The 57,671-nt window shown below is 58.5% G+C and carries 50 protein-coding genes (1 of these 50 running past the window's edge); 22 read left to right on the forward strand and 28 right to left on the reverse strand.

Annotated features, from left to right (window positions below; all coding sequences use genetic code 11):
- The first annotated feature begins 108 nt into the window (after positions 1–108).
- From AB5Y84_RS08995 to AB5Y84_RS09005, 3 genes are all read left to right on the forward strand, one after another.
- A complete protein-coding gene (locus AB5Y84_RS08995) occupies positions 109–1,140 on the forward strand; it encodes an IS630-like element ISAhy2 family transposase (protein ID WP_001809438.1) in 1,032 nt (343 codons plus the stop codon).
- A 66-nt stretch (positions 1,141–1,206) separates the two neighbouring features.
- A complete protein-coding gene (locus AB5Y84_RS09000) occupies positions 1,207–1,716 on the forward strand; it encodes a hypothetical protein (protein WP_368176800.1) in 510 nt (169 codons plus the stop codon).
- Between the two features lie 42 nt (positions 1,717–1,758).
- Positions 1,759–2,466 carry an SLATT domain-containing protein gene (locus tag AB5Y84_RS09005; RefSeq protein ID WP_368176801.1) on the forward strand — a complete coding sequence of 236 codons (708 nt, stop codon included), beginning with the start codon at positions 1,759–1,761 and terminating at the stop codon, positions 2,464–2,466.
- A gap of 103 nt (positions 2,467–2,569) precedes the next feature.
- Here the strand turns inward: AB5Y84_RS09005 and sucD are convergent, their stop codons facing one another.
- The 8 genes from sucD to sdhC form a co-directional block, all read right to left on the reverse strand.
- A complete protein-coding gene (sucD, locus tag AB5Y84_RS09010) occupies positions 2,570–3,442 on the reverse strand; it encodes a succinate--CoA ligase subunit alpha (protein WP_005333542.1) in 873 nt (290 codons plus the stop codon).
- Positions 3,442–4,608, reverse strand: a complete 1,167-nt coding sequence (sucC, locus tag AB5Y84_RS09015; RefSeq protein ID WP_005361097.1) for an ADP-forming succinate--CoA ligase subunit beta — start codon at positions 4,606–4,608, stop codon at positions 3,442–3,444. Before sucC ends, sucD begins: the two co-directional genes overlap by 1 nt.
- Positions 4,609–4,779: 171 nt before the next feature.
- Complete coding sequence (odhB, locus tag AB5Y84_RS09020) at positions 4,780–5,970, reverse strand: 2-oxoglutarate dehydrogenase complex dihydrolipoyllysine-residue succinyltransferase (protein ID WP_005333546.1); 1,191 nt, start codon at positions 5,968–5,970, stop codon at positions 4,780–4,782.
- A gap of 35 nt (positions 5,971–6,005) precedes the next feature.
- Positions 6,006–8,813 carry a 2-oxoglutarate dehydrogenase E1 component gene (gene sucA, locus AB5Y84_RS09025; RefSeq protein ID WP_005333548.1) on the reverse strand — a complete coding sequence of 936 codons (2,808 nt, stop codon included), beginning with the start codon at positions 8,811–8,813 and terminating at the stop codon, positions 6,006–6,008.
- Between the two features lie 115 nt (positions 8,814–8,928).
- Complete coding sequence (locus AB5Y84_RS09030) at positions 8,929–9,645, reverse strand: succinate dehydrogenase iron-sulfur subunit (protein ID WP_005333549.1); 717 nt, start codon at positions 9,643–9,645, stop codon at positions 8,929–8,931.
- Between the two features lie 16 nt (positions 9,646–9,661).
- Positions 9,662–11,428: a succinate dehydrogenase flavoprotein subunit gene (gene sdhA, locus AB5Y84_RS09035; RefSeq protein ID WP_013723668.1), complete on the reverse strand. Its 1,767-nt coding sequence runs from the start codon at positions 11,426–11,428 to the stop codon at positions 9,662–9,664.
- A gap of 1 nt (position 11,429) precedes the next feature.
- The gene (sdhD, locus tag AB5Y84_RS09040; RefSeq protein WP_005333558.1) at positions 11,430–11,774 is read right to left on the reverse strand and encodes a succinate dehydrogenase, hydrophobic membrane anchor protein; all 345 of its coding nucleotides are present in this window, start codon (positions 11,772–11,774) and stop codon (positions 11,430–11,432) included.
- Positions 11,768–12,145 (reverse strand): succinate dehydrogenase cytochrome b556 subunit, encoded by a 378-nt coding sequence (gene sdhC / locus AB5Y84_RS09045; RefSeq protein ID WP_005333571.1) that lies wholly within the window; start codon positions 12,143–12,145, stop codon positions 11,768–11,770. The genes sdhD and sdhC overlap by 7 nt, the downstream gene beginning before the upstream one ends.
- A 442-nt stretch (positions 12,146–12,587) precedes the next feature.
- Between sdhC and AB5Y84_RS09050 the strand changes: the two genes are divergently transcribed.
- The gene (locus tag AB5Y84_RS09050) at positions 12,588–13,874 is read left to right on the forward strand and encodes a citrate synthase (protein ID WP_257724985.1); all 1,287 of its coding nucleotides are present in this window, start codon (positions 12,588–12,590) and stop codon (positions 13,872–13,874) included.
- Between the two features lie 92 nt (positions 13,875–13,966).
- Complete coding sequence (locus AB5Y84_RS09055; protein WP_129503911.1) at positions 13,967–14,287, forward strand: DUF4377 domain-containing protein; 321 nt, start codon at positions 13,967–13,969, stop codon at positions 14,285–14,287.
- A gap of 77 nt (positions 14,288–14,364) precedes the next feature.
- Here the strand turns inward: AB5Y84_RS09055 and AB5Y84_RS09060 are convergent, their stop codons facing one another.
- Entirely contained in the window at positions 14,365–14,805 is a 441-nt protein-coding gene (locus AB5Y84_RS09060; protein ID WP_158112477.1) for an acetyltransferase, read from the reverse strand.
- Positions 14,806–14,862: 57 nt separating this feature from the next.
- Positions 14,863–15,708: a DUF5718 family protein gene (locus AB5Y84_RS09065; RefSeq protein WP_368176802.1), complete on the reverse strand. Its 846-nt coding sequence runs from the start codon at positions 15,706–15,708 to the stop codon at positions 14,863–14,865.
- A gap of 338 nt (positions 15,709–16,046) precedes the next feature.
- Here AB5Y84_RS09065 and AB5Y84_RS09070 point away from each other — a divergent pair, with 338 nt between their 5' ends.
- From AB5Y84_RS09070 to AB5Y84_RS09080, 3 genes are all read left to right on the forward strand, one after another.
- Positions 16,047–16,439, forward strand: a complete 393-nt coding sequence (locus tag AB5Y84_RS09070) for an NUDIX domain-containing protein (protein WP_069529935.1) — start codon at positions 16,047–16,049, stop codon at positions 16,437–16,439.
- 91 nt (positions 16,440–16,530) lie between these two features.
- Positions 16,531–17,037, forward strand: coding sequence for a GNAT family N-acetyltransferase (locus AB5Y84_RS09075; RefSeq protein ID WP_128835595.1), 507 nt, complete (start codon positions 16,531–16,533; stop codon positions 17,035–17,037).
- A 298-nt stretch (positions 17,038–17,335) separates the two neighbouring features.
- The gene (locus AB5Y84_RS09080; protein WP_139407812.1) at positions 17,336–18,454 is read left to right on the forward strand and encodes a glycerol dehydrogenase; all 1,119 of its coding nucleotides are present in this window, start codon (positions 17,336–17,338) and stop codon (positions 18,452–18,454) included.
- 106 nt (positions 18,455–18,560) lie between these two features.
- On the opposite strand, the gene pdxY is transcribed toward AB5Y84_RS09080, so the two are convergent.
- The 3 genes from pdxY to AB5Y84_RS09095 all read right to left on the reverse strand — a co-directional run bounded on the left by pdxY (position 18,561) and on the right by AB5Y84_RS09095 (position 21,016).
- Positions 18,561–19,424 (reverse strand): pyridoxal kinase PdxY, encoded by an 864-nt coding sequence (gene pdxY / locus AB5Y84_RS09085; protein WP_019446110.1) that lies wholly within the window; start codon positions 19,422–19,424, stop codon positions 18,561–18,563.
- 168 nt (positions 19,425–19,592) lie between these two features.
- Positions 19,593–20,369, reverse strand: coding sequence for a DUF429 domain-containing protein (locus tag AB5Y84_RS09090; protein WP_337072883.1), 777 nt, complete (start codon positions 20,367–20,369; stop codon positions 19,593–19,595).
- Positions 20,370–20,452: 83 nt separating this feature from the next.
- Positions 20,453–21,016 (reverse strand): phaC PHA synthase, encoded by a 564-nt coding sequence (locus AB5Y84_RS09095; protein ID WP_337072884.1) that lies wholly within the window; start codon positions 21,014–21,016, stop codon positions 20,453–20,455.
- 260 nt (positions 21,017–21,276) lie between these two features.
- Here AB5Y84_RS09095 and ybcJ point away from each other — a divergent pair, with 260 nt between their 5' ends.
- Positions 21,277–21,510, forward strand: a complete 234-nt coding sequence (ybcJ, locus tag AB5Y84_RS09100) for a ribosome-associated protein YbcJ (RefSeq protein WP_005361116.1) — start codon at positions 21,277–21,279, stop codon at positions 21,508–21,510.
- Positions 21,511–21,543: 33 nt separating this feature from the next.
- On the opposite strand, the gene AB5Y84_RS09105 is transcribed toward ybcJ, so the two are convergent.
- The 4 genes from AB5Y84_RS09105 to AB5Y84_RS09120 form a co-directional block, all read right to left on the reverse strand.
- A complete protein-coding gene (locus AB5Y84_RS09105) occupies positions 21,544–22,017 on the reverse strand; it encodes a DUF4442 domain-containing protein (RefSeq protein WP_180342937.1) in 474 nt (157 codons plus the stop codon).
- Positions 22,018–22,183: 166 nt separating this feature from the next.
- Positions 22,184–23,935, reverse strand: coding sequence for an ABC transporter transmembrane domain-containing protein (locus AB5Y84_RS09110; RefSeq protein ID WP_279490695.1), 1,752 nt, complete (start codon positions 23,933–23,935; stop codon positions 22,184–22,186).
- Complete coding sequence (locus tag AB5Y84_RS09115; protein WP_368176803.1) at positions 23,932–25,668, reverse strand: ABC transporter transmembrane domain-containing protein; 1,737 nt, start codon at positions 25,666–25,668, stop codon at positions 23,932–23,934. Before AB5Y84_RS09115 ends, AB5Y84_RS09110 begins: the two co-directional genes overlap by 4 nt.
- Positions 25,669–25,834: 166 nt before the next feature.
- Complete coding sequence (locus AB5Y84_RS09120; protein WP_368176804.1) at positions 25,835–28,639, reverse strand: response regulator; 2,805 nt, start codon at positions 28,637–28,639, stop codon at positions 25,835–25,837.
- A 187-nt stretch (positions 28,640–28,826) separates the two neighbouring features.
- On the opposite strand from AB5Y84_RS09120, the gene trxC reads away from it, so the two are divergent.
- Together trxC and AB5Y84_RS09130 are read left to right on the forward strand one after the other, a co-directional pair.
- Entirely contained in the window at positions 28,827–29,261 is a 435-nt protein-coding gene (gene trxC / locus AB5Y84_RS09125) for a thioredoxin TrxC (protein ID WP_139471756.1), read from the forward strand.
- Between the two features lie 161 nt (positions 29,262–29,422).
- A complete protein-coding gene (locus AB5Y84_RS09130; protein ID WP_005333606.1) occupies positions 29,423–30,805 on the forward strand; it encodes a DASS family sodium-coupled anion symporter in 1,383 nt (460 codons plus the stop codon).
- A 64-nt stretch (positions 30,806–30,869) separates the two neighbouring features.
- Here the strand turns inward: AB5Y84_RS09130 and AB5Y84_RS09135 are convergent, their stop codons facing one another.
- Both AB5Y84_RS09135 and AB5Y84_RS09140 read right to left on the reverse strand, forming a co-directional pair.
- On the reverse strand, positions 30,870–33,344 hold the full coding sequence (locus AB5Y84_RS09135; protein ID WP_100645704.1) for a glycogen/starch/alpha-glucan phosphorylase: 2,475 nt from the start codon (positions 33,342–33,344) through the stop codon (positions 30,870–30,872).
- Positions 33,345–33,719: 375 nt separating this feature from the next.
- Positions 33,720–33,917 carry a DUF4250 domain-containing protein gene (locus AB5Y84_RS09140; RefSeq protein ID WP_005333612.1) on the reverse strand — a complete coding sequence of 66 codons (198 nt, stop codon included), beginning with the start codon at positions 33,915–33,917 and terminating at the stop codon, positions 33,720–33,722.
- A 230-nt stretch (positions 33,918–34,147) separates the two neighbouring features.
- On the opposite strand from AB5Y84_RS09140, the gene AB5Y84_RS09145 reads away from it, so the two are divergent.
- Together AB5Y84_RS09145 and AB5Y84_RS09150 are read left to right on the forward strand one after the other, a co-directional pair.
- Positions 34,148–34,633: a cell division inhibitor gene (locus tag AB5Y84_RS09145; protein ID WP_005333614.1), complete on the forward strand. Its 486-nt coding sequence runs from the start codon at positions 34,148–34,150 to the stop codon at positions 34,631–34,633.
- Between the two features lie 412 nt (positions 34,634–35,045).
- The gene (locus tag AB5Y84_RS09150; protein ID WP_005346158.1) at positions 35,046–35,480 is read left to right on the forward strand and encodes a YcgN family cysteine cluster protein; all 435 of its coding nucleotides are present in this window, start codon (positions 35,046–35,048) and stop codon (positions 35,478–35,480) included.
- Between the two features lie 557 nt (positions 35,481–36,037).
- Here AB5Y84_RS09150 and pflB read toward each other — a convergent pair.
- The 4 genes from pflB to AB5Y84_RS09170 form a co-directional block, all read right to left on the reverse strand.
- A complete protein-coding gene (gene pflB, locus AB5Y84_RS09155) occupies positions 36,038–38,320 on the reverse strand; it encodes a formate C-acetyltransferase (RefSeq protein ID WP_005333618.1) in 2,283 nt (760 codons plus the stop codon).
- Positions 38,321–38,366: 46 nt separating this feature from the next.
- Complete coding sequence (focA, locus tag AB5Y84_RS09160) at positions 38,367–39,215, reverse strand: formate transporter FocA (RefSeq protein ID WP_005333620.1); 849 nt, start codon at positions 39,213–39,215, stop codon at positions 38,367–38,369.
- Positions 39,216–39,596: 381 nt separating this feature from the next.
- Positions 39,597–41,357 carry a 30S ribosomal protein S12 methylthiotransferase accessory factor YcaO gene (ycaO, locus tag AB5Y84_RS09165; RefSeq protein ID WP_257724991.1) on the reverse strand — a complete coding sequence of 587 codons (1,761 nt, stop codon included), beginning with the start codon at positions 41,355–41,357 and terminating at the stop codon, positions 39,597–39,599.
- A gap of 193 nt (positions 41,358–41,550) precedes the next feature.
- Entirely contained in the window at positions 41,551–42,984 is a 1,434-nt protein-coding gene (locus AB5Y84_RS09170) for a glycoside hydrolase family 1 protein (protein WP_368176805.1), read from the reverse strand.
- Positions 42,985–43,150: 166 nt separating this feature from the next.
- Here AB5Y84_RS09170 and AB5Y84_RS09175 point away from each other — a divergent pair, with 166 nt between their 5' ends.
- Positions 43,151–44,014, forward strand: coding sequence for a LysR family transcriptional regulator (locus tag AB5Y84_RS09175; RefSeq protein WP_201941892.1), 864 nt, complete (start codon positions 43,151–43,153; stop codon positions 44,012–44,014).
- A gap of 36 nt (positions 44,015–44,050) precedes the next feature.
- On the opposite strand, the gene AB5Y84_RS09180 is transcribed toward AB5Y84_RS09175, so the two are convergent.
- A complete protein-coding gene (locus AB5Y84_RS09180; protein ID WP_257724992.1) occupies positions 44,051–44,800 on the reverse strand; it encodes an ABC transporter substrate-binding protein in 750 nt (249 codons plus the stop codon).
- 171 nt (positions 44,801–44,971) lie between these two features.
- Positions 44,972–47,236: a 5-methyltetrahydropteroyltriglutamate--homocysteine S-methyltransferase gene (gene metE / locus AB5Y84_RS09185; RefSeq protein WP_368176806.1), complete on the reverse strand. Its 2,265-nt coding sequence runs from the start codon at positions 47,234–47,236 to the stop codon at positions 44,972–44,974.
- A gap of 276 nt (positions 47,237–47,512) precedes the next feature.
- Between metE and AB5Y84_RS09190 the strand changes: the two genes are divergently transcribed.
- Entirely contained in the window at positions 47,513–48,421 is a 909-nt protein-coding gene (locus AB5Y84_RS09190; protein WP_368176807.1) for a LysR substrate-binding domain-containing protein, read from the forward strand.
- A 6-nt stretch (positions 48,422–48,427) separates the two neighbouring features.
- Here the strand turns inward: AB5Y84_RS09190 and AB5Y84_RS09195 are convergent, their stop codons facing one another.
- Positions 48,428–49,363 (reverse strand): LysR substrate-binding domain-containing protein, encoded by a 936-nt coding sequence (locus tag AB5Y84_RS09195; protein ID WP_368176808.1) that lies wholly within the window; start codon positions 49,361–49,363, stop codon positions 48,428–48,430.
- A gap of 192 nt (positions 49,364–49,555) precedes the next feature.
- Between AB5Y84_RS09195 and AB5Y84_RS09200 the strand changes: the two genes are divergently transcribed.
- The 4 genes from AB5Y84_RS09200 (at position 49,556) to AB5Y84_RS09215 (ending at position 53,511) form a co-directional block, all read left to right on the forward strand.
- On the forward strand, positions 49,556–50,293 hold the full coding sequence (locus AB5Y84_RS09200) for an isochorismatase family protein (RefSeq protein WP_041210334.1): 738 nt from the start codon (positions 49,556–49,558) through the stop codon (positions 50,291–50,293).
- 59 nt (positions 50,294–50,352) lie between these two features.
- Positions 50,353–51,252 carry a pirin family protein gene (locus AB5Y84_RS09205; protein ID WP_368176809.1) on the forward strand — a complete coding sequence of 300 codons (900 nt, stop codon included), beginning with the start codon at positions 50,353–50,355 and terminating at the stop codon, positions 51,250–51,252.
- Positions 51,249–52,508: a CynX/NimT family MFS transporter gene (locus tag AB5Y84_RS09210; RefSeq protein WP_368176810.1), complete on the forward strand. Its 1,260-nt coding sequence runs from the start codon at positions 51,249–51,251 to the stop codon at positions 52,506–52,508. Before AB5Y84_RS09205 ends, AB5Y84_RS09210 begins: the two co-directional genes overlap by 4 nt.
- Positions 52,509–52,608: 100 nt before the next feature.
- On the forward strand, positions 52,609–53,511 hold the full coding sequence (locus tag AB5Y84_RS09215; RefSeq protein WP_013723653.1) for a LysR family transcriptional regulator: 903 nt from the start codon (positions 52,609–52,611) through the stop codon (positions 53,509–53,511).
- Between the two features lie 124 nt (positions 53,512–53,635).
- Here AB5Y84_RS09215 and AB5Y84_RS09220 read toward each other — a convergent pair whose 3' ends face one another.
- Positions 53,636–54,526 carry a LysR family transcriptional regulator gene (locus AB5Y84_RS09220; protein WP_368176811.1) on the reverse strand — a complete coding sequence of 297 codons (891 nt, stop codon included), beginning with the start codon at positions 54,524–54,526 and terminating at the stop codon, positions 53,636–53,638.
- A 101-nt stretch (positions 54,527–54,627) separates the two neighbouring features.
- Here AB5Y84_RS09220 and AB5Y84_RS09225 point away from each other — a divergent pair, with 101 nt between their 5' ends.
- The gene (locus AB5Y84_RS09225) at positions 54,628–55,266 is read left to right on the forward strand and encodes an NAD(P)-dependent oxidoreductase (RefSeq protein ID WP_368176812.1); all 639 of its coding nucleotides are present in this window, start codon (positions 54,628–54,630) and stop codon (positions 55,264–55,266) included.
- Positions 55,267–55,319: 53 nt separating this feature from the next.
- On the opposite strand, the gene AB5Y84_RS09230 is transcribed toward AB5Y84_RS09225, so the two are convergent.
- The gene (locus tag AB5Y84_RS09230) at positions 55,320–55,568 is read right to left on the reverse strand and encodes a hypothetical protein (RefSeq protein ID WP_368176813.1); all 249 of its coding nucleotides are present in this window, start codon (positions 55,566–55,568) and stop codon (positions 55,320–55,322) included.
- Positions 55,569–55,710: 142 nt separating this feature from the next.
- On the opposite strand from AB5Y84_RS09230, the gene AB5Y84_RS09235 reads away from it, so the two are divergent.
- Positions 55,711–56,754: an isopenicillin N synthase family dioxygenase gene (locus AB5Y84_RS09235; protein WP_368176814.1), complete on the forward strand. Its 1,044-nt coding sequence runs from the start codon at positions 55,711–55,713 to the stop codon at positions 56,752–56,754.
- Between the two features lie 132 nt (positions 56,755–56,886).
- On the forward strand, positions 56,887–57,671 hold the 5' portion of the coding sequence (locus AB5Y84_RS09240) for a PLP-dependent aspartate aminotransferase family protein (protein ID WP_005361156.1). Its footprint extends 379 nt past the window's final position; the window shows 785 of its 1,164 coding nt (coding positions 1–785); it begins with the start codon at positions 56,887–56,889; its stop codon lies off the right edge, out of view.

The raw sequence follows: 57,671 nt of genomic DNA on the forward strand, positions 1-57,671 counted from the left end.
TAAATAGCTGTTCCGAATAGTAGATCACCGGAGGAAGGGAACTCAGTCCAGTTTGTGCGATCTGATTAGTCGCTAAACAAAACAAGCCACACCCAAAGGACTGAGTTGATGCCTATCCTACCACCTCTGCCACGACCACAACGGCGCCGCATTCACAAAATCATCCATGCCACCCGTGATAAAGGACATGCTCGTCGCTTGATGGCCATCTTGCTGTTACATGAAGGACGCACGATCACCGATGTTCATCACCTTACCGGCGCTGCGCGCTCGACCATCGGTCGTTGGCTTCGGTGGTATCGAGATGAAGGCATAGATGCGCTAGAAGCCTTACCGGCTGGCCGTGCCCCAGTCTTACCTATCGCCAAGATTGTCACCTTACTGGTGCTGCTCATGCAGTTTTCTCCGCAAGATTTTGGTTATCAGCGCAGCCGTTGGTGTACTGAACTATTGGCTATAAAAATCAATCGGTTAACAGGGCTCAATGTGGCAGCCTCCACGCTCCGCCGATGGTTACCTCGTATGGGCATTGTCTGGCGCAGGCCCGTGCCGACCTTGCGGATAAAAGACCCAGCCTATCAGGAAAAAATGGCGAATATCGACGCCGCGCTGGCCCGCTGTGATGCCGATAATCCGGTGTTTTATGAGGATGAAGTCGATATAGACCTCAATCCCAAATTAGGAGCCGACTGGATGTTCAGAGCGCAGCAAAAGCGGGTTGTCACACCGGGGCAGAATGCCAAGCATTATCTGGCAGGCGTTCTCCACGCAGGCAACGGAAGGGTACTTTACGTCAGCGGGATCAAGAAAAACTCATCGCTGTTTATTGCCATGCTGGAAAAGCTGCGCCACCACTACCGACGAGCCAAAACCATCACGTTGATCCTCGATAACTACATCATTCACAAAAGCAAACAGACCGAGCGATGGTTGAAGAAGAATCCCAAGTTCTGCCTGGTGTTCCAGCCAGTTTACAGCCCTTGGGTTAATCACATAGAACGGCTATGGCACAAGTTACATGAAACCATCACGCGCAATCATCAATGCAGAGGGATGGCAAACCTGCTGGCCCGAGTGAAACACTTCATGGATACCGTGTCTCCTTTCCCGGGGAATGGCTATGGCACAGCGAAGGTGTAGCACTATTGGGATCAGTTATTTAGCATTGTCGCCTCAGTTATTTTTATAGCTTTAATCCAACCTATAATGACATATATTTGGGAGGTAATTTCCTCCACCAGCAATGACTATCTGAACGCACTTGTTGACAAAATGTATAAAAATGCAGCTTTGGGAGAACGTGACTGGGTTGTTGCAACATTTGCCACTGTCGGTGTATACATACCATTTGTGCTTTCTTCATCTAAAAAACTAGCTTATTGGATAAATGAAAAGTCAAACAAAGACAAAACACATAAAATAGAAAATGCAGTCTCTATTACAACACCTTGGATTTGGTGGGGCGCTTTGTTTTTCGGTGTTATTTCTGCCACATTTATTGCCTCTTACATTTACACCGATATGCAATTGAATGCCTCATTTAATCAAAGACTAATGGTTTTATCTCCACATATTACAGAAATAGAACTTAAAAAATATAAAGCAGACTGGGCATCTATGACATCAAAAGCAGACTATCAGATTTTAAATAAGAGACTCCAGACACAAGCGGATAGTTTATCAATTAAGCTACCATTACCGTTGATAAAAGATTAAACTATAAAATAAATAAACTTTCATTGCATAGAAATTTTAGACATGATAAAAGATTTTCTGATTTGGCTATTCGGCCTAAAAATAAACGAGAGAAAAGAGAAGAATGCAATTGAAAAACTTAAAATGAGTATGCGTGCGACAGCAAAATGCCGCTACTTCGCGGCGAGTAGATTGCAAAGGCAAACTCGGTTTTCTTTTTTCACCACAACTATTCTATCTCTAGGTTTAATATTCATACCGTTAATGCAAAATTCAGGAGTAAAGCTTGCTTACAATGCGAACGTACTTGGGATGATGCAGATCTTTTTAGCAGTATCAATCCTCGTTTACTCTGTAGTAATTGCAACTGCTAGATATGATGTCAGAGCAGAAAAGCTAACCGAATGTGGAGATAAACTAAAAGAGTTAATTAGAGCTATTGACCTAGAAATAGACGAAAATAAGACAATCCAAGACTCCAAGTTAAGGATATTTCAAGATAGATATTCTGACATTGCAACAGATACCGAAAATCATATTTCTAGCGATTACAAGTTTGCAATGCTTGAAATGACTCGGGATTACAAAATCACTGGATTGAAACGTTTACAGGTATGGCTTTTCGCCTTACTTCAAACATCAATCCCATTAGCATTACCAGCTGTATTATTATTATTTGAGGTTGCATTTATTACAGATATGGTTGGAGCTACAAGCGTGTTCACCACATACTTGAATGGTGTTGATATAATAAACAAACCGATTCATTAAAATATCCAGCCTCTATTTACGTGCTAAAAACATGCAGAACACCATATATAAAAAAGCCGCCCATTGGGCGGCACTTTTATTAGAGATAACGGGCTAACAGGAATTACCAGCCGGTTACTTCGCGCAGGGCCTTGCCGATATCGGCCAGGGAGCGGACGGTTTTCACGCCAGCATCTTCCAGCGCGGCAAACTTCTCGGCGGCAGTACCCTTGCCACCGGAGATGATGGCGCCAGCGTGGCCCATCCGCTTGCCGGGAGGGGCAGTAACACCCGCGATATAGGAGACCACCGGCTTGGTGACGTGGGCCTTGATATAGGCGGCCGCATCTTCCTCGGCGTTGCCGCCGATCTCGCCGATCATCACGATCGCTTCGGTCTGCGGATCGTTCTGGAACATCTCCAGAATGTCGATAAAGTTGGAGCCCGGGATGGGGTCGCCACCGATACCAACGCAGGTGGACTGGCCAAAGCCCTCGTCAGTGGTCTGCTTGACCGCTTCGTAGGTCAGGGTGCCGGAGCGGGAGACGATACCCACCTTGCCCGGCTTGTGGATGTGGCCCGGCATGATGCCGATCTTGCACTCACCCGGGGTGATCACGCCCGGGCAGTTGGGGCCGATCATCCGCACGCCGGTCTCTTGCAGCTTCACTTTGACATCCAGCATATCCAGCGTCGGGATGCCTTCGGTGATGGTGACAATCAGCTTGATGCCCGCGTCGATCGCTTCCAGGATGGCATCCTTGCAAAACGGCGCCGGCACATAGATGACGGAGGCAGTAGCGCCGGTCGCTTCGACCGCGTCACGTACGGTGTTGAACACCGGCAGGCCCAGATGGGTGGTGCCGCCCTTACCCGGGGAGACGCCGCCCACCAGCTGGGTGCCGTAAGAGAGCGCCTGCTCGGAGTGGAAAGTACCCTGACCGCCGGTAAAGCCCTGGCAGATGACTCGGGTGTCCTTGTTGATCAGTACGCTCATCAGTTGGCCTCCGCTGCTTTGACGACTTGCTGCGCGGCATCGGTCAGACTCTTGGCCGCAATGATGTTGAGGCCGCTCTCGGCCAGCTTGATACCACCCAGCTCGGCGTTGTTGCCTTCCAGACGGACCACGACGGGCACCTTGACCCCCACTTCCTTGACAGCACCGATAATGCCTTCCGCAATCATGTCGCAACGCACGATGCCGCCAAAGATGTTGACCAGCACCGCTTTGACGTTGCTGTCGGAGAGGATGATCTTGAACGCCTCGGTTACGCGCTCCTTGGTGGCGCCGCCGCCGACGTCAAGGAAGTTGGCCGGCTTGCCGCCGTGCAGGTTGACGATGTCCATGGTGCCCATGGCCAGACCCGCGCCGTTGACCATGCAGCCGATGTTGCCATCGAGGGCCACATAGTTGAGCTCCCACTGGGCGGCGTGCGCTTCGCGGGGGTCATCTTGTGACGGGTCGTGCATCTCGCGCAGCTTGGGCTGACGATACAATGCGTTGGCGTCGATGTTGATCTTGCCATCCAGGCAGTGCAGGTTGCCCTGCGCGGTGATCACCAGCGGGTTGATCTCCAGCAGCGCGAAATCGCAATCCAGGAACATCTGGCCCAGACCCATGAAGATCTTGGTGAACTGTTTGATCTGATCGCCGACCAGACCCAGTTTGAAGGCCAATTCGCGGGCCTGATAAGCCTGCGGACCCACCAGCGGATCGATGGCCGCCTTGTGGATCAGATGGGGGGTTTCGTGGGCGATCTTCTCGATATCCACGCCACCTTCGGTCGAGGCCATGAAGACCACGCGGCGAGAGCCACGGTCAACCACGGCGCCCAGGTAGAGCTCTTTGGCGATGTCGGTGCAAGATTCCACCAGGATCTTGGTGACCGGCTGGCCGTTGGCGTCGGTCTGGTAGGTCACCAGATTTTTGCCAAGCCAGTTTTGGGCAAAAGCACGGATCTCATCCTTGCTCTTGGCCACTTTCACGCCGCCCGCTTTACCGCGGCCACCGGCGTGTACCTGGCATTTGACGACCCAGGTATTGCCGCCAATCTTGTCGGCCGCTTCGGCCGCTTCTTGTGGGGTAGCACAGGCATAACCTTCGGAGACCGGCAGGCCATACTCGGCAAACAGCTGTTTTGCCTGATATTCATGCAGATTCATAGATGCTCTATCCGTGTTGTAGGTATTTCCGTCCGGGGCTGGTGTTTCTCAATCCCCTGTGAATGGGGGCCTGGGCGGCCCCTCGTTATCTTTCAATCGCTCGGGTATTACTCAAACGTCCAGCAGCACACTCAGCTCGGGGCGCAAACCCCTTGCCCGGGTGCCACAGGCTTAGACGTCCAGTAACAGACGGGTCGGGTCTTCCAGCAGCTCCTTGACGGAGACCAGGAAGCCTACCGATTCGCGTCCGTCGATGAGACGGTGATCGTAGGAGAGCGCCAGATACATCATCGGCAGGATCTCGACCTTGCCGTCAACGGCCATCGGGCGATCCTGGATCTTGTGCATGCCCAGAATGGCGCTCTGGGGCGGGTTGATGATCGGGGTGGACATCAGGGAGCCGAACACGCCACCGTTGGTGATGGTGAAGTTGCCGCCAGTCAGTTCATCCACGGTCAGCTTGCCGTCACGGCCCTTGCCCGCCAGATCCTTGATGGCCTTCTCGATGTCCGCCAGGCTCATGTTGTCGCAGTCGCGCAGCACCGGCGTCACCAGACCACGGGGGGTAGAGACGGCGATGCTGACGTCGAAGTAGTTGTGGTAAACCACGTCATCACCATCGAGCGCCGCGTTCACTTCCGGATAGCGCTTGAGGGACTCCACCACCGCCTTCACGTAGAAGGACATAAAGCCGAGCTTGATGCCGTGCTTCTTCTCGAAGATCTCGCCGTACTGCTTGCGCAGATCCATGATGGGCTTCATGTTGACCTCGTTGAAGGTGGTCAGCATGGCGGTGGTGTTTTTCGCTTCCAGCAGACGCTCGGCAATGCGCTTGCGCAGACGGGTCATCGGTACCCGCTTGTCGGTGCGGCCACCCAGCGGGGCAACCTTGGCTGCCGGGGCTGCAGTTGCGACCGGTGCGGCTGCCGCAGGCTGGCTCTTGGCCTTGATGAAGGCTTCCACATCATCCTTGGTGATGCGACCACCCTTGCCGGTACCGGTCAGCTTGGTCACATCGATGTCGTGCTCGCCAATCAGGCGGCGCACCGAGGGGCTCAAGCCATCGGCACCATCATCGGCCACCGCTTCAGCGGGTTTCTCTTTGGTCTCTTCACCGGCCACCGGGGCGGCGGTGAGGATGGCAATCAGCTGACGGGACAACACGGTCGCCCCTTCCCCTTGCAGAATATCCCCCAGCACACCGGCTTGCGGTGCCGGCACTTCCAGCACCACCTTGTCGGTCTCGATGTCGACCAGCACTTCGTCACGGGCGACCAGATCGCCCGGTTTTTTGTGCCAGGTGGCGATTGTGGCATCGGCCACTGATTCCGGCAGATCCGGTACCTTGATTTCGATAGTCATCCAATCAGTTCCTTTTTACTTCTATGCCAGAGGCTTTACAGGGTAAGGGCATCTTCCACCAAGGCTTTTTGCTGCTTGGCGTGGACAGACATGTAACCGACGGCCGGTGAGGCTGACGCAGGGCGACCGGCATAACGCAGGGTGGCTCCGGCTGGCAGCACGCCATCGTAGTGGTGACGGGTGCAGTACCAGGCGCCCTGGTTCTGCGGCTCTTCCTGACACCAGACAAAGTCGGTGACGTGGCTGTAATCGGCCAGAATGGCGCGCACTTCCTCTTCCGGAAAGGGGTAGAGCTGCTCAATTCGCACCAGTGCCACATCTTGCTGCTCGGCCTTGCGACGGGCATCGAGCAGGTCGTAGTAGACCTTGCCGGAGCAGAAGACCACCCTCTTGACCGCTTTCGGATCCAGCGCATCGATCTCGCCGATGGCGTTCTGGAAGGTACCTTCCGCCAGCTCTTCAAGCTTGCTCACCGCCAGCGGATGGCGCAGCAGGGATTTGGGCGTCATGACGATGAGCGGACGGCGCATCGGGCGCACAACCTGACGACGCAGCATATGGAACACCTGCGCCGGGGTTGAGGGCACGCACACCTGCATGTTGTGCTGGGCGCACATCTGCAGATAACGCTCCAGACGGGCGGAGGAGTGCTCCGGCCCCTGCCCCTCGTAACCGTGCGGCAGCAACATGGTCAGGCCGCACATCCGGCCCCACTTCTGCTCACCAGAGGAGAGGAACTGATCCACCACTACCTGGGCACAGTTGGCGAAATCGCCGAACTGGGCTTCCCAGATGGTGAGGCCAGCCGGCTCGGCGCTGGCGTAACCATATTCAAAGGCCAGTACCGCGTTCTCGGTCAGCACAGAGTCATATACCTCGAACGGGCCTTGCTCGTCGTGCAGGTTGCACAGCGGAGTGTAGGTGCTGGCATCGGTCTGGCTGTGCAGCACGGCGTGGCGGTGGAAGAAGGTGCCACGGCCGGAATCTTCACCGGTAAAGCGGATGCGGGACCCCTTGTCCACCAGAGTGGCGTAGGCCAGGGTCTCGGCAAAGCCCCAATCCACCAGCTTCTCGCCAGCGGCCATCAGACGGCGGTCTTCATAAATTTTCTCGACCTGACGCTGCAGCACGTGGGTCGCCGGATACTGGCTCACCCGCTCGCCGAGGCTCTTGAGGTGATCCATCGGCACGGCACTCTCATAGGCCATGTTCCAGTCGTGGCCCAGATACGGCGTCCAGTCGACGGAGTGCAGCTCCATCGGCCGCCACTCTTTGCTTACGCGCTCGCCGCGATCCAGCGCTTCGCGATACTCGTTGACCAGTTCGGTCGCCCGCTCCTGAGCGAGGCTCCCCTCGGCCACCAGCTGATCGGCGTAGATCTTGCGCGGTGTCGGGTGCTGTTTGATCTTCTGGTACATCAGCGGCTGGGTAGCGCTCGGCTCGTCCGCTTCGTTGTGACCGTGACGACGGTAGCAGACCAGCTCGATCACCACGTCGCGTTTGAAGGTGTTGCGGTAATCCAGTGCAATCTGGGTCACCAGCACCACGGCTTCCGGATCATCCCCGTTGACGTGCAGCACCGGCGCCTGCACCGCCTTGGCGATGTCGGTGCAATATTCTGTGGAACGCAGGTCACGGATATAGGAGGTGGTGAAACCAACCTGGTTGTTGATGACGATGCGCACCGTCCCGCCGACACCATAGGCGCGGGTCTGGGACATGTTGAAGGTCTCGGCCACCACGCCCTGACCGGCCATGGCCGAGTCACCGTGAATGGTGATGGGCAACACGCTGGAGCCATCCTTGTCACCGCGACGATCCATCCGGGCACGGACCGAGCCGATGACCACAGGGTTGACGATCTCGAGGTGAGAGGGGTTGAACGCCAGCGCAAGGTGGACGTTGCCACCCGGGGTGGCGAAGTCGGAGGAGAAGCCCATATGGTACTTCACATCACCGGTGCCCCAGGATTCGCCATGCTTGCCGGCAAACTCGTCAAACAGATCCTGAGCTCGCTTGCCCAGCACGTTGATCAGCACGTTGAGACGACCGCGGTGGGCCATACCGATAACGGCCTCTTTGCAGCCCTGCTCACCGGCGCGACGGATCAACTCCTTGAGCATGGGGATCATGGCGTCGCCACCTTCCAGGGAAAAGCGCTTGGCTCCCGGGAACTTGGCACCCAGATATTTCTCCAGCCCTTCGGCGGCGGTCAGGCTCTCGAGGAAACGGGTCTTCTCTTCGAGGGTGTAGCTCCCCTTCCCTTCAATGGATTCGAGACGCTGTTGCAGCCAGCGCTTCTCTTCCGTGGAGGTAAGGTGCATGTAGTCGGCGCCTATGCTGCCGCAATAGGTCTTCTTCAGCGAGGCGTAGAGGTCGGAGAGCACCATGGTCTCGCGACCGATGGCGTAGGAGCCCACATTGAAGGTGGCCTCCATATCTGCGCCCTGCAGGTTGTGGAACGCAGGATCCAGTTCGGCAACGGTTTCACGCTGCCACAGGCCCAGCGGGTCCAGATTGGCATTCTGGTGACCACGGAAACGGAAGGCGTTGATCAGCTGCAATACCCGCACCTGCTTGGCATCCACTTGCGGATCGGAGACGGGGGCACTGTAGCGAGAGGGATCCTTGGCCAGACGACGGAAATAATCGCGGACCTGGGAGTGGGGTTGTTCAACCGCATGGCCATTGACCTGGGGCAGCTCGCTAAACAGGCTGCGCCACTCGTCGGACACGGAGTCAGGATTTTCCAGGAAGGATTCGTACAAATCCTCGATATAGCTTGCATTCGCACCAGCCAGGTGAGATGACTCCAACCAGGCCTTCATCACGCCGTTATGCATTTCTATCCCTTGTACTTCTTGTTACTGCTGCGCAGCTTGTAGGGGTCAAATAGCCATCCTGCCACGGGTGGGATGGCTATCCAGAGGTCGGGCCAGCACGTGGCCGGCCCTGATACTAAACAGCCCGATTGAGCAACATCGACTTGATCTGACCAATCGCCTTGGTCGGGTTCAAGCCTTTCGGACAGACGTTCACGCAGTTCATGATGCCATGGCAGCGGAACACGCTGAATGCGTCGTCCAGATTCCCCAGTCGTTCGGTGGTCGCGGTGTCGCGGCTGTCAGCCAGCCAGCGGTAGGCGGCGAGCAGCCCGGCCGGACCGATGAACTTGTCGGGATTCCACCAGAAGGAGGGGCACGAAGTGGAGCAGCAGGCACAGAGAATGCACTCGTACAGGCCGTCAAGCTTGGCGCGCTCTTCGGGGGATTGCAGGTGCTCACGCACCGGCGGCAACTTGTCATCATTGATGAGGAAGGGTTTGACCTTCTCCCACTGGGTGTAGAACTGGGTCATGTCGATCACCAGATCGCGGATCACCGGCAGGCCGGGCAAGGGGCGGATAACGACGTTATTGCCCTTCTTCAGCAGGTCGGAGAGCGGGGTGATACAGGCAAGACCGTTCTTGCCATTCATGTTGAGACCGTCTGATCCACAGACCCCTTCGCGGCAAGAGCGGCGGAAGGCGAGAGTGGGATCCAGCTCTTTCAACTGGATCAGTGCGTCGAGCACCATCATGTCGGAACCTTCAGGAATATCAAGACGATATTCCTTCATATGGGGGACGTTATCAACATCCGGATTGTATCTGTAGACAGAGAATGTGACGTTCATAGGGCTGGCTCCGCAATCAGTAAGTCCGGACCTTGGGCGGGAACGCCTCACGGGTCTTGGGTGACATGTTGACAGCGCGACGGGTCATGGACTCGGTGTCCGGATGATAGAGGCTGTGGCACAGCCAGTTCTCATCGTCGCGATCCGGGAAGTCGAAGCGGCAGTGAGCACCGCGACTCTCGGTACGGAAGTTGGCGGCAACCGCCGTGGCAAACGCCGTCTCCATCAGGTTGTCCAGCTCCAGGCACTCGATGCGCTGGGTGTTGAACTCTTTGGAGGTGTCATCCAGACGGGCTGACTTGAGGCGCTCGCGGATAACCTTGAGCTCGGCCAGCCCCTCTGCCATCGCCGCACCTTCGCGGAATACGGAGAAGTTGTTCTGCATGCAGCGCTGCAGGTCTTTGCGGATCTGCACCGGGTCTTCCCCGTCACGGCAATTTTCCCAGCGGTTGAAGCGTGCCAGTGCGGCATCCAGATCCGACTCGGAAGCATCACGACCGTGCTCCATCTCGCCCAGAGTGTTGACCAGATGCATGCCGGCCGCGCGGCCGAACACCACCAGATCCAGCAGGGAGTTGCCACCCAGACGGTTGGCGCCGTGCACGGAGACGCAGGCAATCTCGCCCACCGCAAACAGACCGACCACCGGCACATCGTTGCCGTTCTTGTCCTGGGTCAGGCACTGGCCATTCACGTTGGTCGGCACGCCACCCATCATGTAGTGGCAGGTCGGGATGATCGGGATCGGCTCTTTGACCGGATCCACGTGGGCGAAGGTGCGAGAGAGCTCGCAGATCCCCGGCAGACGGGATTCCAGCACCTCTTTGCCGAGGTGATCCAGCTTGAGCTTGATGTGCGGGCCCCAGGGACCGTCGCAGCCACGGCCTTCACGGATCTCGATCATGATGGAGCGGGCCACCACGTCACGACCGGCCAAGTCCTTGGCGTTTGGCGCGTAACGCTCCATGAAGCGCTCGCCATCTTTATTGAGCAGATAGCCACCTTCACCACGGCAGCCTTCGGTTACCAGCACCCCAGCCCCGGCGATGCCGGTCGGGTGGAACTGCCACATCTCCATGTCCTGCACGCCGACGCCGGCACGCAGCGCCATGCCGACGCCGTCACCTGTGTTGATGTGGGCGTTGGTGGTGGACTGGTAGATACGACCGGCACCGCCAGTCGCCAGCACGGTGGCCTTGGCCTTGAAGTAGACCACTTCACCGCTCTCCATATCGATGGCGGTACAACCCACCACGTGGCCATCCTGGTTTTTCACCAGATCCAGCGCATACCACTCGGAGAAGACGGTGGTCTTGTTCTTGACGTTCTGCTGATAGAGGGTGTGCAACAGGGCGTGACCGGTACGGTCGGCGGCCGCTGCGGTACGAGCAGCCTGCTCGCCACCGAAATTCTTGGACTGACCACCAAACGGACGCTGGTAGACAGACCCGTTATCGAAACGGGAGAAGGGCAGCCCCATGTTCTCCAGCTCATAGATAGCCTCGGGACCGGTTTTGCACATGTACTCGATGGCTTCCTGATCACCGATGTAATCGGAACCTTTTACCGTGTCATACATATGCCACTGCCAGTTGTCGTCGTGGGCATTGCCCAGCGCAACCGTGATCCCGCCCTGGGCGGAGACAGTGTGAGAACGGGTTGGAAAAACCTTGGACAACAGAGCGCAGCTCTTGCCGGACTGGGCAATCTGCAGCGCGGCGCGCATACCGGCACCACCGGCACCAATCACCACCGCATCAAATTCACGAGTTGGAATAGTCACCTTACACACCCCACAGCACGACGAAACCCGTCATCAGATAGACAAACAGCACCACGACCAGGGCAAATTGCAGCGCCCCGCGCAGCCCTACCGGCTTGATATAGTCAGTCAGCACCTGCCACAGACCAATCCAGGCGTGGATCAGTACGCAGAGCAGGGTCAACAGGGTGAATACCTTGGTGAATGTTTTGGCGAAGAAGCCTGCCCACACCTCGTAGGTGATGTCGTTGAACGCGACAAAGCCCACCAGATAGAGGACATAACAGGTCATGATGAGGGCGGTGGCGCGGATCAGGATGTAATCGTGAACACCGCTGCGCCCGAAGGTTGCAGAATTGGTTACCATACAAGCACTCCCGCCAATACAGCCAGGATCGCGGTGATCACGAAGGCCACGCGGGCGCTCTGATTGCCGGATTCCAGCTCTTCCCAATAGCCCATATCCATGACCAGATGACGCAAGCCGCCCACAATGTGGTATGCCAGCGCAGTCAGGATCCCCCACAGCACGAGTTTGACCAGGAAGTTGTCCATGATGGCAACCACGGTTTCAAACCCTTCGGGAGAGGCGAGTGAAGTACCAAGCATCCACAGCAAGATGCCCAGTGCAACAAAGGTAATGACCCCTGAAACACGGTGCAGGATGGATGCAATGGCAGTGACAGGAAAGCTGATCGTCTGTAGGTCGAGGTTGACCGGTCTCTGTTTGTTTTTCACGCTTGCCCACTCAGCTCCATTGAGCACGTTAGTTATTGTTTTAACTCACACTTGAGGGCACGGAATGGTGATTGTTGGTTTTTTGTTACCAAAACACTCTGAAAAAGCCAAAACGCGAGTTTTCGGTTTCACATCAGGCTTTGCCAAAGCGTTTCAAACACCCGCAGCCATGACCCACGTGGCGCAGTATATCGGCGGCCTTAACCGAAGACAATCAATTAGCTACAAAGAAAACACAAAACCGCAAACTCGATCGCATATTTAATTTAACATTTCATTAATGCCATTAATGGGGTTCCAGCAAAATTGACATTGATAAGGAACTCTGTTTCAAATAAGGCGCTCCAGCCACTTCGGTATGGGTAACAACCTTTGCCAGCGTCATAAAAGTCGTAATAGAGTAGGACTGGAACCAAATTATAAAGAGCAAAGGAGACGTGCTATGGCTGATAAGATAGCCACCCTACACCTGCCCGGAAAAGATCCGGTCGAACTGCCGATCCTCTCCGGCACCATCGGCCCGGATGTCATCGATGTCAGAAAATTGGGATCACAGGGGTATTTCACCTTTGACCCCGGTTTTATGGCCACCGGTTCTTGCAAATCTGCCATTACCTACATTGACGGGGATCAGGGTGTCTTGCTGCACCGTGGTTACCCCATCGCCCAGTTGGCCACCCAGGCCACCTATCTGGAAGTCTGCTATATCCTGCTGTACGGCGAAGCGCCGACCAAGGCCCAATATGCCGAATTCGAACGCCTGGTCACTCGCCACACCATGGTGCACGAGCAGATAGCCTTCTTCTTCCGCGGCTTCCGTCGTGACTCCCACCCCATGGCCATCATGTGCGGTGTGGTCAGCGCCCTCTCCGCCTTCTATCACGATGCCCTCGACATCAACAACGAGCAGCATCGCGAGATCTGTGCCTTCCGTCTGCTCTCCAAGATGCCGACTCTGGCAGCCATGTGTTACAAGTACTCCATCGGCCAGCCGTTCATGCAGCCGCGTAACGCCCTCTCCTATGCCGGTAACTTCCTGCACATGATGTTTGGCGTGCCGACCGAAGAGTACAAGATCAATCCCATCGTTGAACGCGCCATGGATCGTATCTTTACCCTCCATGCGGATCACGAGCAGAACGCCTCCACCTCCACCGTTCGTCTGGCTGGATCCTCCGGTGCCAACCCGTTCGCCTGTATCGCCGCGGGGATCGCCTCCCTGTGGGGACCGGCCCACGGTGGTGCCAACGAAGCCTGCCTGCGCATGCTGGAAGAGATCGGCTCGGTGGATCGCATCCCCGAGTACATCGCCAAGGCCAAGGACAAGAATGATCCGTTCCGTCTGATGGGCTTTGGTCACCGCGTCTACAAGAACCACGACCCTCGTGCCACTGTGATGCGCGAAACCTGCCACGAAGTACTGACCGAGCTGCAGATCAAGGATCCGCTGCTGGACGTAGCCATGGAGCTGGAGCGTATTGCGCTCTCCGACCCCTACTTCGTCGAGAAGAAACTCTACCCGAACGTGGACTTCTACTCCGGCATCATCATGAAGGCGATCGGCATCCCGATGAGCATGTTCACCGTGATCTTCGCCATCTCCCGCACCATCGGCTGGATTGCCCACTGGAACGAGTTCCACTCAGACCCGGACAGCAAGATTGGTCGTCCACGCCAGCTCTACGTGGGCCACCCGCTGCGCGAGTTCACTCCGCTCGAGCAGCGCTAACCACTGCGCTGATATGGTTTGTTACAAAGGCGGTCATTGACCGCCTTTTTGTTTGCCGCTCTAATGCCCCCTTTCGCGTTAAGGAGTCCATTATGAAACCACTGTTTATCAGCGCAGCCTTGCTGCTGACCGCCTGCCAGAGCGCCCCCGCCCCGTCACAGGAAGAGACCCTCTATATCAACAGCCAGTTGGTCGATTGCGTTGGAGTTGGCCCGATGCAGTGCATGCAGGTTCGCAGTGATGAGCAGCAGCCCTGGACGCTGTTCTACCAGAATATCGAAGGTTTCCAGTTCGAGCCGGGCTACCGGTATCAGCTCACAGTCAGCAAAGAGCAGCTCACCGATGTACCGGCCGATGCCCCCTCCGTGCGCTATCAGCTGATCAAGGTGGTGAACAAGGTCGCCAGCAAGTAACAAACACGATCAAAAAAACGGGGGATGGCTGATGCCATCCCCGTTGGTTTATGGGTACTGCGCCTCATCAGGCACGATCAGGTCGGCGCCAACGCCATATGCAGCAGAGGATAGGGCTTGCCCTGACCATCCAGCGGCGAACGACCCGTCACGGTGAATCCCATCTTCAGATAGAAGCCCACCGCCTGTTCGTTCTGCTCGTTGACGTCAACCTGCGTCGCGCCGCCCTGCGTGATGGCATGGGCCACCAGCAAACGCCCCACGCCACTACCGCGCGCCCCGGGAGCCACAAACAGCATCTCCAGCTTGCCCTCTGACTCTCCGCTAAAACCCGTAATCTGCCCCTCTTCTGTGCGGGCACTGTGCAGTGTCACCGCATCGAAGTAGTGCTCCAGAATAAGCGGTTTGAGCGCCAGGATCTCGGCCTCGGGCAGGAAGTGGTGGGTCGCCCGAACAGAGGCCTCCCACAGATCGATCAGGGCCGGATAATCGGCTCGGGATACCGGAACAATCGTCATGAAATAACTCGATATGATAACCAGCGGGAAGAGACACCTTCCCGCTGGCAACGGTGATTAGCGCGCCTGCACCGCCTGCAGCAGCACCGACATATCAGCGCCAAAGTTGCGGCTGCGGATCGCTTCGCGAATATCCGCTTCGCTATAACGGCTGCCCGGATAGACCACCACGCAGGAAGTGTCGCCCGGTTTGAGGAAGTGGGTCTCGCCAAACGGGGTATAGCGAGTGGCACCGATACTGATGAGCGCATGGGGAGGATGTCCCGCCTGCGCCAGCAGTCCCTGAATGTGCTCCGCCGGCCCCTCATCCTGCTGATGATTGAACTTGTCGATAGCCCAGTCGAGCAGCTTGCCATGGAAGTAGCTGTAGTCGATGGCGGCGCTGTCTACCCCGTAAGCGTGCAGCTCGCCATCGCGCTCCAGATAGCAGGCGATACGATAGTCATCGAGCTCGCAACCGGCGGCAAAACCGGAAAGCGGCAGCAGGTTGGCCGCCAACCCCTTGCTCGCTTCGCCCCAGTTCTTCTTCTCGCTGATCTTCTTGGCGTTGGGACGGCGGATGGAACAGTCGTTATAGGCACCAAAGGCGCGGGGATGGATCGCCACCACCTGCTTGCCGGCATACTCCAGCTCGCACCAGAGGGCCACTTCCGGCTCGATCTGCACCTTCTCGTCACCGCTGACCGCCGCTTCCGGCAGGAAGATCGCCTTGTCGCTCAACGGGAATACCCCGAGCTGACCCGGATGGCCCGGCACGAAGAAGGGGAACAGCGCCTTGGGCGCGGTGGTATCGCGCACCACGACCGCTACGAAGTCCGACGCTTCACCCGCCTGCTCCAGATGACCGGCGAAATTGCCCGCGACCCCGAGTCCAATAAACTTGCTCTCTGCTGCTATCTGCATCTTGCTCACCTGCATCTTGCCAACGCAAGGTAGCAGGCTCGTCGCCCACTACCGCTAAAGTGGCAAGATTAAACCACAAGGACCCCGCCTTCGCCCAGTCCGGCCCTGTCGTGGTGTGCGCCAGTCCGCTTTTTTAGGGACGAGAAGGCTGTGGTGAACCAGCCATTGCGCACTCATTCAGCTACGCGGTCACCGCGCTGGAAACAGTGCGTTTCCGGCATCTCCCCTCTTTCTCCTTGGGACTCAACTTCATCTTTGTTAGGCTGCCGGCATGCAAAACAACTGTGCGCTTGAGTGCGCCACTGCTCATCACGGCAACCCCATTGGAGAGAAAACAGATGATCGACAAACTCGCCTGGCTCACCTTTAAAGATCAGCAACTGCTCTGCGCCCGCTCCCACGGCAAGGGCATCTATTACATCCCGGGCGGCAAGCGGGAACCGGGCGAGAGCGACGAGGCGGCGCTGATCCGCGAAATTGAGGAGGAGCTGGCTGTCACCCTGCAACCCGACACCCTGCGCTTTGCCTGCGAATTCAACGCCCAGGCCGATGGCAAACCGGCAGGTGTCGAGGTGAGACTGCGCTGCTACACCGGCGAAGCTAGCGGCACCCCAATCGCCTCGGCCGAAATTGCCGAGCTGCGCTGGCTCGACAGCTCTCACCTCGATGAGCTCTCCCCCGTCTCCCGCCTGCTGTTTACCTGGCTGGTTGAGCAGGAGCTGATCCGCTGACTAGCCGTACTCGCGGCGAGCATAAGTACCTACCGCATATGAACCAACGGTGGCAATCAGCCACATAACAGCGCAACGACAAGGATGTCAGATGGATATTGTGGAAGTTAATAGCGCAGCGACTTACCAAAGCGCGCTCATCGCCCTGCTGCAAGATTGTGTCGATAGCGGCGCCTCGGTCGGTTTTTTACCGCCGCTGACCACGGAGGAATCTACCCGCTACTGGCAAGGAGTTGAAGCTGATCTGGCGGCAGGTCACCGAAAGCTGTGGCTTGCCCTTGAGCAACCACAGATTGTGGGAGCGGTTCAGCTCGCGCTCTGTGGCAAGGCCAACGGTCGCCACCGGGCCGAAGTGGAAAAATTGATGGTACTGCAAACGGCGAGAGGTAAAGGTGTCGGTCGTGCGCTGATGCTAGCAATGGAACAAGGCGCCCATGCCGCGGGCCGTTCGCTGCTGGTGCTGGATACTCGCGCCGGTGATGTGGCCTCCCACCTCTATCGTCAACTCGGCTATCTGGAGGCGGGCCAGATCCCGAGCTTTGCACGCAACGCCGATGGCTCTCTTGCTGCGACCGTCATCTTCTACAAACCGCTCTGACCATCCCCTATCCCTTATCCAAATACAGCAGGGCCGCACCAAGCGGCCCTGCTTGTTGCCAGCGTGACTGTTTGTTGCAGCAATATGGCTTGCGACGGATTGCCATGATACGGTCATTGCGCCTGTATGCCTCAACACCGCCAATTGCTCGCCCCAAAAAACAACCAAACAAACAGAAAGATTAATTAATGATTAAAACGCCCCCCCTTTTCTTCTTCATCTATTGCCTCATCAGGCGTATCGTAAGAGACCCATTTGATAATCAATTTATGTTGTTCACTGCCTTGAGGAATAATGGATGCCCACTTTGCCCCGTACAGTTACCTCCCCCAAAAAGTTCATCATCGGTCAACACCTTCTCCCGCAACTCCATGAGCACGTTAAAGATTTTGGTGACTATGCGTTGCTCATCAGCGATGAGTTCATTCTGGAGCGGGTACGGGAAGAAGCTTTGGCAGGGCTCTTGCAGGCAGGCCTCAGGGGAGTGGTCGACAAGTTTCGCTACGAATGCACCGAACAGGAGATCCACCGCCTGACCCACCTTGCAGAGCAATATGGTGCGAACGTGATTGTCGGGATCGGCGGCGGCAAGACGCTGGATGTCGCCAAGGCCGTGGCCTTCTATCTGCGCCGTCCGGTTGTGCTGTTCCCGACGATTGCCTCCACGGATGCCCCCTGTACGGCGCTGGCGGTGATCTACAACCAGGCGGGTGAATTTGAACGCTATCTGTTCCTGCCGCAAAATCCGGACGTGGTGCTGGCTGACACGGCGATCATTGCCGCCGCCCCTCCCCGCTTCTTTTCCGCAGGCGTTGGTGATGCTCTGGCCACCTATTTCGAGGCGCGCGCCTGCTATCGGGCGGACGGGCTCAATCTGGTCGGCAAGCGCCCTTCACGCACTGGCCTTGGTCTGGCACAGCTCTGTTACGAGCTGCTTGGTGAAAACATCGAGCTGGCCATGGATGCAATACGCCACCATGTCTCGACCCCGGCGCTTGAGCAGGTTATCGAGGCCACCATCTACCTTAGCGGGGTCGGCGCAGAAGCCGGTGGACTGGCCGCCGCTCATGCAATCAACAACGGCATGTCACTGATCGCGGAGCTCCATCGTGCCCAGCATGGCGAGAAGGTGGTCTTCGGCCTGCTGACCCAACTCGTGCTTGAGCGCGCCCCGCAACATGAGCTTGATGAGGTGTTTCGCATCATCGACTGTGCAGGTCTGCCCATGACGCTGCAAGAGCTGGGGCTCACCCACTTTGATGAAAACGAGTGGCGCAAGGTGGCGCAGTTGGCTTGCGATCCTCTCGATACCATGGGCAACATGCCAATGACAGTGAGTGAACAGGATGTCTACGCCGCCATGGTAGCGGCCAATGCCATGGCTGAGCGTTATCGCCTCCGCCATCCCCGCGCCTGATTGCTTGCCGCACTAAACAGGCAAACAGTAAAAAGGCTTGCCCATTGGCAAGCCTTTTTCATTTGCATCCCATCCCTTGTCGGGATAGACGAACGTCCGCGCTGACTCAGGGCAGTTTCACCGCTCGCACCGCAACCTCTGGCAGGGCGAAGGCATCTTGCGCGGCGATCAGCTGCAACTCGTAAGCCTGCTGGCGCCAAGTCTCTTGCAGCACCGCATCCACCGAGGCGTTGGTGCGCTCGAACGCGCTGACCGCATCGTGGCCGGCCAGCAAATTCGCCAGCATCAGGGCGCTGATAAGATCGCCAACCCCCACCGGCTGGCGGGCAAAGTCATAAAGCGGACGGGCAATCAGGTAATCCCCTTGCGGGGTGGCCAGCAGCATCTCGAAGCGGCTGGAGTCCTGCGCCGCACGACCGAGATGCTTGACCAGCACCAGCTTGACGCCGCGAGCCAGCAGCTGATGGGCAGCCGCGCGGGTCTGATCCAGATCAGCCAGATGGGTATCACAGAGGGTCTCCAGCTCCAGCAGGTTGGGGGCCATCATGTCGGCCACCGGCAGCGCCTGCTCGGTCAGGAAACGGGTGACGCCGGGAGCAACGATACACCCCTTCTCCGGGTGCCCCATCACGGGGTCGCAGAAGTAGATGGCATCGGGGTTGGCCGCCTTGACGGCGTTGACCACGGTCAGGATCTCGTCCCCCTGTTCGGCGGAGCCAAGGTAACCGCTCAGCACGGCGTCACACTGGCTCAACACCTCGATATTGCCCAATCCTTTCACCAGCGCACTGATATGACCCGCCGGCATCGCCATTCCCTGCCACCCCTGGGCATATTGGGTGTGGTTGGAAAACTGCACCGTGTTGATGGGCCATACATCCATGCCGAGGCGACGCATGGGGAAGACGGCCGCGCTGTTGCCGGCACAACCAAAGACCACGTGGGACTGAATAGAGAGAACGGATTTCATCGGGAATACCACAGCAAAGGATCAGCAAGGTGGGCAATATATCGGATGAAGATAACGATGCGCCACCTTGGCGCGGGATGAACAGGCAATTTCCTGACTAAAGACAGGTTTTTTACGCCATTTGGCCCACGCCGACAAGGTGAGCGGAGCCATGATGCGCCGCGTCCGTCACATCCCGTTGCGTTCAACAGCATGAGGGGCAAAGTGATAGACCCATCCCTCATCACAAGGCATGTCGCTGGGGGGCTGAATCAGCTCAGGCAACACCGCCACCTTGCCACCAGCGGCATACTGCAGCGCCATCAGGGCGCAGAGCGCCGCATCGTAGCGATCGGTGCCGACCTGCACATCCGCAGGCAGCAGCGCCGCCAGCTCGGGGCGTGCCGAGGATGCCTTGCCGCCCACTTTGGCCAATGCCGGATAGACCTCCAGCACGGCGCGACTGGCCTTCGGGGCAACGGTCGGCACCAGTTGCAGATCCGAGAGCCGCGGCAGCATGGAGAGCGCCAGGGTAGCGTTGTTGCCGAGCCGGTCGAAGGTGGCCGACAGCGGCTTCTTGCCGTACTGCTGATACAACCAGCGCTCGCAGTCGCGATAGGCATAGGGGTTATCTATCTCCCGCTCGGGAGCGGCGCAGCTGTGTGGCTGGCCGTTGAGCAGATCCCTCAAGGCGCGGGGAAAAGCGAGCGGCGCATCGATACCGAGCGCCAGTTGCGGGCAGGCTTCTACCTGCATCAGGGTCAGCTCGTTTTGCAGGGCGGGACGCAGCAGAGCGGCCAGATCCGGCGCCACCCGCGAGCTCAGACGAAACAGCGGCGACACCCCGAGCCAGTGCAGGCGGTTGGAACCGGCCTGCCAGCCCACCACGGCCACCGCCTGGGCACTGCCCTGCCAGCCACGCACATCCCAGCCGATCCCAATTGCACTCATCTGCCCTGCCGTCATCAATTACCTCTGTTCGCCTGTCACAAGTTGCAAGAGACACAGGGTAATCAGCAGAGGCCCTTAACGCAAAGCGAACCGCCCACTCAGAACGATTTCTGGAAGTTCACCAGCGGCAGAATGGGGAACACACCGTTGGCGGCATAGTTGGCCAGCCCGATCTGCAAGCCGTCGAGGTGCTTGGTCGCATTGATAAAGCCAATCTGGAAGGTGGTACGCTCGGCATAGTTGACGAAGCCAACGTTGGCCAGCGCATTGCCCTTGGCGATATTGACCGCCCCCCAGTTAAGCCCCTGCACATTGTTGGTCAGGTTGACCAGCCCCAGATTGACGCCGGTATCCTGCCCTTCGTGCCAGTTGATGGCGTTGATGGCAACTCCGCCAAACTGGTGGCGCACCCTACCGGCACCGAGAAAGATCCCGAGCTGCAGGCCGCTGAACTGATCCACATCGGAGAGGGCGAAGATCGGCAGATCAATACCCTTCACCTGACCGGTCCGACCGTAGAGCAGCGAGGCGCGCGCCCCTTCCACCTGATGGGACGCGGGCAAATTGACCCCGGGCAGCGAGACCTGCACCGGAGTACTGGCCTGCGCGGCACCGCACAGGGTCAGGGCGCTGCATGCCAGCAGCAGGCGGGAGAGTGTCATGGGAAGTTCCTTGGGCCATTGAGAGTGACCCGATCCTAACAGTAAGGGGCTAGTGTGGGCACACCAGCAGGGACGAGGTGCGTCACGATACGTCACGGGTGGCCCTCTCACCTCTCCATCAGGTCTTGCGAAAGCGCCACCTCAAGGACAATCGGCCACTTTTTCGCAGCGAGTGGCCCCTCTTCCTTTCTTTGCCTGAGCGAACTGCCTAAAATAGTCGCCCTGCTGTATCCGGCATTCATCCATCTAGAGGATTTCCCATGGAGACGTTTCTGCTCGAAGGTCACCCCTTCGTTGCCTTGTGTGACCTTATCAAACATCAGGGGTGGGCCGATTGTGGCGGCGCCGCCAAAGCCCTCGTTGCCGAAGGGCTGGTCGAGGTGGACGGTCAGGTTGAGACCCGCAAGCGCTGCAAGATCGTGGCCGAACAGGTGGTCAACTTCAACGGCATGAAGGTCGTGGTGAAAGAGGGCGTCAGCCCGGAGATTGGCTAAACCCGTTTCGGGGAGCCACTCTCCGGCAACCCGCTAGCTGGCCTTGACTGACAGGGTCAACACAAAACGCGCCATCGCCTCATCCCCGTTCAATGACGGGCAGGTGGCCACCACCCGGATGGGGCGATTGATGCGCTGACCGCTTGCCAGCGACTCGTCGATCATGGCGTCAATCTCCTCCCCCGCTGCGCAGTCGAACTGCACATCCCCCTCCGGTCGTTTCAAAAACTCCCCCTGCACATCCTTGAAGGCGAAGTGCACCTTCTTGCGCCGCTGCCGCCCCTTCTCCATCACCAGCAGACCGCCTACCAGATCGGCGCCGGTCGCCAGCGCGCCAAAATACATGCTGCCCAGATGGTTGCGGGTACGCCAGCCAAGGGGAATGCGAATGCGCAGCGCCTTGGCGTTCATCTCTTCGATGATCGGGGCACAAAACCCGATAACGGGAATGTAGCGCCAGGCAAACAGCCGGAGCGCCAGATTGGCTTTGAAGCGTTGCAAATCCATATGCGAACTGATCCGATGAGTTAATGTAAACGACATGTTGCCTGCATCTGCGCCATTCGACAAGCACAGGGTTCACGGTTACGACCTTTTGTCCAACGCAAAAACAGAGGGAACCGCACCGGTTCCCTCTTTGTCGTTCATGTCGCTGTTACAGCAAATGTGCCGCTCAGGCGCGTTTCTCTTCGAGCCAAGCCCCCTGACTCTGCATCTCGAACAGCTGGGCATAGTGACCGCCGAGGGCCATCAACTCACCATGGGTACCCCGCTCATTCACCTGACCGCGGGAGAGCAGCAGGATCTCGTCCGCATCGACGATGGTCGAGAGGCGGTGGGCGATGGCGATGGTGGTGCGGCCACGACGGGCGGCAGAGATCGCCTGCGACAGCGCCAACTCGGTCTGGGAGTCCACGCTGGCCGTCGCTTCATCCAGAATGAGGATACGCGGATCTCCCACCAGTGCACGGGCAAAGGAGAGCAGTTGCCGCTGACCGGCGGAGAGGTTCTTGCCACCCTCCTCCATCAGGGTGTTGATCCCCTGTGGCAAGCTGCGCACAAACTCGGCCAGCTGCACCTCGCTCAGCGCCTGCCAGAGCCGCGCGTCATCTATGCCGGCGCGGCCGAGACGCAGGTTCTCCGCCAGGGTGCCGACGAAGATAAAAGGATCCTGCTGCACCAGCCCGATGCTGCGGCGCACCGCCGCCAGCGACAGGGTATCCAGTGCGTGCTCATCGAAGCGGATCTGCCCCTGATCCAGCGGATAGAAGCCCATCAGCAAGCTGATGATGGTGGACTTGCCGCTGCCGGTATGGCCCACCAGCGCCAGCATCTGGCCCGGTTTTGCGGAAAAACTGACCTCCCGCAGCACCTGTTGCTCACCATCGTAGGAGAAGCTCACCCGCTCGAAACTGACCCGTCCTTCCAGCGGGCGCAGCTCGCCCTCGGTGCTCTCGCGGGTTTCATCGAGCAGGGCAAAGACCCGCTCCCCCGCCACCATCGCCTGCTGCAGCTGGTTGAGCTGGTTGGTCATCTCGATGAGCGGCTCGATCATCCGCCCCAGATAGCTGATAAAGGCGTAGAGCACCCCCACCTGAATGGCACCGGCGTGGCTCACCCCCTCATGGGCGAACAGCGCCAACAGACCGATCAGCACCATCATGTAGAAGAGATCAATGAGCGGGCGCAGCAAAATGCCGTTGATCTTGAGGCTCTTGATCCGTGCCGACCAGTGCTGCTGGTTCACCTCGGCAAAGGCCTTGGCGAAATGGCGCTCCTGCACCATCGCCTGAATAACCGGCATCCCCTGCAGCGACTCGTTGAGGCGGCTGTTGATGTCGGAGAGCAGGCTGCGAGTCGCTCGCACCACCGGCACACTCAGTTTCTGGTAGAGCCACATCACCCCGCCCACGGCGGGCAGCAACAGGGAGCAGACCAGCATCAGCCGCAGATCCAGCAGCGCCATGGAGATGAGGATGCCGCACAACAGCACCACCTTTTGCACCAGCAAGCCAATCACCTGCACATAGAGGTTCATGATCGCCTCGGTGTCGTTGGTGATGCGGGAAATCAGCGAGCCGGAGCGATGCTTGTCAAAGTAGCGGGCCGGCAAACGGATGGCGGTAGCAAATACCTGCTCGCGCAAAGTTTGCACCACCGCCTGAGCAATGCGATTGAAGCGCAGGGATTGCAAATAGAAGCCCGCCGCCGACAGCACCTGCAAACCCAGATAGCCCGCTGCAATCAGGGCTATGGTGGGCAGCACGATATTGCGAGGCGCCAGATAGTCATCGATAAAAAGCTTGATCAGCAGCGGTCCGGCCACTTCGGCGCCGGTGGCAAGCAGCAAACAGATCCCCGCCTGAATAAGCCAGCGAGGATACTGGGCGCAGTAGGCGAGCAGTCGTTTAATGGTCGGATTCACAGGCTCTCCTCCACCGCTTCTTCGAGACGCTGGTAACGCACCATATCTGCATACCAGCCATTGTGCGCCATCAGGGCACCGTGATGACCCCGCTCGCTAACGGTCCCCTGCTCCAGCACCAGGATCTCGTCGGCCTGCTCCACCGCCGTCATGCGATGGCTGACCAGGATCAGGGTGCGACGATGGGCTTTGAGGGCATGCAGAATTTGCTGCTCAGTGTGGGCATCCACCGCCGAGAGCGCATCATCGAGCACCAGAATGGGCGCATCCAGCAGCAGGGCGCGGGCAATGGCCAGCCGCTGTTTCTGACCGCCGGAGAGGGTCACCCCTTTCTCCCCCACCTCGGTCTCATAGCCCTTGGGGAAACGCACAATATCATCGTGGACACAGGCAATGCGCGCCACCCGTTCGACCTCCTCGCGGCTCGCATCGGGTTTGCCGAGGGCAATATTGGCGGCGATAGTGGTGGAAAACAGGAATGGCTCCTGCGGCACATAGGCAAACTGGCTGCGCAGTGTGGCGAGCGGCAACTGGTCAATCGGTACGCCCCCCATGGCTATCGAACCGTGAGTCGGATTGGCAAGGCGCATCAACAGCTTGAGCAGGGAGCTCTTGCCTGCCCCGGTGCGCCCCACCACCCCAAGCATCCCCCCTTGCTTGAGGGTAACGTCGATATCCGCAAGCAGGGTGCGCTGCTCAAGTTGATAGCTCACCCCTGTGATCTGCAAAGGAAAGGCAGAGGTAAACGCAGCAGGCTGGGCGGGCTCTTCGATATCGCTACGCTCCCCCAGCAGGCTTTCGATACGGGAGTAGGCGGCGCTGCCCCGCTCGATGATGTTGAACAGCCAGGCGATGGCAAACATCGGCCAGATCAGCTGGCCAAGGTACATGGTGAAGCTGGTGAGCTCACCCAGGGTCAACTCATCGCGCAGCACCAGCACACTGCCCCCCGCCACCGCGAGGAAGTAGGAGCAACCGATACAGAGATAGATGACCGGATCGAATTTGGCATCGATGCGGGCCACAGCCATATTGCGCTCCCCCGCCTGTTTGGTCAGCTCGGCAAAGCCTTCATCTTCCAGCGATTCAACCGCATAGGATTTCAACACCCGCACGCCGGAAAGGGCCTCCTGGGTCTTGTTGTTGAGCCTGGAGAAGGCCCCTTGCGCCGCCTTGAACTGGGTATAGATCTGGGTGCCGAAGCGGTTCATGAAATAGGCCATCACCGGCAGCGGCAGCAAGGAGACCAGCGTCAACTGCCAGGAGTACTGGCTGCACATGATGGAGAGCACCAATACCCCGACCATGATGGAGTCCACCAGAGTCAGCACCCCTTCGCCAGCGGTCATCTCCACAGCCTGAATGTCATTGGTGGCATGGGCCATCAAATCGCCAGTACGGTGGCGCTGATAAAAATCGGGGCTCATCCGGGTGAAATGGCTGAAAAGGCGATTGCGCAACACATAGGCCAGACGGTAAGAGGCACCAAACAGCATCACCCGCCAGACGTAGCGCAGCAGATAAATCAGCACACCCAGACCAAACAGCCCCGCCAGATAGCGCATCAGGGTACCATTGTCGAGACCACCCCTGGTGATGCCATCCACCACCCAGCCCACCACTTTGGGCGGAATAACGGTCAACAGGGCCACCATCAGCAGCAGGGAGATGGCGGCCAGATAACGGGGCCACTGCTCCTTGAAAAACCAGCTCAATCGTAGAAATACGCTCACACCACCAACCTTTAGCGCTCTCTGCCCGTGACCGCTCCAAGGAGCGGCCATCAGAGAAGCCACGCAGAAATAGAAGAATGAAAACAATCGCCTCCGGCTGGAGGCGATTCGAACGAAAGCTCATCATATCCCGAACCGGGATGGTTGAGAATAATTACTATTTAATTCACTGTGACATGCGATCATCCCCTGATGAATAGGGATTATACGAATTTTCATGCTGCTCACCGGTCAACAGGAAGTGTGACACCTCTTCCCGGGTCTGGCTAAAGACCTGTTGCAACTGCTCCAGATCCGTCTCGCTCAGCACTTCGTTTTGTCGCAGGCGCCACTCCAGCTCGCCAGCCACCAATTGCAGACGGGACGCCGAGATATTGGCAGACACCCCTTTGAGGGTGTGCAGCAGCTTGCTGGCCACCTCGGGCTGCTGACGGCGCAGGGCGGAGCGGATCTCCCACAGATCGTCCTTGTGCTCCGACATGAACAGCTTGAACAGGATCTGCAACGCCTCCTTGTCCTGCTCCAGCCGCTTGAGTGCATCCTGCAGATCGAGGATCCCGATCATATCCGGCGGTTTCACCTCCATGATCCCCGCCTGCTCCACCCCTTGCGGCTTTACCCACTGCAGCAGGTTGTTGTAGAGATCCAGCTTGCTCACCGGCTTGGTGACATAGCCATTCATCCCCACCCCCAGGCAACGCTCCTTGTCACCGGGCATGGCACTGGCGGTGAGGGCAATGATGGGCACATCGTGTTTGTCGACCATCTTGCGGATCTGGCGGGTGGCATCGAGTCCGTCCAGCACCGGCATCTGCAAATCCATCAGGATCACGTCAAAAGGCTGCTCGGCGACCCGCTCCACCGCCTCCCGACCATTGCTGACCACACACACCACCGCATCGACGCGCCGCAGATACTCAATGATGAGCTGCTGATTGACCCGGTTGTCTTCCGCCAACAGCACTCGGGTACCCTGCAACAGGGATTTGAAGTGTTGCTGATCCCCCTGTGCCTCGGCCTTGCGCAGGTTGAGCTCGTAGGAGCTGCCGTTGAGCAGCTCGTCCACCTTGGCCAGCAGGGCATTTTCGGTCATCGGTTTGGGCAGAAAATGGGTCAGCCCCATGCTATCCATCCGGGCGTGTAGCCCCTCTCTGGCCCAGGCACTGATCATCAGGATGGGGATCCGCCGCCACTGGCTGTGCTGATACATCTCCAGCGCCAGATCGAGCCCATCCTCCTGACCCATGCGCCAGTCGAGGATCGCCAACCGCAGATTCGGTCCCTCTTCACGGAGCAGCTGACGGGCGCGGGAAAGGGAGTTAACCGGCAGCACTCGCACTCCCGCGCGAGTCAGAATGTCCCGGGCCAGATCCAGCACCAGTTCGTTGTCATCCATCACCATCACCAGCGGCTGGTTCTCGAAGAAGACTTTCCGTCCAGCCACGCCGTAGACCGCCTGCGCCATCGGGATATCGAACTTGAACAGAGAGCCGACGCCAGGCTTGCTCTCTACGGTGATCCGCCCCCCCATCAGCTCCACCAGCCGCTGGGAGATATTGAGCCCGAGCCCCGAGCCGCCATATTTGCGGGTATTGCCCGCCTCCAGCTGGGTAAACGCCTGAAACAGTTGGGTCTGCTTCTCTTCGGCAATGCCGATGCCGGTATCGCGCACACTGAAGCGGATCCGCATTGGGTGAGGATTGGCCAGCTCGATGCAGACTTCGACTTCACCGCGTTCGGTAAACTTGATGGCGTTGTTCACCAGATTGACCAGCACTTGTCCCAATCGCAAGGGATCCCCACGCAAGAAGACCGGCACCTCCGGTGACTTGCGAATAACCACTTCCACGTGTTTGCGCTCCGCCAGATCGGCAAACATGCCCGCCAGCGAATCGAGCTGCTCACTGAGATCGAAGTCGATCTCCTCCAACGTCAGCTTGCCGGACTCCACCTTGGTCAAATCAAGGATGTCGTTGATCAGCAGCAGCAGGGTATCGGATGAGGATTTGATCTTGCCCAGATAGTCCCGCTGTTGTTGATCCAATTCGGTCTGCAGTGCCAGCGAGCTAAAACCTATGATGGCATTCATGGGGGTGCGGATCTCGTGGCTCATGTTGGCCAGAAAATCGCTTTTGGCCTGGGCCAGCAAGCCGGTCTGGCGCGACAACTCGCTCAGCTTCTGATTGCGGCGCCACAGGGTGAAGGCCACCAGCGCAAAGCAGATCAAAGCCCCGCACAGCACCATCAGATAGAAGCGGTTCATCAAAGAGGAGGCGCGCTCCAGCTTGTCGAGTTTCCAGCGCACCAGACTCTCGATCACATGCATGTCGATGAGCTGGTAACGCAAGGTGTGATAGGCAATCACCTGCTGGCTCATCTCCTTGCTCAGGCGGATCAGGGTAGCGATCTCCGGCAAGTTGCCATAACGGGATTGCAACTGCTGTTGCAGCTGGTCCAGCGTAGTCTGTTCACGTTTGTCCCAACTGCGCTGCAGATAGTTGCTCAGTTGCGCCAGCTCCTCCAGGTCGCGATGAAGCGCACTGTCTGACGGGCTTATCCCCCGCACCTTTTTAATCTGGGCCTGCAGGGGCGCATTGAGGTACTCGATAGCCATCTCAATGGCATGAAGCCTGGCCAGCGCCATCAGATAGGTGTCCATGTCCTCAAGCAGTGCCTGGGAGAGATCGTCTTGCACCAGCTCGGGATCGCTTCTGACTTCCCGTACAAAACCGTCAAGGGTGATGGATAACTGGTTCAGGCGCTGCTGGACATTGCTGTCATTGGCCTGCTCCCGCCCAAGCAGATAGAGGGTATCGGCGTTAATCCGGTTCAGCACCACCTCGGCCGCTTCGTTCAGGTTGTGGGCCTGCTGTTGCTGACGGAGCGACTGCCAGCAGTAGCCCGAAAAGGCAAGCAGCAGGGCAACAATCAGCCCTGGCACAGCACGGTTTTTCCGTGATCCTTTATTCATCCCGTCTCGACTCTCATCTGGTGGTCGCTGAATTATCCGGTCAGGCAATGAACCCTGGGGGAATTATCCACTCCCGCTGGGCACTGTGTTACCGTTATTGCTCTGATATTTCGCTATTGTTTCGCGATTGCTTCATTCTGGCTTCTCATCATATCCCCGGCCAGAGCTGATTTAGAAGGAACCAATTATGTCATTTATCACTACTTATTGTAGCCACTGCTTTACCAGGAACCGCCTGCCCGTTACCCATATCGATACATCTGCCAAATGCGGGCGCTGCAAAGCCCTCCTGTTCAGCCAGACCCCTTGCCTCGGGAATGCGGATAACTTCGATACCCTGATCAACTCAGATATCCCGGTCGTGGTCGATTTCTGGGCCAGCTGGTGCGGCCCCTGCCAGCAGTTTGCTCCGGTATTTCATGAGGTTGCCCATGAACTCGAACCACGGATGCGCTTTGTCAAAGTCGATACCGAGCAGCAGAGCACCATTGCCGCCCGTTACGCCATTCGCAGCATCCCCACCCTGATGGTCTTCAAACAGGGCAAACTGGTGAACCAGATAAATGGCTCCTTGCCCAAGAACATGTTCAAGCAGTGGCTGGAACAGTTCATGGATGTTTGATTTATATTTCGCACATGTTTTATTTATGTGTTCATTTCCTCATTTTTATCAATGAGTATGTGAGTAGAGGCTGATTTTCAACATGTGAGTCTGTTTCAAACAAGTGAATGGATGTAATCTCGGCAACACAAAAACAACCATAAATTAACCGAGAGAACATTATGCACACATCAGCTGTACCCTCTGCTCCATCTCGCTGGCTGGACATCAAATCAGGGATCGTCATCCTGGATGTCTTGCTACTTTGTGCCATGCTCGCCTGGCTCCCGTTTGACCCCATGGTCAACAAGGGGCTGGGCATTCTGGTCTTTATTGCCATCCTCTGGCTGACCGAAGCGCTGCACGTCACCATCACCGCGCTGCTGGTACCCCTGCTGGCTACCGTGCTCGGGGTGTTTGACATGAGCAAATCCCTCACCGATTTTGCCAACCCGATCCTGTTCCTCTTTTTTGGCGGTTTCGCCCTCGCGGCAGCCCTCTCAAAACAGGGACTGGATACCCTGATGGCAGGCAAGGTGATGCACCTGGCCAATGGTCATCTGGGTTGGGGCGTCATCCTGCTCTTTACCATCACAGCCGCCATGTCGATGTGGATCAGCAACACCGCTACCACCGCCATGATGCTGCCACTGGCGATCGGTATGCTGGCACGCCTCGATAGCAAAAAAGAGCGCGCCACCTTCGTCTTCGTATTGCTGGGGATCGCCTACAGCGCCAGTATCGGTGGCATCGGCACCCTAGTGGGTAGCCCACCCAACGCCATCGCAGCCGCCCAGATGGGGATTGGCTTCACTGACTGGATGAAATTCGGTGTTCCAGTAGTGCTGATCCTGATGCCCTGCGGCATTGCCCTGCTCTATCTGGTAACCCGCCCGCGTCTCAGCCACCGCGTCGAGATCCAGGATGTCACCATCAACTGGACACGCGAGCGTAAAGTGACGCTGGCAATCTTCCTGACCACCGTTGTGCTCTGGATCGGCTCACAACCCATCTCCAACGCCTTTGGCGGTATTCCGCAACTCGACACCCTGATTGCCATGGGCGCCATCGTAGCCATCGTGGTCAGCCGTGTCGCCAGCTGGGATGACGTCAACCAGAACACCGACTGGGGCGTGCTGATGCTGTTTGGCGGCGGTCTGACCCTGAGCGCCATTCTCAAGGCCACTGGTACCAGCGCCTTCCTGGCCAGCCATCTGTCGGCCGTGCTCTCCAACGCCAACATTTTTGTCGTGTTGCTTATGCTGGCCGCCTTCGTGGTGTTCCTGACCGAGCTGGTCTCCAACACCGCCACCGCCGCACTGTTGGTTCCCCTGTTTGCCGGTGTCGCCGAGGCACTGGGTGTATCACCTGTGGTGATGTCTGTGTTAATCGCTATCGGTGCCTCCTGTGCCTTTATGCTGCCAGTCGCCACGCCGCCCAATGCCATCGTCTTTGCCAGTGGCCACATCCGCCAGAGGGAGATGATGAAAGCCGGTATGGCTCTGAACGTGGTCTTTACCGTGTTGCTCGCCCTGCTGGCCTACTTCGTTGGCGATATCCTCTGATCCACCTCCCCCCCAATAAACAAAAACCCCCGCATTGCGGGGGTTTTCTCATTTATGAATCCGATTAGCCGATGTTGCAGGCCTTCAGATCCCAGATCCGATCCACATAGTCCTGAATAGAGCGGTCGGAGTTGAACTTGCCCATGGTGGCCGAGTTGATGATGGCCTTCTTCGCCCACAGTGCCGGATCCCGATACCAGGTATCGATCAGCTTGTGTGCATCCGAGTAGGACTGGAAGTCCGCCAGGGTCAGGTAAGGGTCTCCCCCTTCCAGCAAGGAGCGCTTGATGGAAGCCAGCTCACCCGGACGACCAGGCGTAAAGTAGTCGGTATCAAACCAGTCCAGCACGGCTTTGAGCTCGGAGTTGGCATAGTAGAAGTCGTACGGGTTGTAACCACGCGCCTTCAGCGACTTCACTTCGTCCACGTTCAGACCGAAGATGGCACAGTTTTCGGCACCCGCCTCTTCAGCGATCTCGATGTTGGCCCCATCCAGCGTCCCGATGGTGATTGCACCGTTGAGTGCCATCTTCATGTTGCCGGTACCGGATGCTTCATAACCTGCAGTGGAGATCTGCTCGGAGACATCTGCTGCCGGGATCAGCTTCTCGGCCAGACTCACGCGATAGTTCGGCATGAACACCACTTTCAGCTTGCCCTGGATACGAGCATCGTTATTGACCCGATCCGCCAGCTTGTTGATGGCATAGATGATGTCTTTGGCCAGCTTGTAACCGGGCGCCGCTTTGGAGCCGAAGATAAACACGCGCGGATGCATGTCATAGTCCGGGTTGGCCAGCAGACGACGATAGAGTGCCATGATGTGAATGAGGTTCAGTTGCTGGCGCTTGTACTCATGCAGACGCTTGATCTGAACGTCAAAGATCGCCTCGGCACTGACATCGATACCGGTTTCGTCTTTGATGACCCTGACCAGCTTCTCTTTGTTGTGACGCTTGATGGTCATGAACTGCTGCTGGAACGCCTTGTCGTCGGCAAACTTCACCACGCCACGCAGTTTGTCCAGTTGCAGCGGCCACTCCTTGCCCACTACTTCGTTGTAGAGGCCAGCCAGTTCCGGGTTGCACGCCAGCAGCCAGCGACGCGGGGTCACCCCGTTGGTCACGTTGCACATTTTTTCCGGCCACAGCTCGGCATACTCGGGGAAGAGATCTTCCTTCACCAGCTTGGAGTGGATCTCGGCCACACCGTTCACTTTGGACGAACCAATCACGCACAGGTTGCCCATGCGAACCTTGCGCACATCTCCCTCTTCGATGATGGAGAGCTTGGCTTTGATAGCATCGTTGCCCGGCCACTTGGGCTCCACCAACTCGTTCAGGAAGCGGGCGTTGATCTCGTAAATCACCTCCAGATGGCGAGGCAGTACTTTCTCGAACAGGCTGACCGACCACTTCTCCAGCGCTTCCGGCAGCAGAGTGTGGTTGGTATAAGAGAAGACCTGATAGCAGATAGCCCAAGCGGCATCCCAGTTCAGATCTTCCTCGTCAACCAGCACCCGCATCAGTTCCGGGATGGCGACAGTCGGGTGAGTATCGTTAAGCTGAATGGCAATTTGCGCGGCAAAGTTGCTGAAGTCACTGCCATGGACCCGCTTGTAGCGGCGCATGATGTCCTTGATGGAGCAAGCACAGAAGAAGTACTGCTGGATCAGACGCAGCTCTTTACCTGCATCGGTCTCATCGTTCGGATACAGCACCTTGGAGATGGTCTCGGCCTGGGCTTTCTCAGCCTGAGAGTCGATGTAACCACCGGCGTTGAACACGTCCCAGTCGAAAAACTCGGAGGCGCGGGATTCCCACAAACGCAGGATGTTGACGGTGTGACCGCCAAAACCGACCACCGGAATATCCCAAGGCACCCCTTTAATCTTGCGACCGGCGTGCCATACCTTCTTCAGGCCACCATTGTCACCAAACACGGTCTCGACGTAGCCATAGAGCGGCACTTCTTGCACCGACTCGGGGCGGCAGATCTCCCAGGGGTTGCCATATTCACGCCAGGAGTCCGGACGCTCGATCTGGCGGCCATCCTGGATTTCCTGACGGAACAGGCCGTGTTCGTAGTGGATACCGTAACCAACCGCCGGATAGTTCAGAGTGGCCAGCGAGTCGATAAAGCAGGCAGCCAGACGACCCAGGCCGCCGTTGCCAAGTGCCATGTCCGGCTCTTGTTCGCACAGGTCGGTCAGTTCCAGACCGAGTTCGCCCAGCGCCTCTTCGCAAGTCTTGTAGAGGGAGAGGTTGTGCAGGTTGTTGGAAGTCAATCGTCCCATCAGGAATTCAGCAGAGAGATAGTGAATCGCACGAGTATCTTTCTTGAAATGAGTCTGCTGAGTGCGGGTCAGGCGCTCGTACACCTGTTCATTGACAGCCGCAGCAGTGGCTTTCCACCACGCTTCGGGAGAGGCTTTCTGTTCGCTTGTTCCCAAGGTAGAACGCAGGTGACGCACGATACTCGCCTTGAGCTGATCTTTATCCAGTTGGAGATCCTGGTCTGTCTTCTTCTTGGTAGCCATAAACCATATTCCTTCGTTACAAATAAAATTGTTATCCCGCTTGCGGGACCGGCGCTGTTGTTATCTCAAAATATGTACCGGCGTGAGAATACTAACTAAAGCGGCAGAATTAAAAGTTAACGCAAGTCACACTTTAACCGATAAAAACAGCCTGAAAAGCTTGAAAACCCTTTCCTTTAATTGATCGCATCAAAACAAACATTCCCTTTATTATCATAAGCTTAATGAAACAATAAAAATATTCTGGCATGAATAGGTTTTCAGAGATTGCCAAGCCTTGAAAATCCCTGAAAATAGGCAGCAAGACGGCACATTGAAACCGGTTTCAATGTGCCTGAAAAATTACCGTATAAATATGAAGCAATCATTGCACCCTTAAAGATGTGCCTTGAACTGATTACTCAATGGATCGTAATGGTACCCAATCTGATCCAGACGTCCTGCCAACTGCTCTTCACTCATATCGTAATAGGCCAGCAACTCCTCCAACCCGTCACACTCAAGCCTTAGCTTCTCATTGATGATGCCCAGCAAGATGTTGGCATCAAGACGTTGCAAGGTACTGATATCCATGGCGGCACCTCCTGTAAATGACCTGTATAACCATGGGCGGTTACGCAAGGTTTGTCCATAGTACGAAAAACGCCCAGCAAGTTTTATATTAAATAACGTTTAAAAACATAACGTTACTAACGACACATGCCAACACCATCACATTTTTCAGCAAAAACATCTTGTCACTGCCACAGGATAGAACTACTGTATGCACATACAGCTTGGATATTCATACAGGAACCCCATATATGAACCAGCCCCTGCACTCACTGCCCTTTGCGATGAATCGTGTCATGAGCAAGCCCTGGCCAACCAGAACCGCCTGCAAAGCGGAGTTGGCTCATTATGGTGTGACTATCCAGTCTGATGATCAGTTTCTGAGCGAGCTGACAAAGCTTGGGGAGGCTCATACCGGCTGGATCTTGTTGATCGCCCCGCCGGGACGCCCCACAGTCAGCCGTCTGGAAGAGCGAGGTATCGATCCCAAGAGAGTGCTGGTGGTACATAGCCCCAAAATCAAGAACTGGCAGCAAACCCTGGAGCGCAGTCTGGGCAATGGTCACTGCGCCGCCGTATTTACCTGGCTACCCGAGCAGATAGAGCTGGATCACGTCAAGCTGCAGCGACTGGGACAGCAATCTGGCGTACTCACCCGCTTCTTTGGCGCGAAACGGACTAACCTCGGCACACCTCTGCTGGCCTATGCAGAGCAAGATATCTATCTCAATCATTAAGACAAAAAACGCACGCCTACGCAGGCTCTCCCGCGGGTCGCAGTGACAGAAGGGCGCAAACAATATGTGACCAGCGGCTTTATTTGAAAGACAAGCTTGCAACAGCCTGACGGTAGGCATCGGAGATCATTTGACCCTGCTTGCTGCAAGCAGACAAACATCAAAAGATGTAACGGATAAAGAAGCAGAAAATAAAACCTGAACTGGACAATCATGCAGCCCAAGTATTCAAACCTGCGGGACTTCCTGCCCACCAGCGAACCCGTTTGAGCAATATGATGAGGCTGAAAGTCATTGCATTCATTTGAGCTGGTCACGACAATTTGCCCACCGGAGTGACCCTCTCCTTGAAATACCGGGTAACAAGGGGTATAACCACGCGTTTTATCAGGTGTAATAAGTGAGCGGTATGATGCAAGCCCCCTTTTGGCAGACCAAGAGTCTGCAGCAGATGACTGAATCCGAATGGGAATCCCTCTGCGATGGTTGCGGAAAATGCTGCCTCAACAAGCTGATCGATGAAGATACCGACGAACTGGTTTTCACCAATGTCGCCTGCAATTTGCTTAACACCAAGACCTGTCAGTGCTCTGATTACGCCAATCGTTTCAAAAAAGAGCCTGACTGTCTGCAGATCACCCATGACAAGATCGCCGAATATGACTGGCTCCCCTCAACCTGCGCCTATCGTCTGCTGGCTGAGGGTGACGTTCTGCCAGAGTGGCATCCTCTGCTGACCGGCAGTCGCTCCGCGATGCATCAGGCAGGTCAATCCGTCCGTGGCAAGGTCATTCACGAGGATCAGGCGGGTGAATGGATCGATCACATCATCACCTGGGCCAGCTGACACGCTCAACCCGCTATTCTCCAGAGGCAAGGGCTGCACAATGTGCAGCCCTTGTTGTTTCTGCAAGCAGGGTTTGTAGCTTCACACATATCTGGCTGGCTAAACCAGCCCCCCTCCCAGCTGCGCATTGAGAGAGATAGAGGCAGAGGCAGAGGCAGAGGCAGAGGCAGAGGCAGAGGCAGAGGCAGAGGCAGAGGCAGAGGCAGAGAATGATTCCATAGTCACAGGCTTATGGGTATTGCTTGATACCCGCGATGGCGCCTCTGTTCACCCCTTAAACCTGATCAGCTGTTCCACGAGCCATAGCAACACTGATGCAATGGCAGGCAAAGCAACCGCCTATCCCCTTAGAGCGCTAATAAAGCATAATCGCATTACAGACGGGGCCTAGGTCAATCCTGGTGAGCCCCTCCCCTTAATCCTCTTCGAATACCCAGTAACAACTGTTGTGGTTGCGATGGAACTGGAGGCGATTTACAGGGGATGATTACTCCCCCTGAATCGCACGCATAAAAAAACCGGCGCCTTGGCGCCGGTTTTTGCTCACTATGTCTCGATTACAGAGAAGCAGTGAAGGTACGGGTGATGACGTCTTGCTGTTGCTCTTTGGTCAAAGAGTTGAAGCGAACGGCATAACCGGATACGCGGATGGTCAACTGCGGATATTTCTCCGGGTTTTCCATGGCGTCCAGCAGCATTTCACGGTTCATCACGTTCACGTTCAGGTGCTGACCACCCTCTACGTTGGCTTCGTGGTGGAAGTAACCGTCCATCAGGCCAGCCAGGTTGGCTTTCTGGGCTTCCATATCTTTACCCAGTGCATTCGGTACGATGGAGAAGGTATAGGAGATACCATCTTTAGCGTAAGCGAACGGCAGCTTGGCTACGGAAGTCAGGGAAGCAACAGCACCTTTCTGGTCACGACCGTGCATCGGGTTGGCACCCGGGCCGAACGGAGCACCAGCACGACGGCCATCCGGGGTGTTACCGGTCTTCTTGCCATATACCACGTTGGAGGTGATGGTCAGAACAGACTGGGTAGCAACAGCACCACGGTAGGTGTTGAGCTTCTGAATCTTCTTCATGAAGCGCTCAACCAGGTCACAGGCGATATCATCGACGCGAGCGTCGTTGTTACCGAACTGCGGGTATTCGCCTTCGATTTCGAAGTCGATGGCAACGCCATCTTCGTCACGAATCGGCTTGACCTTGGCGTACTTGATGGCAGACAGGGAGTCCGCGGCTACGGACAGACCAGCGATACCACACGCCATGGTGCGATATACGTCACGGTCGTGCAGCGCCATCAGAGAGGCTTCGTAGCTGTACTTGTCGTGCATGTAGTGGATGATGTTCAGCGCAGCAACGTATTGCTTGGCCAGCCAATCCATGAAGTGGTCCAGACGATCCATTACGTCGTTGTAGTCGAGGTACTCGGACTTGACCATCTCGGTTTTCGGACCGACCTGGATCTTGAGCTTCTCGTCCATACCACCGTTGATTGCATACAGCATGGTTTTGGCCAGGTTGGCACGAGCACCGAAGAACTGCATCTGCTTACCAACGATCATCGGGGATACACAGCAAGCGATGGCGTAGTCATCGTTGTTGAAATCCGGACGCATCAGATCGTCGTTCTCGTACTGAACGGAAGAGGTCTCGATGGATACCTTGGCACAGTACTTTTTGAAACCGACCGGCAGCTTCTCGGACCACAGGATGGTCAGGTTCGGCTCAGGGGACGGGCCCATGGTGTACAGGGTGTTCAGCATACGGAAGCTGTTCTTGGTCACCAGAGTACGGCCGTCAACGCCCATACCAGCCAGGGTCTCGGTCGCCCACATCGGGTCGCCGGAGAACAGTGAATCGTATTCCGGAGTACGCAGGAAGCGAACCATACGCAGCTTCATGACCATGTGGTCCATCAGCTCCTGGGCTTCTTGCTCGGTGATCAGGCCTTTTTGCAGGTCACGCTCGATGTAGATATCCAGGAAGCTGGAGGTACGACCGAAGGACATGGCTGCACCGTTCTGGGACTTGACTGCCGCCAGGTAGGCGAAGTAGGTCCACTGTACGGCTTCTTTGGCGTTCTTGGCCGGTACGGAGATATCGCAACCGTACTTGGCAGCCATCACCTTCATCTGTGCCAGGGCACGGTGCTGCTCGGAGATCTCTTCGCGCAGACGGATGGTGGCTTCCAGGTTGACGCCGTTTTCCAGGTCAGCTTGCAGGGACTTGAACTGGGCCAGTTTGTCGGCCATCAGGAAGTCAACACCGTACAGAGCAACACGGCGGTAGTCACCGATGATACGGCCACGGCCGTAGGCATCCGGCAGACCGGTGATAACACCAGACTTACGGCAGTTCAGGATGTCTTTGGTGTAAACGTCAAACACGCCCTGGTTGTGAGTCTTGCGGTATTCGGTGAAGATCTTCTCGACCATCGGGTCCAGTTGACGACCGTACACTTCGCAAGAAGTTTTAACCATCTTGATACCGCCGTTGGCGATGATGGCGCGCTTCAGCGGCTTGTCAGTCTGCAGACCAACGATCTGCTCCAGGCTCTGATCGATATAACCGGCATCGTGTGCGGTAATGGTGGAGGGCAGGTCAGTATCAAAATCGACCGGCGCATGAGTGCGGTTTTCGATTTTGATCCCTTCCATGACCTTGTCCCACAGCTTGGTGGTCGCTTCGGTCGCGCCAGCCAGGAAGGACTCGTCACCTTCATACGGGGTGTAGTTCTTCTGGATGAAGTCACGGGTGTTGACAGAGGTCTGCCATTCACCGGCCGCGAAGCCTTCCCATGCTTTTTGGAACTGTTCGTTAAGTTCTGCCATTTTTCATTACCTCACACGGTATTGATGTAGTATCCCGCAATCATCCTTAATGATGACGACGGAAGATAAACCAGTAAGTCAGACCAACCATCACGCCACCACCGATGATATTGCCGATGGTCACGGGGATGAGGTTGTGTAGGACGAAGTTGGATACGGTCAGGTCAGCAAAGGTTGCCGGATCCTGGCCGATGGCCTGCCAAAATTCCGGACTAGCCACGCTGTGGATAGCGATACCAACCGGAATCATAAACATGTTTGCGATGCTGTGCTCGAAACCTGATGCAACGAACATGGCAACCGGCAGCAGCATAACCACTACCTTGTCAGTCGCGCTGCGGGCACCAAAAGCCATCCAGGCAGCAAGACATACCATCAGGTTACAGAGGATACCCAGCGCCACCGCTTCGAAGAAGGTGTGGTGAATTTTGTGTTGGGCCACTTTGAGGGCATTGAGGCCCCACTGACCATCTGCGGCCGTGTACTCTGCAGAAACGATGATCAGCGCCACCATCAGCAGACCGCCAATCAGGTTACCGAAGTAGACCAGCCCCCAGTTCTTGAGCAGCTGAGCCCAGCTGATGCGATTGGCAGCCTTGGCCACCAGCGTCAGGGTGGTGGAGGTGAACAGCTCGGCACCGAGCAGCACACAGAGAATAAGTCCGAGAGAGAAGCAGAGACCGCCCACCAACTTGGCCATACCCCAAGGCATGGAGCCGGTTCCGGTCGTCACTGTGATGTAGAAGATAAATGCGATGGCGATGAAAGCGCCTGCGGTGATGGCCAGTGGAATGACCTTGTATGCCGGCTTGGTAGCCTTGGCATAGGTGATGTCTTCAGCCAGTGCAGCGATGGCTTCGGGCTTGAGACAATCGAATGGAGATTCAGCTTTCAATTATTTTCTACCTGAATGTTTTGCCTGTTGAAATCATAACAAAGGGCCAAATAGCCAAAATTGACATTGATCAAGTTTATCAGAGTGCGAATGTAATTTTACTACAAATATTTTAGTGCGATGGCTACGCCACTTTACACCAGGTATCAGCTGAAACAGAAATATCACATTTTTAATGCAATGATTTTAAAGAATTTATTCTAGAGCATGGAAATGTGGCATTGGCAAGATATCTTTGCAGATCGACAGCACATCCCCTGCCCTGCCATCAACCCCCTTAGGGGTATTTTTTGTTTTTTATTTCATCTTTGAATAACAATCCCGTGCTTTGCCGCACGATAAACAGAAGGGGCCACACGGCCCCTTCCTTTACAGCAACAATCACGCCCAGTGATGGGCTCGCTTGGCCTTCTGCAGCTTCTCGTAGGCCGCCAGCAGCTTCTGGTGCAGCGGGAACTGGGAGAGCGACAGGTCGGCCGCCTCCAGACCGTGGAAGCGAGCTTCGCCACTGGCGTTGGCCCATGCCTGTGCCAGCGTCTCTTCACCATACATGCGAGTGAAGACGGCGCGATACTGCTCGGGGTCGCGCTCCTCGTCGAGGAACAACTCGACGCAGGCACGCAAAGCGCGGTAGTAGCTGGCACGCTCGGCAGTGAACACCGACTGGTTGAACTCCATGGTCCAGTCGATGAGATCCAGTGCGGTCTCCAGCTCACCGGCGGCCAGCGCCAGCATGGCTTTCAGCTCGCCAACGCGCAGGGTGTGCAGCGCGGTACCCTTGGCAGCGGCGATGCCCAGCAGCTCGCGTACACGGGTACGCTCGTCGTGCCCCTCTTCATCCAGTTGATCAAACAACGCCATATACTGCTCGGCATCCCAATCAAGTGATGGCAGCGCCAGGATCACTTCGCGCAGGTTGGCGCCCATATTGTTGTTGGCCAGCAGCAGATCTTCGGCCGGATAGATGTCGGACATGCCCGGCACCAGAATGCGGCAGGCGTAGACACCCAGATGCTCGTAGTCGGCGATATAGACCGGCTGCTCCAGCTCGTGGAAGATGCCGATCAGGTGATCGAACTCCTCCTGCGAGGTGCCACGGAAGTCCCAATCGGCAAACTCGAAGTCCGCATCCTGCTTGAACATATCCCAGCTGATAAGGCCCGAGGAGTCGATGAAGTGGGTCTCGAGGTTGTGGTGATCCGCCACCTGCTCGTTATCGAATGACGGTGGCACGAATACGTCGAGATCCTTGAGACCACGGCCCTGCAGCAGCTCGGTGACGGTACGCTCGAAGGCCACTTCGAAGCGCGGGTGGGCACCGAAGGAGGCAAAGCAGGTGCCATTGCTCGGGTTGAGCAGCACCACGCAGATGACCGGATAGCGTCCCCCCAGAGAGGCATCGAAGCTGTAAATGGGGAAGCCTTCCGCTTCGAGCGCCGCGATGGAGGCTGCAATTCCCGGATAACGGGCAATCACCTCGTCCGGGATCAGCGGCAGACTGATGGCCTCGGCGATGATCTTGTTCTTCACGTGGCGCTCGAACACCTCGGAGAGCGCTTGAGTGCGCGCTTCGGTCTTGGTGTTGCCAGCGCTCATGCCGTTGGAGACATAGAGGTTGCCGATGATGTTCATCGGGATGTAGACGGTCTCGTGATCGGACTGACGCTCGAACGGCAGCGCGACGATACCGCGCTCTTCGTTGTTTGACTGCAGATCCACCAGCATGTCGGCGGTCACTTCACCGTCCGGGTTGTAGAACTTGCGGGTGAAGCTGTCTAGCAGACCGGCCGGGAACTGGTCACCCTCGATGGGGAACCACTTTTCGTTCGGGTAGTGAACGAAATCGCCGTTGGCGACCTGCTCGCCCAGATAGAAGTCGGCGAAGAAGTAGTTGGTGGAGAGACGCTCGAAATATTCGCCAAGGGCAGACGCGAGGGCCGCCTTCTTGCTGGCACCCTTGCCGTTGGTAAAGCAGAGGGCGCACTCTTTGTCGCGAATATGCACCGACCAGACGTTCGGCACGGGGTTGAGCCAGGAGGCCTCTTCGATATCAAACCCTAAGGCTTGCAGCTTGGTCTGGAAGCGTTCGATGGAGTCTTCCAGCGCCGCGTCCTTGCCGGGAATAAAAGTGTGGTCAGTCATCACGATATCCTGATTTTTATTGGCTCATGTTCGGCCGCAGATAATAGCAGGGGTCGGCGGCTTTGGCAGGACAAAAATCAGTAAACAGGGATGAGTCGCACGGTGAGAAACCGGCTTGCCCCCGCTCCCCCGCCACAAACAGCGCGGGCCCGGGGATTGCCCGGGCCCGCTGGTTACGCGACGCGATAAACCGTCAGAGCTGCTTGCCCTGGCTCGCAATCACCTGGCTGTACCAGTGGAAGCTCGCCTTCTTGATCCGGCGAAGGGAGCCCCCCTGCTCGTCACGCTCCACATAGACGAAGCCGTAGCGCTTCTGATAGCCGTTGAGCCAGCTCAGGATGTCGGTGAACGACCAGGCGCAGTAGCCGAGCAATTCCACCCCATCCTGCATCGCCTCTTGGCACGCCTTGACGTGGCTGCGCAGGTAATCGATGCGGTACGCATCGTTCACCTTGTCGCCCACCTCCAGCTTGTCGAACTCGCCAAGGCCGTTCTCGGTGATCATCAGCGGCAGACCATAGCGGGAAGAGAGGCGACGCAGGGCGATGCGCATCCCGGTCGGGTCGATGGCCCAGTCCCAGTTGCTGGTCTCAAGGTGCGGATTGGGTGCCGTCTTGTAGAGGCCGGGGATGCCGCTGGACGGGGTAGTGCCCTTCTTGCCGGTGGTGTTGATCCGCTGCAGGGTCTGACCGCCCAAGGGGTTATCTGTGTAGGTCAGGGTGTAGTAGTAGTTGACGCCGATGTAGTCGGGCGTCCCCTCTCGCAGCAACTCCATATCGCCCGGCAGGATCTCCGGCGCCTCGCCGTTTTCTCGCAAGTAAGCGAGCGCCGCCTGGGGATAGCGGCCAAAGCAGTAGGCATCCAGCCACCAGAGGTTGTTGAACTCCTCGGCGTTCTCATAGGCCAGCATATCTTTCGGGTCGCACGACGCCGGATAGGCAGGGGAGTAGGCAAAACTCGGGCCGATGAGGCCATTTGGCACATACTGGCGAAACGCCTTGATCACTCGGGCATTGGCCAGAAACGCGATGTGGTTGGCGGCAAAGAAGCGCTTGCGATCCTGCACGGCAGGCGGATGGGTGCCGAGCTGATAGGCGTTGGTCAGGTTGTAGTTCTGCTCGTTAAGCGACACCCAGTACTTCACCTTGCCGGCAAAACGCTGATAGAGGGTCACGCAGTAGCGCTCGAAATCCTCGATAATGCGTCGGTCTTCCCAGCCGCCGTACTCATCTTGCAGCGCCTGCGGCAGATCCCAGTGATAAAGGGTCAGTACCGGTTCGATCTGGTGGGCCAAGAGGGTATCGATCAGCTTCTCGTAGAAGGCCAGCCCCGCCTCGTTCACCTCCCCCCGACCGGTGGGGTAGATGCGCGGCCAGCTCACCGAGAAGCGGTAGGCCTTGAGCCCCATCTCGGCCATCAGCGCCACGTCCTCTTCCATGCGGTGGTAGTGCTCCACCGCCACATCGCCGTTGCTCCCCTCAAAGGTCTTGCCCGGCAGCTTGGTGAAGAGATCCCACACCGAGGGCCCCTTGCCATCGGCATTCCAGCCCCCCTCCACCTGATAGGCAGCGGAGGCGGCGCCCCACAGAAAATCGCTCGGGAAGTCGTTGAACTTGTGGTGATGCATCTGGTGTTGCTCCTTCTGCGCTGATGGTGTCAGCCATCTCTGATAACTCGGCGCCCCCTGTCGGGGCGCCCGAAATGAATTGGCATAAGCATCCATCACTTCTAAAATTCCGTCCAATGACAAATTTGACCACTCAACATTCCCAACAGGAATGAAAGGAGCCCTGATGGAGCTACGGGATCTGAAAGCCTTCGTCACTCTGGGGGAGGTGCTGCACTTCGGCCAGGCAGCGGTGCGTCAACACGTTACCCAGTCGGCTCTGAGCAAACAGATCAGGCGGCTGGAGGAGGAGCTGGGCGGCGAGCTGTTCGAGCGCAACGCCAGTACCACTCGCCTCACCGGACTGGGCAGGGCGCTGTATGAGGATGCCCGTGCTGTGGTCATCCAGAGCGAGCAGCTCTCGCGCACCGCCCGCGACGTGCTGGCGGGCAATGTCGGCACCCTGCGCATCGGCTTTGGCGTGGCCACCAAAATCCTGGTGCCCGCCGCCATTGCCCGCTTTCGCGCCGAGCGGCCGCAAGTGACCATCGAGCTCAACGATCTCTCCACCCACCACCAGTTGCTGGCGCTCAGTGAAGGCAAGCTGGATCTCGGTTTTTGCCGCCTGCCCGCCCCCAAGGGGTGGCACGCCCTGCCGGTGGTCGAAGCCCACTTTGTCGCCGTACTACCCGCCAGCTACCGCGATGTGAGGGAGTTGGCGGATCTGGTGGACAAGCCGCTGGCGATCCTGCGTCGGGACAAGGCGCCGTCGTTTTACGATCACCTGATGAACTATCTGGCCCAGAGCGGGCTGCGTTTTCGCGATATCCAGTACGTCAACGACTTCGCCGCCGGTGTTGCCACCGCGGCGGCAGAGATCGCCTGGACCCTGGTCCCCTCCTCCACCACCATAGAGCACCCGGATGTACTCACCTTGCCCCTTAGAGATGGGGAAGCCTGCTGGACCATTGGCCTTATCCGTCCGCCCCACAACAAGGGGCCCTTGATCGATGCCTTCTGGGCAACCATCGCCGATATGACGCCAAGATAGACACGCCGTTGGCAAACCGCAGATGGCGGCCACGCATCAACGATAGCGTTCGACGATACGCGCCAACTCGCCGCTTTGTCGCAGCTGTTGCAGGGCACGGTTGAACTCGGTTATCCGGGTATTGAAGCGGGAGTGCTTGCCGATGCAGAGATTGAACGGGGTAGAGGCAAGCTGCAGCGGCACCTCGACCACCAACCCGGAGAGACCCAGCTGGTTGAGTTTGAAACGAGCCACCAGTGGGTCGGTCACCATCAGATCCCCCCGACCCGCCGCCAGCATTTTGAAAACGTTATCAACGTTGATGGTGTGATGAACGGTGAAGCCCGCCAGGTTCTCCTTGCCCCAGCCGTTACCGAAATAGTCGAGAAAGGTAAGCGATTTGAAGTCGCTCAAGCGGCTGGCACGCTGAAATTCCGCCATGCGGGGATGGGCTCGCTGGGTAAAAATGGTTAGCACAGTGGTGGTGACCGGCTCTTCCACAACCAGGGTATAGCTGCGCCGCTCCCGGGTAGCGATGGTGACAAAGCCATCGGCCTGCGCCATCCGCACCAGTTTTTGCGCCCGTTGCCACGGATAACCTTCATGGCGCACCCGCAGTCCCATCTGCGCAGCCACCCGATCCATCACGTCGATCATCAGCCCGCGCATCCTACCCTGTTCGTCACGCCACGAATATGGGGCAAAGTCGTCAAAGTAGACCAGCTTCAACTCGGCCGCTGGCGCCGCCCAGACACTCTGCCACATCAGCAATCCCCACAGGATTGCGCTCCCCAGACTGACTCTCATGGCCGCGACTCCATCCACTTCTGCCAACTCTGAGCCTAGTGCAAAGCGGGCTGCGGCAAGGTTCAGGATCCAGTGGAAAAGTGGCCAACGAAAAGAGAGGAAGCAATGGCTTCCCCTCTCTCGTTCGTTTGTCAGCACGCCACCTTATCGATGGCGGTCACGGCTTGCCGGTTACGCCAGCTCGGCCCGCAGCGCCCTGGTGGCATCGACCATCACCTTGAGGGCGGCTTCCGTCTCTTCCCAGCCGCGGGTCTTGAGGCCGCAATCCGGGTTGACCCAGAGCCGCTCGGCCGGGATCTGTTTGGCCGCCTTGCGCAGCAACCCCTCAATCCAGCTCTGGCTTGGCACGTTCGGCGAGTGGATGTCGTAGACACCCGGGCCAATCTCGTTGGGGTAGTTGAAGCGTTCGAACGCTTCGAGCAGCTGCATCTGGCTGCGGCTCGTCTCTATGGTGATCACATCCGCATCCAGCGCCGCCACCGCCTCGATGATGAGGTTGAAATCGCTGTAACACATGTGGGTGTGGATCTGGGTGCGGTCCGCCACCGGGCTTGCGCTCAGACGGAAGGCGCGCACCGCCCAGTCGAGATAGGCCTGATGATCCTGCTTGCGCAGGGGCAAGCCTTCGCGGATCGCCGGTTCGTCGATCTGGATGATCTTGATGCCGGCGGCCTCCAAGTCAGCAACTTCGTCGCGAATGGCCAGCCCGATTTGCAGGGCAGATTGCTCGCGGCTCACGTCTTCGCGCGGGAAGGACCAGCAGAGGATGGTCACAGGGCCGGTCAGCATCCCCTTGACCGGCTTGTCGGTCAGGCTCTGGGCAAATCGGGTCCATTCGAGCGTCATGGGGGTCGGGCGGTCGATGTCGCGGGTGATCACCGGTGGCTTGACGCAGCGGGAGCCATAGCTCTGTACCCAACCGAAGCGGGTGATGGCAAAGCCATCCAGCAGTTCACCGAAAAACTCCACCATGTCATTGCGCTCGGCCTCACCATGAACCAGCACGTCCAACCCGATGGCCTCCTGACGCGCGATGGCATCGCGGATCTCCGCCTTAATGCCCGCCTCGTAGGCGCTGTCGTCGATACGACCGGCGCGCCAATCCTGCCGCAATACCCGGATCTGCGAGGTCTGCGGGAAGGAGCCAATGGTGGTGGTGGGCAGCAGCGGCAGTTTGAGATCCGAGCGCTGCAGCTCGGCCCTGACCGGATAGGGGCTGTGGCGATCAAAATCGCTGTTGGTGAGGCTGGCAAGCCGTGACTGCACCGCTTTTTTGTGCACCCGGCTGTCGGACTCCCGATCGACGATGGGCTGGCTGTAGGCGGTGATTTTGTCGAGCTCGCCCCCATCCAGATACTCTCTGAGCAGTCCCAGCTCGAAACATTTTTGCAAGGCGAAGGCGAACCAGCTGCGGGTCTGGGGATCCAGCTCCTGCTCTAGGGTCAAATCCACCGGGCTGTGCAGCAATGAGCAGGATGAGGCCACCCAGAGCCGCTCGCCGAGTTTGGCTTTCAGTGCCTTCAGAGTCGGCGCCAGCTTGGCCAGATTGGCACGCCAGACGTTGCGGCCGTTGATCACCCCGGCGGAGATGACCCACTGGGCAGGCAGATGCGGCACCAGGGTCTCCAGCTGCTCGGGGGCGGCCACCAGATCCAGATGCAGGCCATCTACCTTGAGGCTGGTGATAATGTCGCGCTGATGGGCCACCGAGCCGAAATAGGTGGTGAGCAGCAGCTTGCAAGGGCCCGCAAGGCGCTCGTAGGCGTTGAGATAGGCCAGCCGCCACTCGTCCGGCAGGTCCAGCGTCAGCGCAGGTTCATCGATCTGTACCCACTCCACCCCTTGGGCGGCCAACTTGGCCAGGATCTCCTGATAGACGATGAGCAGGCGATCGAGCAGTTCAAGGCGGGAGAAGCCGCTCTCTTTCTCCTTGCCAAGCCACAGATAAGAGACCGGTCCCAGCAGCACCGCCTTGACCGGCAGCCCCAGCGCTTTGGCCTCTTCCACCTCGTCAAACAGCTGGCTCCAGCCCAGCTTGAAGCGCTGATCACGGCTGAATTCCGGCACCAGATAGTGATAGTTGGTGTTGAACCATTTGGTCATCTCGGCGGCGGCCGCCGCCGGGCCGGTCGGCGCACGGCCACGGGCCACCCGGAACAGGGTGTCTAGATCGGTCTCGCCATGGCGGTGACGGGCAGGCACTGCATCTACCAGCAGGCTGGTGCCGAGCACCTGATCGTACCAGGCGAAGTCACCCACCGGCAGCAAATTGACCCCGGCGCCATGCTGGGCCTGCCAGTGGCGCTCACGCAGCGTCTTGCCCACGGCAACAAGTTCGGCCTGAGTGGTCTCGCCACGCCAGTAGGATTCGAGGGCAAATTTCAGCTCGCGCTTGGCGCCGATACGGGGGAAGCCCAGGGTGTGTGCTCGTGTCATAGCTTCATTTCCTTATGCTCATTCATCTGATGGGAAACTGGATGATTTGGCCATCCAGATGTTTACACATCCAAAATGACAAGATAAGGTGACGCTGGCTATTGAATCCTCTTCAAGTGGCTCTCAAATAATCCTCAACTGACCGCCAGCCAGGTTCACCGCGAGGATACAGAGGCCGATTTTTACAGGTGCAAGAGGTGCCGGAGTCCAGAAGCGCAGCAGGCCACCGCCGACCGTAACCTCAGCGCCATACGCAATCTCACAAGGAGCCATCTTATGGCAGTGCCAAGCAATGCAGGGATAGAGATCAAACACTTGAAAACATTGACCGCGCTGGCCGAGCAGGGCTCGCTGGCCGGTGCGGCGCTGACCCTCAACCTCACCCAGTCCGCCCTCTCCCACCAGCTCAAAGAGCTGGAGACCCGCCTCAATCTGGAGCTTTACCTGCGCAAGAGCCGCCCTCTGGTGCTGACCGCGGCCGGCAGCCAGCTGCTCGCCCTCGCCCGTCAGGTATTGCCCGCCCTGGCCCAGACCGAGAAGCAGTTGCAAGCCCTGCAGAGCGGCGATGCGGGCAGGCTGCATCTGGCGCTCGATTGCCACAGCTGCATCCAGTGGCTGCTGCCGCTGTTGCCGGAATTTCGCCGCCAGTGGCCCGGGGTGGATCTGGAGGTGGAGTCGGTGCCGGGCTTTGATGCCATCAATGCCCTGCTCGGCGGCCAGCTCGACCTGCTGCTAACCTCGGACGTGCAGGCCCGCGGCGATCTCCACTTCGAGCCGCTGTTTGCCTTCGATCTGACTCTGGTGATGGCGCCGGATCATTCCCTCTGCCACCAGAGCCACATCGAGCCGGGCGATCTGGGGCCGGAGGTGCTGCTGGTCTATCCGGTGGAGCGCAGCCGCATGGATATCTTCAGCCGCTTTTTGCAACCCGCCGGGGTGGAGCCCGCCCGCTGCAAGCCGGTGGACAACACCTCGGTGATGCTGCAGATGGCCGCCGCCGGCCTCGGGGTTGCCGCCCTGCCGCGCTGGGCCAGCGAGGAGTTTGTCAGACAGGGGATGCTCTGCGCCCGCCCCCTCGGCAGCGGTATTCGTCGCCATATGTATGGCGCGGTGCGGGCCGCCGATCGGGATCAAGCCTGCCTGCAGAGCCTGTTCGAGCGCATTCGCCGCAAGATGGAGGGATAGCCCTCCTCAGCGTGGCTGGCCGACCTCTGTCAGCAGTGCAGGCAACTGCGCCTTGATAAAGTCGATGAGGGCCCTGACCGCCGGTGACAGACCGCGCCGCGCGGGATAGAGCATCACCAGCTTGCCATCTTTGGGACGCCACTCGGGCAACAGTTGTTGCAGCCGCCCATCCGCCAGCTCATTGACGCAGGCGTAAAGTGGCAAGCCCACCATCCCTAGCCCCGCCAGCGCCGCCTGTTTGAGGGTTTGCACATTGTCGCTGCGCAGCAGCACATTGACCGCCACCTCCTCACTCTCCCCGCTATCGTGCCGCAGCCGCAACAGATCGGCCTGACGCTCCAGCGAGCTGAAAAGCAGGGCATCCTCTCCTTCCAGCTGGCGTGGATGCGCCAGCGCATTGTGGCGCGAGAGCCACACCGGGGTCGCCAGCACGCCCCACTGTACCGTGCAGAGCGGAACCTGCGCCAGGCTGGAGGGGGGCTGCTCGAAGGCCACCCCGCGGATCACCACATCCAGCCCCTCCTCCAGCAGATCCAGCTGCCGGTTGCTGGCTTGCACGGCGAGCTTCACCTTGGGGTATTGCGCCATAAAAGCGGGCAGCAAGCAGGCAAGCAGCGCATCGGCCATGGTAATGGGCACGCTGATCCGCACCAGACCGCTCGGCTCCTGCTGCCGTTGCCGCACAGCCGCCTCTCCCGCCTGCGCCTCGGCCAGCATCGCCTGACAGTGGCGATAGAGCACCTCACCGGCATCGGTCAGGCTGAGCTGGCGTGAGGTACGTTGCAGCAGCCGGGTATCCAGCCGATCCTCCAGCAGCCGGATCCGGCGCGAGATCCGCGACTTGGGCACGCCAAGCGCCCGCGCGGCGGCAGTGAATCCCTGTCGCTGCACCACATGGGTGAAGAGATAGAGATCATTCAAATCAAGTTCCAGTGGTGTCATCGGGCAGCCTTGGTCAGGGTGAGGTGCATTTACATCGTTCCACCAATAGAACGATAAGAACCTATTTCACCAGATTGTCGCCATTTTTGCAGCCATCATAATGGCCCTGTCCCCATCAGACGGTTGCTGCGCGGGCAATCCGCCCCACCAGCAAGGGCCGTTTGACTGTTCCGATATCACAAGGAGTTCACCATGAAACTGCGACAAATCTGCTCTGCCACCCTGCTCGGTCTGGCGACCCTGACCGCCACGCTGGCCACCACAGCGACACCGGCCATGGCCGCCGAGGCTGCCAGCCATCCGACCGTATCACCCAACCGCTATCTGGAGATGCTCTCCCGAGACAATGCGGTACTGCTGCTGGTCGACCACCAGGTCGGCTTGCTGAGCGGCGTGCGCGACACCACGGTGGGCGAGCTCAAGCACAACGTGGTGGCGCTGGCCAACGCCGCCCGCGCCCTCGGCGTGCCGGTGATCGTGACCGCGACCATGCCCGATGGCATGTGGGGCCCCACCATGCCTGAACTGACCAGTGCCCTGCCGGATGTGAAGGTGATCAACCGCACCGTCATCAACGCCTGGGACGATCCTGCCGTGCGCGCCGCCATTGAGAAGACCGGCCGCAAACAGCTGATCATCGCCGGGGTATCCCTCGAGATCTGCGCCAGCTTCCCGGCCCTCTCTGCCAAGGCTGCCGGCTATGATGCCCGGGTGGTGCTCGATGCCTCCGGCACCTTCAACGAAGCCAAGCGCACCACGGGTCTGCAACGCTTGCTGGGGGCCGGTATCCCGGTCACCGACTACGCCTCCGCCGCGGTCGAGATGCTGCGCAGCAACGTCGACCCCAAGGCGCACGATGTCTACAGCGCCCTCGACATGCCTTTCGCCACCCTGGTGTGGCAGATGCAAGAGGGTGCCAAGAAGTCGTAACTCACCCCGCCTTCGGTCAGATGACCGAAGGCATCTTTTATCTTCTGGAGGATCCATTGATGACCAGACGCCTGACTCTCTCCGCCCCCGTCAAGGGCCAACCGCTGCGCATTGGTAGCGGCTTTGCCGCCAGCCATTTTGGCGAACACTTTTTCAACGGTCTGATAGACCCCGTGGTGATGGTGGATCACTTTCAGATGACCGCCCCCACCTTCGAGCCCCATCCCCACGCCGGGATCTCTGCCGTCACCTATCTGTTCGAGGATTCGACGAGCCCCCACGTCAACTACGACTCCCTCGGCAATCAGGGCCCCATCGAACCGGGAGCGATCCACTGGCTGGCGGCCGGGCGCGGGGCTGTACATACCGAGCAGCCGGAGGGGGAATCGCCCTATGTCCACGCCCTGCAGATCTTCGTCAACCTGCCTGCCCGTCAAAAGATGATGTCGCCTTTTGCCGTCCACGCAGCCGCTGCCACTATCCCCGAGTTTCATGGCGAAGGGGCGCGAGTACGGGTGGTCGCAGGCCACAGCAACGGGATAACGGCGCCACTCTCGGCAGAGCTGCCCCAACCCTTTACCCTGCTCGATGGCCATTGCGCGCCCGGCAGCCGCTTCACCCATCTGCTGGCGGCAGGCTGGAATGCCATGATCTATCCCCTGACCGGATCGCTGACCCTGCAGGCGGAGGGAGAGCGGCACCTCATCCCGGCAGGTCACGGGATGGGTGTCAGCCTCTCTGCCGAGGGCGGCGAGGCGGTGGCTCTGCAGCTTGAGGCCACCGAGCCCTGCCACTTCGTGCTGCTCTCAGGCCAGGCGCTCAATGAACCCCTGGTCAAACATGGCCCCTTCGTCATGAACAGCCACGACGCCATTGCAGATCGGCTGCATGCCTATCAGCGCGGCGAATTTGGTCAGCTCAACGATGAGTGGCTGCGCAACGGCCAATATCGGCCATGAGCACGCTCGCTGGCCACCAGCCACAAAGCACGAGCTGGCCTCTGGTCTTCCTCGCCATTTTTGCCGGTGCCAGCGGCGCCCTCTGCCTTGGCAAAGTGCCCGCCGTGCTCGGCATACTGCGCAACGAGCTGGGGCTGACACTGGTCGAAGCCAGCTATCTCGCCTCAGCTTTCAATACGCTGGCGATCCTATTCAGCCTCTTTCTCGGCCTGTTGCTAACCCGCTGGAGTGGGCGGCAAACCGGGGTTGTCGGGCTTTTGGTTATCGTCACAGGCGGTGCGTTGGCGCTGCCCGCCACCGGGCTGGCCATGATGCTGCTGTCGCGCATTGTCGAGGGGATTGGCTTTTTGCTGGTCTCGGTGGCCATGCCCGCCTTTATCGTGGCGGTGACCCGGGAGGAGGATAAACGGCTGGCCATAAGCCTGTGGGCAGTCAACCTGCCCCTCGGGGCGGCGGCGGGTATGCTGCTCACCCCCTGGCTCACGGCGCAAGGTGGCTGGCGACTGGCCTGGCTGATCCTGATGATCCCGCAACTCTCTGCCCTGCTGCTTCTGCTCGCCAGTCGCTCGGCAGATAAACTGCGGGTCTGGGCACCCCAAAACTCGATCAACTCGGGCCACCCGCTGCGCCAGCTCACGGTGCTCCGACAACTGACACTCTGGCGCTACGGGTTGGCGTTCACGCTCTACAGCCTGATGCTCTGGGCGCTCTTTGTCTGGCTGCCAACCATGTTGCAAGGCAGCCCCGGGATTGGCCAAAGCCAGATGGCCCTGCTCTCTGCGCTGGCGGTGGTCGCCAATATTCCCGGCAACCTGATGGGGGCATGGCTGCTGCGCAGGGGCGTAGCGCGAGATCGGCTCATCAGCTGGGCACTGGGCCTGATGGCGCTGTGCGGCATGCTCGCCTTCTGGCCCGGCCTGTCGCCGTGGTGGGCCTATGGACTCTGCCTCGCCCTCTCCCTTTCGGGCGGTATGGCGCCGCCGGCTATCCTATCGTCTGCGCAGGGAGTGAGTCAGGGGCCGGTGCAACTGGCCATCGTGCAGGGCTTTTTTGTCCAGCTCGCCAACTTCGGCCAGCTGCTTGGCCCCCTGTTGCTGGCGGCCCTGATGACGGACAGCGGCCATTGGGGAAGCGCTCGCTGGCTCTTTCTGGGCGGCTTGCTGCTGGTCGCGCTGCTCTATGCCACGGGCCACCTGCCGGGCTCAAGCATGGCTGCAAAACAGGCTCGATCGCGTTCGCGGCAAGATGGAAGATGACGAATAGAGAGGGAAACATCACAGTTATCGCAAGGAATGCTGGCCGGACAAGAGGCTGTTCAGTATGTTAACTGTTTAATCATGCTTAACGGTAGCCACCATATCTCAAGTCGATCTCAATCTCTTTCGCGTCCTCGATGCGGTGATCCGCTATGGTGGTGTCACCACGGCCGCCGAGATGATGGAGATGACCCCCTCGGCCATCAGCCAGGCCATCAGCCGCCTGACCAGCCTGGTGGGCGAGCCGCTGTTTGTCCGCCAGGGACGCGGCATCACCCCCACGGCGCGAGCGCTCAGTCTGCACCACGAGATCATGGTGCCGCTGCACGACATGGAGCGCAGCCTGCAGCGCACCGATCTCTTTGATCCCCAGACCAGTCGGCGCACTTTTCGCATCGCGGGGGTGCCCGATATCGATATCTTCTTCCTGCCGGAGCTCAACAACCTGCTGCAGACCCAAGCCCCCAACTGTCAGCTGGAGTGGAACACCCAGGTGCAGGACGAAGCCCTGCGCCAGAACAGCCTCTATCTGCACAGCGTGGATCTGGTGCTGGCCACCAAGCCTATGGCGGAGCAGGGGATCGAAAACGAGCAGATCATGTCCCAGGCCCTGCGCATCGCCTGCCGCAAGGATCACCCCAGGATCCGCCAGGCCCCCGACATGGCCACCTTCTTCAACGAAAAGCACGTGGTATTGCAAACCAGGCGGCTCGACAGCTTGCTGCTCAACACCCTGACCAAGGCGCCGCTGCCGCCGCGCCAGATTGCCTACGAGAGCGACTCCCTGCTCACCGCTCTTCATCTGGTGAGTCGTACCGACTGGCTCTGCGTCGCCAGCCAGTGGCACATGGAGAAGCTGGGGCAGGCGCTGGATCTGGCCAGCTATCCCCTCCCCTGGCTCTCGGAGGATTGCCCCGTCTACATGAGTTGGCACAAGAGCTCCGGTCAGGATACCGGGCTTAATTGGCTCAAAGATCAGGTGCGGGCCGTCAGTTCGTTTTAAGTATGCTTAACAGTCAAGCATGCCCATCTCCTCATCCGGGCTATCGCTCTTCTCGACAAACCGCCTTATGGAGAATTCCCCTTCAGGATAATCGGGGGCCTTTTCTCAACCATTAAGGCGCAGCTCATGACGACATCGTCGTGCCGAAGTAGCTGCGCAGCGCCTCCACCACCCGTCGCACCTTCTCCGGGATCTCCCGCTGCGGCGTGATGGCGTGGATCTCCATCGGCGCCACCCGAAAACCGGGCAGCAGTTCGAGCAGACGCCCCTGCGCCAGATCCTCGCCAATCTCCCCCTCCGGTTGCAGCGAGATCCCCTGCCCCGCCAGCGCAAACTGGCGCAAGGGCAACACGTTATTGCAGAGCACCTTGGCCTTGAACCTCACCCTGTGCTCGCCCCCCTTTTCATCCTGCAGCAGCAAACCGTTGCCCAGCATGTCGCCGCAGAGCCAGTCGTGGGTGGCCAGATCGGCGGGCATGCGCGGCGTCCCCTTGCGCGCCAGATAGGCGGGAGCGGCGCAGAGCAGCATCCGGGTCTGCCCCAGTTTGCGGGCCACCAGGGTCGAGTCAGGCAAGGTGCCGACCCGCAGCGCCACGTCGATCCGTTCGGCAATCAGATCCCGCTTCTCGTCGTCGGCGATGATCTGGATGGTGAGGCCGGGATGGGCCTGCAACAGCGGCGAGAGGGCCAGAGCCAGCGGCTGGCCCGCCATCCCCACCGGGGCGGTGATCCGCACTTCCCCGAGCAGGGCGTCACGCACCTCCGAGAGGCGCAGCTCGGTCTCGCTCAGAGTCTGCTGCAACGCCCGGCACCCTTGCCACACCACCTCTCCCGCCTCGGTCAGACTGAGACGACGGGTGGAGCGATGGAGCAGGGGCAGTCCGAGCAGGCTCTCCAGCTGACTGATATGCTGACTGACGGCGGAGGGGGTCATGCCAAGGGATTTGGCCGCCCCTGTCATGCTGCCCGCTTCCACCACGGCGGCGAAGATGGCGTAACGTTTGAGCTGTTCCATTATTAAATCCAGCTTATAAGTGAATGCATTTTTGAGGTGATTATTAAATCATAAATGGCGGCGTAGGATAGCCCCATTCCAACAGTGAAGGAGAGTTCCCCATGAAGATTGCCCTGATCGGTGCCAGCGGTTTTGTCGGTTCAGCCATCCTGAACGAGGCCATCAGCCGCGGCCATCACGTCACCGCCATCGTCCGCGATGTCAGCAAGGTGGCCGCCCATCCGCAGGTCACCGCCGTGGCGGTGGATGCCCAAAACCCGCAGGCATTGGCCGAGGTGCTCAAGGGGCACGAGCGGGTGATCAGCGCCTACAACCCGGGCTGGACCACACCGGATATCTACGACCAGTACCTCAAGGGCGCCAACGCGATCGTCGCAGCAGCCAAAGCGGCCAACAGCTGGCTGCTGGTAGTAGGTGGCGCCGGCAGTCTGGAGGTTGCCCCCGGCGTGCAACTGGTGGATACCCCAGAGTTCCCGGCTGAGTGGAAACAGGGGGCACTGGCGGCCCGCGACGGTCTCACCGCCCTGCGTCGTGAAACCACCCTCGACTGGCGCTTTGTCTCTCCCCCGGTGTTCCTGGAACCGGGCGAGAAGCGCGGCGGCTATCGGATTGGTGGCTATCAGGTGCTGTTTAGCGGCGAACAGCCTGCCGGGATCACCGCCGGAGATCTGGCCGATGGCGTGCTGAACGAGGTGGAAAAACCGGCTCACCAGCGCCAGCGCTTTACCCTGGGTTACTGAGAGCCAGCAGGCGGTTAAGGCCAGAATACGCGGTCACTCGCCTGTGCTTTCGGTCAGGTGAAAAACCGCTCAACCAGAAGGGAGGCATCCGCCTCCCTTCTGTTTTGGCCATTTCTGTTTTGATCTTTTTTACCGGTTGCAGCTTGCCTCTGGTTATCACTCTCCCTCCCATCATTTCCCATTCCGCCCTTAATGGCTGTGCAAAAAACCGTCAGCCCATCAGGTGCCGAATTCCATTTCGAATTTTGTATATAACTAAGAATAATTTGTTGTTTCCGTCTTATAACACCGAACAGTAGCATCCCCTTTATTCCAGATGGCGCCACACCGCAGCGCATACCGCCACACTGTCGCGCCATCCCGTTTGCCGCTTATCAGACCTGCCCGCACCAGAGGCAGCAGAAGAGATGGCGCCAGAGATAACGAAAGAGTGAGGAGGTGCACATGGAACATTCACCACTGCCGATCATCGATCTGGCTGCCCTCAACGGGGCGCCCGAGGTACGTCGCCCTATGCTGGCCAGGCTGGCCGCGGCCGCCCGCGATGTGGGCTTTTTCTATCTGGTCGGCCACGGCTTGAGCAAGGTTGAGATGCTAGAGACCCTGGCGCTGGCAGAGCGCTTCTTTGCTCTGCCGGAGCAGGAGAAGTTGGCAGTGCAGATGGTCAACAGCCCCCACTTTCGCGGCTACAACCGGGTCGGTGCCGAGCTGACCCGCCAGCGGCCGGATCTGCGCGAGCAGTTCGATATCATGAATGAGGCGCAAGCCCTGCCTGCGGCCCTGATCCGTGAACCCTGGCAGCGGCTGATCGGCCCCAACCAGTGGCCGACTACCTTTCCCGAGATGAAAGGCCATCTGCTGGCATGGCAGGAGCGGCTGAGCGATATCACCCTCACCCTGCTCGCTGCCTTCGCCGAGGTGCTGGAGCAACCGGCCAACGTGTTTGACGACAGTATTCGCGGCGCCCCCTACCAACACATGAAGCTGATTCACTACCCGGGGCAAGAGGCGGGTGGCAGCAGTCAGGGGGTCGGCGCCCACAAGGATCCTGGCTACCTGACGCTGGTGATGCAGGACAATCACTCGGGGCTTGAGGTCGAGACGGCCGACGGCTGGATCTCCGCGCCCCCCCTGCCGGGAGCGCTGGTGGTCAATATCGGCGAGCTGCTGGAGCTGGCCTCCAACGGCTATCTCAAGGCGACCCTGCATCGGGTGGTGAGCCCGCCGCCCGGCGTCTCGCGCCTCTCCTGCGCCTTCTTTATGGCGGCGCGGCTCGATGCAACCGTGCCCCTGCTCAGCCTCTCCCCCGCGCTGGCAGCGCAGGCGCAAGGGCCGGAGAGTGACCCGACCAACCCGCTCTTCTACCAGGTAGGGGAGAACGTGCTCAAAGGGCGGCTGCGCTCCCACCCGGATGTGGCGGCGCGTCACTATGGGCCGGTGGACCCCGCTCGCCTCCCGCGCACAGAGAGCGAAGCGATACCGGCCTGAGCAGCGCAAAGATCCGCAGGCGGGTATATGCATAAGCCACAGCCGCGTGCACATACCCGCGCTGACAAAAACAACAAGCAACGAACAACAAAACAAGTCATGGCCAGAGCCTGGCCATCACGGAGCAACACGATGAAATTCAAAACCATGAGCGTACACAGCGGCCAGCGGATCGACCCCCAGACCGGCGCCCTCACCACCCCGCTCTACCAGAGCAGCACCTTCAGCTACTTCAACGCCCAGGCGGGCAAGGAGCGCTTTGCAGGTCAGGCCCCCGGCTTTATCTACAGCCGCTTTGGCAACCCCACCACCGCCGAGCTGGAGCAGAAACTGGCAGCCCTTGAAGGTGCAGATGAGGCGCTGGTGGTGGCGAGCGGCATGGCGGCGGTAAGCGCCATCATGTATGCCCTGGCCGACAGCGGCGATGAGGTGGCCTATATCGGCCCGCTCTACGGCGGCACCGATGCGTTCCTCAAGCAGACCTTCAGCCGCGCCGGTATCAAGGTCACCGCTTACGAGAGCGATCGGGATCTGCTGGCCAACATCCGCCCTGCTACCAAGGTGGTATTGTTCGAAACCCTGACCAACCCCACCCTCAAGGTGGTGGATCCGCGGCTGGTGGTGGAAGCGGCCCGCAAGGTGGGCGCCATTACGGTATGTGACAACACCTTCCTCACCCCCTACCTGCTGCGTCCGCTGGAGCTCGGGGTCGATGTAGTGATGCACAGCGGCACCAAATATCTGGGCGGCCACGGCGACATCATCGCCGGGGTGGTGGCGGGCTCTCACGCCCTGATGAAATCGATCCGCACCGTGGCCCTCAAACATATCGGCTCCCCCATTGGCCCGCAGGAGGCCTACCTGCTGCAACGCGGGGTCAAGACCCTGCCGCTGCGGATGGATGCCCACCTGCACAA

This window comes from Aeromonas sp. s11 (assembly GCF_040907945.1).
GTDB classification, from domain to species: Bacteria; Pseudomonadota; Gammaproteobacteria; order Enterobacterales; family Aeromonadaceae; genus Aeromonas; species Aeromonas veronii.

Excerpts from the sequence above, each read along its gene's own strand:
- AB5Y84_RS09140 (WP_005333612.1), bottom strand. The coding sequence starts at position 33,917 with ATGGATATCAGTACCTTGCAACGTCTTGATGCCAACATCTTGCTGGGC.
- trxC (WP_139471756.1), top strand. The coding sequence starts at position 28,827 with ATGTCATTTATCACTACTTATTGTAGCCACTGCTTTACCAGGAACCGC.
- metE (WP_368176806.1), bottom strand. The coding sequence starts at position 47,236 with ATGACACGAGCACACACCCTGGGCTTCCCCCGTATCGGCGCCAAGCGC.
- AB5Y84_RS09230 (WP_368176813.1), bottom strand. The coding sequence starts at position 55,568 with ATGCTACTGTTCGGTGTTATAAGACGGAAACAACAAATTATTCTTAGT.
- AB5Y84_RS09205 (WP_368176809.1), top strand. The coding sequence starts at position 50,353 with ATGACCAGACGCCTGACTCTCTCCGCCCCCGTCAAGGGCCAACCGCTG.
- AB5Y84_RS08995 (WP_001809438.1), top strand. The coding sequence starts at position 109 with ATGCCTATCCTACCACCTCTGCCACGACCACAACGGCGCCGCATTCAC.
- sucD (WP_005333542.1), bottom strand. The coding sequence starts at position 3,442 with ATGAGCGTACTGATCAACAAGGACACCCGAGTCATCTGCCAGGGCTTT.
- pdxY (WP_019446110.1), bottom strand. The coding sequence starts at position 19,424 with ATGAAATCCGTTCTCTCTATTCAGTCCCACGTGGTCTTTGGTTGTGCC.
- AB5Y84_RS09090 (WP_337072883.1), bottom strand. The coding sequence starts at position 20,369 with ATGACGGCAGGGCAGATGAGTGCAATTGGGATCGGCTGGGATGTGCGT.
- AB5Y84_RS09145 (WP_005333614.1), top strand. The coding sequence starts at position 34,148 with ATGAACCAGCCCCTGCACTCACTGCCCTTTGCGATGAATCGTGTCATG.
- odhB (WP_005333546.1), bottom strand. The coding sequence starts at position 5,970 with ATGACTATCGAAATCAAGGTACCGGATCTGCCGGAATCAGTGGCCGAT.
- sdhD (WP_005333558.1), bottom strand. The coding sequence starts at position 11,774 with ATGGTAACCAATTCTGCAACCTTCGGGCGCAGCGGTGTTCACGATTAC.
- AB5Y84_RS09050 (WP_257724985.1), top strand. The coding sequence starts at position 12,588 with ATGGCTGATAAGATAGCCACCCTACACCTGCCCGGAAAAGATCCGGTC.
- sucA (WP_005333548.1), bottom strand. The coding sequence starts at position 8,813 with ATGCATAACGGCGTGATGAAGGCCTGGTTGGAGTCATCTCACCTGGCT.
- ycaO (WP_257724991.1), bottom strand. The coding sequence starts at position 41,357 with ATGACTGACCACACTTTTATTCCCGGCAAGGACGCGGCGCTGGAAGAC.
- AB5Y84_RS09075 (WP_128835595.1), top strand. The coding sequence starts at position 16,531 with ATGGATATTGTGGAAGTTAATAGCGCAGCGACTTACCAAAGCGCGCTC.
- AB5Y84_RS09105 (WP_180342937.1), bottom strand. The coding sequence starts at position 22,017 with ATGGATTTGCAACGCTTCAAAGCCAATCTGGCGCTCCGGCTGTTTGCC.
- AB5Y84_RS09070 (WP_069529935.1), top strand. The coding sequence starts at position 16,047 with ATGATCGACAAACTCGCCTGGCTCACCTTTAAAGATCAGCAACTGCTC.
- AB5Y84_RS09200 (WP_041210334.1), top strand. The coding sequence starts at position 49,556 with ATGAAACTGCGACAAATCTGCTCTGCCACCCTGCTCGGTCTGGCGACC.
- AB5Y84_RS09065 (WP_368176802.1), bottom strand. The coding sequence starts at position 15,708 with ATGCAGATAGCAGCAGAGAGCAAGTTTATTGGACTCGGGGTCGCGGGC.
- AB5Y84_RS09120 (WP_368176804.1), bottom strand. The coding sequence starts at position 28,639 with ATGAATAAAGGATCACGGAAAAACCGTGCTGTGCCAGGGCTGATTGTT.
- AB5Y84_RS09225 (WP_368176812.1), top strand. The coding sequence starts at position 54,628 with ATGAAGATTGCCCTGATCGGTGCCAGCGGTTTTGTCGGTTCAGCCATC.
- AB5Y84_RS09030 (WP_005333549.1), bottom strand. The coding sequence starts at position 9,645 with ATGAACGTCACATTCTCTGTCTACAGATACAATCCGGATGTTGATAAC.
- AB5Y84_RS09235 (WP_368176814.1), top strand. The coding sequence starts at position 55,711 with ATGGAACATTCACCACTGCCGATCATCGATCTGGCTGCCCTCAACGGG.
- AB5Y84_RS09190 (WP_368176807.1), top strand. The coding sequence starts at position 47,513 with ATGGCAGTGCCAAGCAATGCAGGGATAGAGATCAAACACTTGAAAACA.
- AB5Y84_RS09055 (WP_129503911.1), top strand. The coding sequence starts at position 13,967 with ATGAAACCACTGTTTATCAGCGCAGCCTTGCTGCTGACCGCCTGCCAG.
- AB5Y84_RS09175 (WP_201941892.1), top strand. The coding sequence starts at position 43,151 with ATGGAGCTACGGGATCTGAAAGCCTTCGTCACTCTGGGGGAGGTGCTG.
- AB5Y84_RS09080 (WP_139407812.1), top strand. The coding sequence starts at position 17,336 with ATGCCCACTTTGCCCCGTACAGTTACCTCCCCCAAAAAGTTCATCATC.
- AB5Y84_RS09195 (WP_368176808.1), bottom strand. The coding sequence starts at position 49,363 with ATGACACCACTGGAACTTGATTTGAATGATCTCTATCTCTTCACCCAT.
- AB5Y84_RS09150 (WP_005346158.1), top strand. The coding sequence starts at position 35,046 with ATGCAAGCCCCCTTTTGGCAGACCAAGAGTCTGCAGCAGATGACTGAA.
- AB5Y84_RS09180 (WP_257724992.1), bottom strand. The coding sequence starts at position 44,800 with ATGAGAGTCAGTCTGGGGAGCGCAATCCTGTGGGGATTGCTGATGTGG.
- AB5Y84_RS09220 (WP_368176811.1), bottom strand. The coding sequence starts at position 54,526 with ATGGAACAGCTCAAACGTTACGCCATCTTCGCCGCCGTGGTGGAAGCG.
- AB5Y84_RS09000 (WP_368176800.1), top strand. The coding sequence starts at position 1,207 with ATGACATATATTTGGGAGGTAATTTCCTCCACCAGCAATGACTATCTG.
- AB5Y84_RS09130 (WP_005333606.1), top strand. The coding sequence starts at position 29,423 with ATGCACACATCAGCTGTACCCTCTGCTCCATCTCGCTGGCTGGACATC.
- AB5Y84_RS09095 (WP_337072884.1), bottom strand. The coding sequence starts at position 21,016 with ATGACACTCTCCCGCCTGCTGCTGGCATGCAGCGCCCTGACCCTGTGC.
- ybcJ (WP_005361116.1), top strand. The coding sequence starts at position 21,277 with ATGGAGACGTTTCTGCTCGAAGGTCACCCCTTCGTTGCCTTGTGTGAC.
- pflB (WP_005333618.1), bottom strand. The coding sequence starts at position 38,320 with ATGGCAGAACTTAACGAACAGTTCCAAAAAGCATGGGAAGGCTTCGCG.
- AB5Y84_RS09005 (WP_368176801.1), top strand. The coding sequence starts at position 1,759 with ATGATAAAAGATTTTCTGATTTGGCTATTCGGCCTAAAAATAAACGAG.
- AB5Y84_RS09210 (WP_368176810.1), top strand. The coding sequence starts at position 51,249 with ATGAGCACGCTCGCTGGCCACCAGCCACAAAGCACGAGCTGGCCTCTG.
- AB5Y84_RS09135 (WP_100645704.1), bottom strand. The coding sequence starts at position 33,344 with ATGGCTACCAAGAAGAAGACAGACCAGGATCTCCAACTGGATAAAGAT.
- sucC (WP_005361097.1), bottom strand. The coding sequence starts at position 4,608 with ATGAATCTGCATGAATATCAGGCAAAACAGCTGTTTGCCGAGTATGGC.
- AB5Y84_RS09060 (WP_158112477.1), bottom strand. The coding sequence starts at position 14,805 with ATGACGATTGTTCCGGTATCCCGAGCCGATTATCCGGCCCTGATCGAT.
- AB5Y84_RS09170 (WP_368176805.1), bottom strand. The coding sequence starts at position 42,984 with ATGCATCACCACAAGTTCAACGACTTCCCGAGCGATTTTCTGTGGGGC.